At 66.4% G+C, this 56,346-nt stretch carries 51 protein-coding genes and 1 tRNA gene (2 of these 52 cut by a window edge); 35 read left to right on the top strand and 17 right to left on the bottom strand.

Annotated features, from left to right (window positions below):
* The 3 genes in view from ABNQ38_RS29595 to ABNQ38_RS29585 are tightly spaced (at most 11 nt apart) and all read left to right on the top strand, a layout consistent with a single transcriptional unit that may run on beyond the window.
* On the top strand, positions 1-357 hold the end of the coding sequence (locus tag ABNQ38_RS29595) for an efflux RND transporter periplasmic adaptor subunit (protein ID WP_377810886.1). It extends 798 nt beyond the left edge of the window; only the last 357 of its 1,155 coding nucleotides appear in the window; the start codon falls outside the window, past its left edge; its stop codon occupies positions 355-357.
* Between the two features lie 4 nt (positions 358-361).
* Positions 362-3,490: an efflux RND transporter permease subunit gene (locus tag ABNQ38_RS29590; protein ID WP_377810885.1), complete on the top strand. Its 3,129-nt coding sequence runs from the start codon at positions 362-364 to the stop codon at positions 3,488-3,490.
* Between the two features lie 11 nt (positions 3,491-3,501).
* On the top strand, positions 3,502-3,885 hold the full coding sequence (locus ABNQ38_RS29585) for a response regulator (RefSeq protein WP_377810884.1): 384 nt from the start codon (positions 3,502-3,504) through the stop codon (positions 3,883-3,885).
* Positions 3,886-4,073: 188 nt separating this feature from the next.
* Here the strand turns inward: ABNQ38_RS29585 and ABNQ38_RS29580 are convergent, their stop codons facing one another.
* The 3 genes from ABNQ38_RS29580 to folK all read right to left on the bottom strand — a co-directional run bounded on the left by ABNQ38_RS29580 (position 4,074) and on the right by folK (position 5,566).
* Complete coding sequence (locus ABNQ38_RS29580) at positions 4,074-4,232, bottom strand: hypothetical protein (RefSeq protein ID WP_377810883.1); 159 nt, start codon at positions 4,230-4,232, stop codon at positions 4,074-4,076.
* Between the two features lie 294 nt (positions 4,233-4,526).
* Complete coding sequence (locus ABNQ38_RS29575; RefSeq protein WP_377810882.1) at positions 4,527-4,934, bottom strand: dihydroneopterin aldolase; 408 nt, start codon at positions 4,932-4,934, stop codon at positions 4,527-4,529.
* Positions 4,935-5,032: 98 nt separating this feature from the next.
* On the bottom strand, positions 5,033-5,566 hold the full coding sequence (folK, locus tag ABNQ38_RS29570) for a 2-amino-4-hydroxy-6-hydroxymethyldihydropteridine diphosphokinase (RefSeq protein WP_377810881.1): 534 nt from the start codon (positions 5,564-5,566) through the stop codon (positions 5,033-5,035).
* Positions 5,567-5,784: 218 nt separating this feature from the next.
* Between folK and ABNQ38_RS29565 the strand changes: the two genes are divergently transcribed.
* The 3 genes from ABNQ38_RS29565 (at position 5,785) to ABNQ38_RS29555 (ending at position 7,608) form a co-directional block, all read left to right on the top strand.
* The gene (locus ABNQ38_RS29565) at positions 5,785-6,240 is read left to right on the top strand and encodes a hypothetical protein (RefSeq protein ID WP_377810880.1); all 456 of its coding nucleotides are present in this window, start codon (positions 5,785-5,787) and stop codon (positions 6,238-6,240) included.
* 141 nt (positions 6,241-6,381) lie between these two features.
* Complete coding sequence (locus ABNQ38_RS29560) at positions 6,382-7,098, top strand: carbon monoxide dehydrogenase subunit G (protein ID WP_377810879.1); 717 nt, start codon at positions 6,382-6,384, stop codon at positions 7,096-7,098.
* Between the two features lie 129 nt (positions 7,099-7,227).
* The gene (locus ABNQ38_RS29555) at positions 7,228-7,608 is read left to right on the top strand and encodes a cytochrome c family protein (protein WP_109048171.1); all 381 of its coding nucleotides are present in this window, start codon (positions 7,228-7,230) and stop codon (positions 7,606-7,608) included.
* A 122-nt stretch (positions 7,609-7,730) separates the two neighbouring features.
* On the opposite strand, the gene pepN is transcribed toward ABNQ38_RS29555, so the two are convergent.
* The gene (pepN, locus tag ABNQ38_RS29550) at positions 7,731-10,388 is read right to left on the bottom strand and encodes an aminopeptidase N (RefSeq protein WP_377810878.1); all 2,658 of its coding nucleotides are present in this window, start codon (positions 10,386-10,388) and stop codon (positions 7,731-7,733) included.
* Between the two features lie 556 nt (positions 10,389-10,944).
* Between pepN and ABNQ38_RS29545 the strand changes: the two genes are divergently transcribed.
* The 6 genes from ABNQ38_RS29545 to ABNQ38_RS29520 all read left to right on the top strand — a co-directional run bounded on the left by ABNQ38_RS29545 (position 10,945) and on the right by ABNQ38_RS29520 (position 15,458).
* Positions 10,945-11,490, top strand: coding sequence for a hypothetical protein (locus ABNQ38_RS29545; RefSeq protein ID WP_377810877.1), 546 nt, complete (start codon positions 10,945-10,947; stop codon positions 11,488-11,490).
* A gap of 237 nt (positions 11,491-11,727) precedes the next feature.
* Positions 11,728-12,972, top strand: coding sequence for a tyrosine-type recombinase/integrase (locus ABNQ38_RS29540; protein WP_377810876.1), 1,245 nt, complete (start codon positions 11,728-11,730; stop codon positions 12,970-12,972).
* Positions 12,973-13,143: 171 nt separating this feature from the next.
* Complete coding sequence (locus ABNQ38_RS29535) at positions 13,144-14,484, top strand: hypothetical protein (protein WP_377810875.1); 1,341 nt, start codon at positions 13,144-13,146, stop codon at positions 14,482-14,484.
* 98 nt (positions 14,485-14,582) lie between these two features.
* Positions 14,583-14,768 carry a hypothetical protein gene (locus ABNQ38_RS29530; protein ID WP_377810874.1) on the top strand — a complete coding sequence of 62 codons (186 nt, stop codon included), beginning with the start codon at positions 14,583-14,585 and terminating at the stop codon, positions 14,766-14,768.
* A 217-nt stretch (positions 14,769-14,985) separates the two neighbouring features.
* On the top strand, positions 14,986-15,180 hold the full coding sequence (locus ABNQ38_RS29525; RefSeq protein ID WP_377810873.1) for a hypothetical protein: 195 nt from the start codon (positions 14,986-14,988) through the stop codon (positions 15,178-15,180).
* Complete coding sequence (locus tag ABNQ38_RS29520) at positions 15,177-15,458, top strand: hypothetical protein (protein WP_377810872.1); 282 nt, start codon at positions 15,177-15,179, stop codon at positions 15,456-15,458. Before ABNQ38_RS29525 ends, ABNQ38_RS29520 begins: the two co-directional genes overlap by 4 nt.
* A 1,061-nt stretch (positions 15,459-16,519) precedes the next feature.
* Here ABNQ38_RS29520 and ABNQ38_RS29515 read toward each other — a convergent pair.
* The gene (locus ABNQ38_RS29515) at positions 16,520-17,884 is read right to left on the bottom strand and encodes an RNA-guided endonuclease InsQ/TnpB family protein (RefSeq protein ID WP_377810871.1); all 1,365 of its coding nucleotides are present in this window, start codon (positions 17,882-17,884) and stop codon (positions 16,520-16,522) included.
* A gap of 433 nt (positions 17,885-18,317) precedes the next feature.
* Between ABNQ38_RS29515 and ABNQ38_RS29510 the strand changes: the two genes are divergently transcribed.
* Both ABNQ38_RS29510 and ABNQ38_RS29505 read left to right on the top strand, forming a co-directional pair.
* The gene (locus ABNQ38_RS29510; protein WP_377810870.1) at positions 18,318-19,142 is read left to right on the top strand and encodes a DUF6270 domain-containing protein; all 825 of its coding nucleotides are present in this window, start codon (positions 18,318-18,320) and stop codon (positions 19,140-19,142) included.
* A 97-nt stretch (positions 19,143-19,239) separates the two neighbouring features.
* Entirely contained in the window at positions 19,240-20,751 is a 1,512-nt protein-coding gene (locus ABNQ38_RS29505) for a hypothetical protein (protein WP_377810869.1), read from the top strand.
* A 10-nt stretch (positions 20,752-20,761) separates the two neighbouring features.
* Here ABNQ38_RS29505 and ABNQ38_RS29500 read toward each other — a convergent pair whose 3' ends face one another.
* Positions 20,762-22,813, bottom strand: coding sequence for a sulfotransferase family protein (locus tag ABNQ38_RS29500; protein ID WP_377810868.1), 2,052 nt, complete (start codon positions 22,811-22,813; stop codon positions 20,762-20,764).
* On the bottom strand, positions 22,810-24,957 hold the full coding sequence (locus ABNQ38_RS29495) for a hypothetical protein (RefSeq protein ID WP_377810867.1): 2,148 nt from the start codon (positions 24,955-24,957) through the stop codon (positions 22,810-22,812). The genes ABNQ38_RS29500 and ABNQ38_RS29495 overlap by 4 nt, the downstream gene beginning before the upstream one ends.
* Before the next feature lie 275 nt (positions 24,958-25,232).
* Between ABNQ38_RS29495 and ABNQ38_RS29490 the strand changes: the two genes are divergently transcribed.
* Entirely contained in the window at positions 25,233-25,997 is a 765-nt protein-coding gene (locus tag ABNQ38_RS29490) for a sulfotransferase family protein (protein ID WP_377810866.1), read from the top strand.
* Positions 25,998-26,142: 145 nt separating this feature from the next.
* Here the strand turns inward: ABNQ38_RS29490 and ABNQ38_RS29485 are convergent, their stop codons facing one another.
* Entirely contained in the window at positions 26,143-26,343 is a 201-nt protein-coding gene (locus ABNQ38_RS29485) for a hypothetical protein (protein WP_377810865.1), read from the bottom strand.
* On the bottom strand, positions 26,340-26,615 hold the full coding sequence (locus ABNQ38_RS29480) for a helix-turn-helix domain-containing protein (RefSeq protein WP_377810864.1): 276 nt from the start codon (positions 26,613-26,615) through the stop codon (positions 26,340-26,342). Before ABNQ38_RS29480 ends, ABNQ38_RS29485 begins: the two co-directional genes overlap by 4 nt.
* Positions 26,616-26,702: 87 nt before the next feature.
* Between ABNQ38_RS29480 and ABNQ38_RS29475 the strand changes: the two genes are divergently transcribed.
* The 3 genes from ABNQ38_RS29475 (at position 26,703) to ABNQ38_RS29465 (ending at position 29,864) form a co-directional block, all read left to right on the top strand.
* A complete protein-coding gene (locus ABNQ38_RS29475) occupies positions 26,703-27,080 on the top strand; it encodes a hypothetical protein (protein ID WP_377810863.1) in 378 nt (125 codons plus the stop codon).
* A gap of 182 nt (positions 27,081-27,262) precedes the next feature.
* Positions 27,263-28,117: a transporter substrate-binding domain-containing protein gene (locus tag ABNQ38_RS29470; protein WP_377810862.1), complete on the top strand. Its 855-nt coding sequence runs from the start codon at positions 27,263-27,265 to the stop codon at positions 28,115-28,117.
* Between the two features lie 103 nt (positions 28,118-28,220).
* Complete coding sequence (locus tag ABNQ38_RS29465) at positions 28,221-29,864, top strand: hypothetical protein (RefSeq protein WP_377810861.1); 1,644 nt, start codon at positions 28,221-28,223, stop codon at positions 29,862-29,864.
* On the opposite strand, the gene ABNQ38_RS29460 is transcribed toward ABNQ38_RS29465, so the two are convergent.
* On the bottom strand, positions 29,819-31,075 hold the full coding sequence (locus ABNQ38_RS29460) for a hypothetical protein (protein WP_377810860.1): 1,257 nt from the start codon (positions 31,073-31,075) through the stop codon (positions 29,819-29,821). The two genes, ABNQ38_RS29465 and ABNQ38_RS29460, sit on opposite strands and share 46 nt — an antisense overlap.
* A 95-nt stretch (positions 31,076-31,170) precedes the next feature.
* On the opposite strand from ABNQ38_RS29460, the gene ABNQ38_RS29455 reads away from it, so the two are divergent.
* From ABNQ38_RS29455 to ABNQ38_RS29440, 4 genes are all read left to right on the top strand, one after another.
* Complete coding sequence (locus ABNQ38_RS29455; RefSeq protein WP_377810859.1) at positions 31,171-31,734, top strand: hypothetical protein; 564 nt, start codon at positions 31,171-31,173, stop codon at positions 31,732-31,734.
* 244 nt (positions 31,735-31,978) lie between these two features.
* The gene (locus tag ABNQ38_RS29450) at positions 31,979-32,380 is read left to right on the top strand and encodes a response regulator (protein ID WP_377810858.1); all 402 of its coding nucleotides are present in this window, start codon (positions 31,979-31,981) and stop codon (positions 32,378-32,380) included.
* 25 nt (positions 32,381-32,405) lie between these two features.
* Positions 32,406-33,788 carry a hypothetical protein gene (locus ABNQ38_RS29445; protein WP_377810857.1) on the top strand — a complete coding sequence of 461 codons (1,383 nt, stop codon included), beginning with the start codon at positions 32,406-32,408 and terminating at the stop codon, positions 33,786-33,788.
* Between the two features lie 76 nt (positions 33,789-33,864).
* Positions 33,865-36,228 (top strand): FIST N-terminal domain-containing protein, encoded by a 2,364-nt coding sequence (locus tag ABNQ38_RS29440; RefSeq protein ID WP_377810856.1) that lies wholly within the window; start codon positions 33,865-33,867, stop codon positions 36,226-36,228.
* On the opposite strand, the gene ABNQ38_RS29435 is transcribed toward ABNQ38_RS29440, so the two are convergent.
* The 5 genes from ABNQ38_RS29435 to erpA all read right to left on the bottom strand — a co-directional run bounded on the left by ABNQ38_RS29435 (position 36,220) and on the right by erpA (position 38,994).
* Positions 36,220-36,390: a hypothetical protein gene (locus ABNQ38_RS29435; RefSeq protein ID WP_377810855.1), complete on the bottom strand. Its 171-nt coding sequence runs from the start codon at positions 36,388-36,390 to the stop codon at positions 36,220-36,222. The genes ABNQ38_RS29440 and ABNQ38_RS29435 overlap by 9 nt on opposite strands.
* 561 nt (positions 36,391-36,951) lie before the next feature.
* A tRNA-Ser gene (locus ABNQ38_RS29430) sits at positions 36,952-37,041 on the bottom strand.
* A gap of 85 nt (positions 37,042-37,126) precedes the next feature.
* Positions 37,127-37,699: a hypothetical protein gene (locus tag ABNQ38_RS29425; RefSeq protein ID WP_377810854.1), complete on the bottom strand. Its 573-nt coding sequence runs from the start codon at positions 37,697-37,699 to the stop codon at positions 37,127-37,129.
* Between the two features lie 128 nt (positions 37,700-37,827).
* A complete protein-coding gene (gene xth, locus ABNQ38_RS29420; protein ID WP_377810853.1) occupies positions 37,828-38,601 on the bottom strand; it encodes an exodeoxyribonuclease III in 774 nt (257 codons plus the stop codon).
* A gap of 36 nt (positions 38,602-38,637) precedes the next feature.
* A complete protein-coding gene (gene erpA / locus ABNQ38_RS29415) occupies positions 38,638-38,994 on the bottom strand; it encodes an iron-sulfur cluster insertion protein ErpA (protein WP_377810852.1) in 357 nt (118 codons plus the stop codon).
* A 193-nt stretch (positions 38,995-39,187) separates the two neighbouring features.
* Between erpA and ABNQ38_RS29410 the strand changes: the two genes are divergently transcribed.
* From ABNQ38_RS29410 to ABNQ38_RS29350, 13 genes are all read left to right on the top strand, one after another.
* Complete coding sequence (locus tag ABNQ38_RS29410) at positions 39,188-40,387, top strand: deoxyguanosinetriphosphate triphosphohydrolase (RefSeq protein ID WP_377810851.1); 1,200 nt, start codon at positions 39,188-39,190, stop codon at positions 40,385-40,387.
* A gap of 43 nt (positions 40,388-40,430) precedes the next feature.
* The gene (gene argS / locus ABNQ38_RS29405; protein ID WP_377810850.1) at positions 40,431-42,191 is read left to right on the top strand and encodes an arginine--tRNA ligase; all 1,761 of its coding nucleotides are present in this window, start codon (positions 40,431-40,433) and stop codon (positions 42,189-42,191) included.
* On the top strand, positions 42,188-43,270 hold the full coding sequence (locus ABNQ38_RS29400) for an SPOR domain-containing protein (protein WP_377810849.1): 1,083 nt from the start codon (positions 42,188-42,190) through the stop codon (positions 43,268-43,270). The genes argS and ABNQ38_RS29400 overlap by 4 nt, the downstream gene beginning before the upstream one ends.
* Complete coding sequence (gene nagZ, locus ABNQ38_RS29395) at positions 43,242-44,357, top strand: beta-N-acetylhexosaminidase (protein WP_377810848.1); 1,116 nt, start codon at positions 43,242-43,244, stop codon at positions 44,355-44,357. The genes ABNQ38_RS29400 and nagZ overlap by 29 nt, the downstream gene beginning before the upstream one ends.
* 16 nt (positions 44,358-44,373) lie before the next feature.
* Positions 44,374-45,051: a site-2 protease family protein gene (locus tag ABNQ38_RS29390; RefSeq protein ID WP_377810847.1), complete on the top strand. Its 678-nt coding sequence runs from the start codon at positions 44,374-44,376 to the stop codon at positions 45,049-45,051.
* 11 nt (positions 45,052-45,062) lie between these two features.
* On the top strand, positions 45,063-45,893 hold the full coding sequence (locus ABNQ38_RS29385) for a segregation and condensation protein A (protein ID WP_377810846.1): 831 nt from the start codon (positions 45,063-45,065) through the stop codon (positions 45,891-45,893).
* Positions 45,886-46,503, top strand: coding sequence for an SMC-Scp complex subunit ScpB (gene scpB / locus ABNQ38_RS29380; RefSeq protein ID WP_377810845.1), 618 nt, complete (start codon positions 45,886-45,888; stop codon positions 46,501-46,503). Before ABNQ38_RS29385 ends, scpB begins: the two co-directional genes overlap by 8 nt.
* 161 nt (positions 46,504-46,664) lie before the next feature.
* Entirely contained in the window at positions 46,665-46,904 is a 240-nt protein-coding gene (locus ABNQ38_RS29375) for a twin-arginine translocase TatA/TatE family subunit (protein WP_377810844.1), read from the top strand.
* Positions 46,905-46,977: 73 nt separating this feature from the next.
* The gene (tatB, locus tag ABNQ38_RS29370; RefSeq protein ID WP_377810843.1) at positions 46,978-47,517 is read left to right on the top strand and encodes a Sec-independent protein translocase protein TatB; all 540 of its coding nucleotides are present in this window, start codon (positions 46,978-46,980) and stop codon (positions 47,515-47,517) included.
* 15 nt (positions 47,518-47,532) lie between these two features.
* A complete protein-coding gene (gene tatC / locus ABNQ38_RS29365) occupies positions 47,533-48,321 on the top strand; it encodes a twin-arginine translocase subunit TatC (protein WP_377810842.1) in 789 nt (262 codons plus the stop codon).
* 184 nt (positions 48,322-48,505) lie between these two features.
* Positions 48,506-51,175, top strand: a complete 2,670-nt coding sequence (gene alaS, locus ABNQ38_RS29360) for an alanine--tRNA ligase (RefSeq protein ID WP_377810841.1) — start codon at positions 48,506-48,508, stop codon at positions 51,173-51,175.
* Between the two features lie 74 nt (positions 51,176-51,249).
* Positions 51,250-51,582 carry a DHCW motif cupin fold protein gene (locus ABNQ38_RS29355; RefSeq protein WP_042692172.1) on the top strand — a complete coding sequence of 111 codons (333 nt, stop codon included), beginning with the start codon at positions 51,250-51,252 and terminating at the stop codon, positions 51,580-51,582.
* A gap of 27 nt (positions 51,583-51,609) precedes the next feature.
* Entirely contained in the window at positions 51,610-52,452 is an 843-nt protein-coding gene (locus ABNQ38_RS29350; RefSeq protein WP_174475088.1) for a MoxR family ATPase, read from the top strand.
* A gap of 18 nt (positions 52,453-52,470) precedes the next feature.
* Here ABNQ38_RS29350 and ABNQ38_RS29345 read toward each other — a convergent pair whose 3' ends face one another.
* Positions 52,471-56,256, bottom strand: a complete 3,786-nt coding sequence (locus tag ABNQ38_RS29345; RefSeq protein ID WP_377810840.1) for an AAA family ATPase — start codon at positions 56,254-56,256, stop codon at positions 52,471-52,473.
* Positions 56,256-56,346 carry the 3' end of an exonuclease SbcCD subunit D C-terminal domain-containing protein gene (locus ABNQ38_RS29340; protein WP_377810839.1) on the bottom strand. Its footprint extends 1,154 nt past the window's final position, so 91 of the gene's 1,245 nt are visible here — the last part of the coding sequence; its start codon lies beyond the right edge, outside the window; it ends in the stop codon at positions 56,256-56,258. The genes ABNQ38_RS29345 and ABNQ38_RS29340 overlap by 1 nt, the downstream gene beginning before the upstream one ends.

Here is a 56,346-nt window from a genome sequence, read left to right as displayed (position 1 = left end):
GATCCGCTGGTCGACGTGAACGGCCGCGCCCTGGCGATCCGCGCCCGCGTGCCGAATCCCGACGGCTCGCTGCGCCCCGGCCTGTTCGCCCGCGTGTCGCTGACGCTGACCACGGTGCCCGACGCCGTGCTGATCCCCGAACAGGCCATCGTCGCCTTCGGCAAGGACCAGTTCGTCTTCAAGGTGGTGGACGGCAAGGTCGTCCAGACCCGCGTCGTGCTGGGCGAACGCCGCAACGCCGAGGTGGAGATCGCCAAGGGGCTCGCCCCCGGCGACATGGTGGTCACCGCCGGCCAGCTTAAGATCCGCGACGGTGTGCCGGTGACGGTGCTGCCGGCCAAGCCGGCCGGGAGCTAAGCTCATGGTCCTCTCCGACATTTCTATCCGCCGTCCCGTCCTGGCGACGGTGATGAGCCTCGCTTTGATGCTGATCGGCATCGTGTCGTACCAGCGCCTGTCGGTGCGCGAATATCCCAAGATCGACGAGCCGGTCGTCACGGTGGAGACGACCTACAAGGGCGCCTCGGCCCAGATCATCGAAAGCCAGGTCACCCAGACGCTGGAGGACAGCCTTGCCGGCATCGAGGGCATCGACGTGATGTCCTCGATCAGCCGGGCGGAGAAGTCGCAGATCACCCTGCGCTTCCGGCTGGACCGCAACGTCGATGTCGCCGCCAGCGACGTGCGCGACCGGGTGGGCCGCGTCCGCGCCCAGCTGCCCAGCGAGATCGACGAGCCGGTGATCGCCAAGGTGGAGGCCGACGCCCAGCCGATCATCTATCTTGCCTTCTCCTCCGACCGGCATTCGCCGCTGGAGGTGACCGATTTCGCCGACCGCTACGTCAAGGACCGGTTGCAGAACCTGCCCGGCGTGGCGCAGGTGCGCATCTTCGGCGAGCGCCGCTTCGCCATGCGGCTGTGGCTCGACCCGCAGCGGATGGCCGCCTACCGGGTGACGCCGCAGGATGTCGAGAACGCGCTGCGCCGGCAGAATGTCGAGATTCCGGCCGGCCGCGTCGAAAGCGTGGCGCGCGAGTTCACCGTGGTGTCGGAAACCGACCTGCGCAGCCCGGCGGAGTTCGAGGCCATCATCCTGCGCGATGATTCAGGCTATCTGGTCCGTCTGCGCGATGTCGGCCGGGCGGAGCTGGGTGCCCTGGACGAGCGGGTCAGCGCGCGCTTCAACGGCCGCGGCGCCGTCGCCATCGGCGTGGTGAAGCAGTCCACCGCCAACCCGCTGGACGTGTCGAAGGCGGTCAACGACGCGCTGCCCAAGATCCGCGCGGCGGTGCCGGACGGCATGGGGGTGGATGTCGGTTACGACAGCTCCGTCTTCATCGCCAAGTCGATCGATGCGGTGTTCCACACCATCTTCGAAGCGATCATCCTCGTCGTTCTGGTCATCTTCTTCTTCCTGCGCTCGCTGCGGGCGACGCTGGTGCCGCTGGTGACCATCCCGGTGTCGCTGATCGGCGGCTTCGCCCTGATGTACGCGCTGGGCTTCTCCATCAACACGCTGACCCTGCTGTCGATGGTGCTGGCCATCGGCCTCGTCGTCGACGACGCCATCGTCATGCTGGAGAACATCTTCCGCTATGTGGAAGAGGGGATGAATCCCTTCCAGGCGGCGCTGAAGGGATCGCGCGAGATCGGCTTCGCCGTCATCGCCATGACCATCACGCTGGCGGCAGTGTACGCCCCCATCGGCTTCATGACCGGGCGCACCGGACGGCTGTTCACCGAGTTCGCCCTGACGCTGGCTGGCGCGGTGATCGTGTCCGGCTTCGTCGCGCTGACCCTGTCGCCGATGATGTGCTCCAAGCTGCTGAAGCACGAGACCAAGCACGGGCTGCTCTACCGCGCCATCGAGCGCTTCCTGGAGGGGATGACCAACAGTTACCGCCGGCTGCTGCGCCTGTCCTTGCGGGCGCGGCCGCTGGTGCTGCTGATCGGGCTGGGCGTCGCCGCCGCCAGCTATTTCCTGTTCACCGGCCTGAAGTCGGAGCTGTCGCCGGTCGAGGACCGCGGCACCATCGTCGGCATCGCCATCGCGCCGGAAGGCTCCACGCTCGACTACACCATGGGCTACGCCCAGCGGATGGAGGCGCTGTTCCGCCAGATCCCGGTGCTGGAGAAATTCTTCGTCGTCGTCGGCTTCCCGGTGGTCAACCAGGGCATCGCCTTCGTCCGCCTGATCGACTGGGACGAACGCGAGGTGAAGCAGCAGGCGATCACCGCCCAGCTGTTCCCCAAGATGTTCGGCATCCCCGGCATCCTCGGCTTCGTCACCAACCCGCCGTCGCTGGGCCAGAGCCCGATCGACAAGCCGGTGAATTTCGTCATCCAGACCTCGCTGCCCTTCGAGGAGTTGCAGGCGATGGTCAACGCCATGATGGCGGAGGCGCGCAATTTCCCCGGCCTGACCAATCTCGACACCGACCTGAAGCTGAACAAGCCGGAGCTGCGGGTGTCGCTGGACCGCGACAAGGCGGCCGATCTGGGGGTGGATGTCGACACCGTCGGCCGCACGCTGGAAACCCTGCTGGGCGGCCGGCAGGTGACGCGCTTCAAGAAGGACGGCAAGCAGTATGACGTGATCGTGCAGGTCGCCAACGTCGACCGCCGCAACCCGGACGACATCGCCGGCATCTATGTGCGCGGCGGCACCAGCGCGACCGGCGGAGCGGGTCAGATGATCTCGCTCGCCAATCTGGTGAAGGTCGAGGAGCGGGTGGCGCCGAAGGAACTCAACCACTTCAACAAGCTGCGCTCCGCCACCATCACCGCGACGCTGGCACCGGGGACCTCGCTGGGCGAGGCGCTGGCCGTCATGCAGGCGGCGGCGAACAAGGTGCTGCCAGCAACCGCCCAGACCGACTATGCCGGGCAGAGCCGCGAGTTCCGCGAATCCGCCACCGGGCTCTATTTCGTCTTCATCCTGGCGCTGGCCTTCATTTATCTGGTGCTGGCCGCGCAGTTCGAGAGCTTCGTCGATCCGTTCGTCATCATGCTGACGGTGCCGCTGTCGATGACCGGCGCGCTGGCGGCCTTGCAGATGAGCGGCGGGACGATGAACGTCTACAGCCAGATCGGCCTCGTCACGCTGGTCGGGCTGATCACCAAGCACGGCATCCTGATCGTGGAGTTCGCCAACCAGCTCCAGCGCGCCGGGACCGACATCCGCAAGGCGGTGGAGGAGGCGACCGTGCTGCGCCTGCGCCCGATCCTGATGACCACCGGCGCCATGGTGCTGGGGGCGGTGCCGCTGGCCTATGCCAAGGGGGCCGGTGCCGAAAGCCGGCAAGCCATCGGCGCCGTCATCGTCGGCGGCATGACGCTCGGCACGCTGCTGACCCTGTTCGTCGTGCCGACGGTTTACAGCTATCTTGCCCGCAAGAAGCCGATGCAGGATGACACCGGCGAGGCGGAGCAGGCGGCCAGTGGACATGGTGGCGGGCAGGGCCACGGTGCGCCCCATCCGGCCGAATGACAGGGAGCGGCATGGTGGCGAATGTTCTGATCATCGATGACGACAACGTTGCGCGTGCGGTTCTGCTTCGCACGCTGACGATGGCCGGCCATGAGGCGGTCGGTGCCAGCGACGGGGTGGAGGGAATGGAGCGGTTCCGCAGCCGTCCTCCCGACAGCCCGCTCGACCTCGTCATCACCGACATCTTCATGCCGAATCAGGAGGGGCTGGCGACGATCATGGAGCTGCGGCGCGGTGCGCCGTCGCTGAAGATCATCGCGATTTCCGGCGGCGGTGCCCGCGCGTCGCTGGACGTGCTGCCGGTGGCGGAGGCGCTGGGCGCGCACCGCACCCTGCGCAAGCCCTTCACCCCGGCCGAGGTGATGGAGGTCGTGCGCGCGGTTCTGGAGGGGTGAAGCGCCTGTCCCGGGAAATGCGAAACGCCGCTCTCCGGGGAGGGCGGCGTTCCGCTGTCGTGGGTTCCAGCCGATTTGCCTGACCGGGCCTTATCCGGCGCCTGTGTCGGGGCGTCCGTGACGCATCTATCTCGGAGCGTCTGCGACGCCCGGATCAAGAGTCCCGCAGGGGTCAGGATTCCCGCGGGTCAGGCGGCGAGCCGCTCTTCCTGTACTCGACGGCTCCGGCGGAGGCGCTCGAAAAGCTGATGGACACTGTCGGGGCTGATCCCATCGCGCACCATAACGGCGATCACGATCGGATCTTCGAGCAGTTCGGAAAGGGTCGGCGTCGTGTTTCGGTCCATGCGTCCCTCCCTTAGTGTCCGGCCTCCGGGTGCCGCAGCCGTCCCTGAAGGGGGATCGGCGGACGGACGAAGCCGGCAATGGCGATTGGCCTAATCCCTGCTGTGCGCTCGTCTCGGCTTTCGGTGTCCGGATTGCCTCTGGGGATATACCCCCTTCGGTCCGGATTGTGGGTCTAAAATACAATATGGCGACCATAACTCAGACGGAGTGGTATTGTCACCCGTCCTTTTGTCAACAGCCGCTATATCTTTGTGTATTCCAGTATTAGGGCGCGCGGCCGGTGGATCGGCCGCTCAACCCTGCCCCGGCCTTGCCCGCGTCAGGCTGGCGCCGGCGGTCGGACCGCCCGAGTCGGCCGCAGGAATAGCGACATCGACCTGCACCCACCGCACCTTGGCATGGGACAGGCACAAATCCGCGGCGCGGTCCGCCAAATAATCGGCACTGGGTACATTGGATTCGCCACAAAGACGACGCAAGTCTTCGACAATATCCTCGTAAGACATCACCGCGGCGATGTCGTCGGGAAAGCCGGGGCCGGGATGGGTGACGGTCAACGTCAGGTCGAAACTGACCTCCGGCCGGTCGGTGCGGCCGGCGAGCGCCACCACGGCGGCGAAGCCGCGCACCAGGATGGTGTAGGTGAGCGGCGCACCGCCCGGCTGGACCAGCATGGTCCGTTTCACGCTATCGTCCGACAACACACTCTCCCGGCCGGCGAGCGGGCGCCGGCGTTGCGTTCAGGCCGGCACTATAAGCGGTGCGGCGGCCGCTTGCCACCGCGCTCCGGCCGCCCGAATCACAGCGCTTCGGCGATGCGGACGACGGTTTCGCGACCGGGCACCTCGTCGCACAGTTCGCCGATCCGCCGGTTCAGCAGCGGGTGGACGATGTCGGCGGCGATGTCGGCCAGCGGGCACAGAACGAAGGCGCGCTCCGCCATGCGGGGATGGGGGATCTCCAGATCCGGCTCCGCCACCACCCGGTCGGCGTAGAGGAGGATGTCGACGTCGATGGGCCGCGGGCCGAAGCGCAGGCCGCCCAGGTCGCGGCCCAGCGAGGCCTCGATCTCCTTCAGGACACGCAGCAAGGCCGACGGCTTCAACTCGGTGGTGCCGCGCACCGCCATGTTCAGGAAGGCCGGCTGGTCGGTCACATACATCGGCGCCGTCTCGTAGAGGGCGGACTGCGCGTCGATCCGCACCGCCCCGCCCAGCCGCCGGATTGCCTCGGCGAGGTTGGCGACGCGGTCGCCCATATTGCCGCCGAGCGCGAGATACACCGTCACGGCGGAGGTCGATGAGGAGGGGGAGGGGGGCGTAAGCTCGGCCATGGCGTCGGCGGTCCCGATATGCTGGTATGGGCAGGGAGCGGGACTCCTAGCAAATCCGGACCCGCCCGTCACTTCCGGCCCGCCCCGCCGGGCCATCCGGCGCCGTCCGGGAACGGACGGGCAGCGGCGGGGTTTCAGCACTGTATCAACCGGTTGAGAAGAACCCGGCGATGACACGATATTCTGGTGGAGGACGAGAGATGGGCCGAGACAAGGGTATGGCAAGGACCGTGGGCGCTGCGATGATCGTTCTCGGCGGCACGGCCGTCCTCCTTGCCGGCTGCGCCACCGGTCCCGACCCGGAGATCGCGCGCCGCGCCCAGACCGCCATGGTCGGCATGCCCAAGGCCGACCTGCTGGCCTGCGCCGGCGTGCCGGACCGGCAGGCGACCGCGTCGGGGCGCGAATACTACACCTATGTCGCCCATCCGGCGGTGGCCTACAGCCCCGGCAGCAGCATCGGCATCGGAGCCGGCAGCTTCGGTGGCAGCGGCGGCGTCGGGCTTGGCCTCGGCTTCGGGGTGCCGGTCGGCGGCGGTACGGCTCCGGGATGCGAGGCGACGGTGGTGATCGGCCCGCGCGGCACGGTGGAGCAGGTCAGCTACCCGGCCGGCGCCTCGCTGTCGTCCTGCACGCCGATCGTCAGCAACTGCATGGCGCCGCGCGCGCCCTAAGACTTTGAGATGAGGCGGCCGGGGCTGTCGCGGCGCCCGGTTATGCCATATCCTTGACCGTAACCCCGGCCGCAGCCGGGGAACCGACGCCCGCAACGGGGCGCATCCGGGTTGCCACCAGGGTGGGAGGAACCACGAACCATGGACATGAGCGGAAGCCACCGGATCGAGGCCAGCCGCGATGCGGTATGGGCGGCGCTGAACGATCCAGACATCCTGCGCCAGTGCATTCCCGGCTGCGAAGAGGTGGTCCGGCAGTCCGACACCGAAATGACCGCCAAGGTCGTCGCCAAGGTCGGCCCGGTCAGCGCCAAATTCGCCGGCAAGGTCACCCTGTCGGACCTCGACCCGCCCAACGGCTACACCATCACCGGCGAAGGGTCGGGCGGTGCCGCCGGTTTCGGCAAGGGCGGCGCCACGGTGACGCTGGCCGACGATGGCGGCGCCACGCTGCTGAGCTATACCGCCAAGGCCCAGGTCGGCGGCAAGCTGGCGCAGATCGGCTCGCGGCTGGTCGACGCCACCGCCCGCAAGATGGCGGAGGAGTTCTTCGCCCGTTTTACCCAAATCGTCGGCCCTGCTCCTGCCGAGGCCCCGCCGGCAGTCGAGCCGGTCGCGCCTGAAGCGACCGCTGCGGCGCCCCGGCCGGCAGTCCGGCCGGCCGTCTATTCCGACCCCGCACCGGCCTCGGCCGCCGCGCCGAAGCCCGCCGCCCGCGTGACGGAGGTGCCGCCGGAAATTCCGCTGCCGTTGCCGGTCGGGCGCGGTGCGGGTGTTGGCGGTGGCAATTTCTACGTGCCGTGGGCTGCACTTCTTGTGGTTGTGGTCCTGCTCGCATCGCTTGCTTGGATGAGTTGACGTGGCAGATTGTTCATTGGTCGTACGGCTGCATCAAAGGGGTTTGACACCCTTTCGGAATGTGTATGCTGCCGCGCGATTCCGGTCGGCGCCGTCGGCCGGTGGATCCATCGGAAGGGAAGCCGAAGAATGAAGAAGCTGTTGATGGGCGTTGCCGCCATCGCCGCGGTCGTGATGGGTGCCGGTGCCGCCCAGGCGGCCGATGCCGCCGCCGGCAAGGATGTCTTCAAGGTCTGCATGGCCTGCCACACCGCCGAGCAGGGCAAGAACAAGGTCGGCCCGTCGCTGTTCGGCGTCGTCGGCCGTCCGGCCGCCTCGATCGAGGGCTTCAAGTATTCCGCCCCGATGAAGGAAAAGGGCGCCGGCGGTCTGGTCTGGACCGCGGAAAACCTGGACGCTTACATCAAGGCGCCGAAGGAAATCGTCCCGGGCGGCACGATGGCCTTCGCCGGCCTGAAGGACGACGCCAAGCGCGCCGACCTGATCGCCTTCCTGTCTGAGCAGAAGTAAGACCGCTCTCCCCCGGTCCGGCGGCCGGGGGACGCTTCGGACGGCGAAAGGGCCGGTGGCGATGCCACCGGCCCTTTGCTTTTGAGCCCCTGCGTTTGGGAATAGTCCTTTGGTCCCGAGTCTCAGCCGGCGGCGGCCAGGCTCTTGCTCGCGACCTCGTAAACGTCCGGCGACAGGCCCGACGTGGCGACGATCCGCTGCAGTTCGGCCTTCATCAGCCCCTGGCGGGCCGCGTCATAGCGCCGCAGACGGGAGAAGGGACCCATCAGGCGGGCCGCAACCTGCGGGTTCATCGGATCCAGGCGCAGCACCTGATCGGCGAGGAAGCGGTAGCCGGCACCGCTCGCGTCATGGAAGCGGACCGGGTTGCCGTTGGCGAAGCCGCCGATCAGCGCATAGACCTTGTTCGGGTTCCGGATCTCGAAGGCCGGATGGCCGAGCAGGGCGGTGACGCGGGCCAGCGTGTCGGCGCGGTTGGACATCGCCTGCACGCCGAACCACTTGTCGACCACCAGCGCCTCGCCCTTCCAGCGGGCGTAGAAGTCGGCCAGCGCCGTCTCCCCTTCCGGCGAGGCGGCGTTGGACAGGAACTGCAACGCCGCGATCTCGTCGGTCATGCCCTGGGCGGTGCGGTACTGCGTCAGGCAGAGATCGAGCGCCTCGTCGTCCTCCAGCGCCATCAGATAGGCGAGGCAGAGGTTCTTCAGCGCCCGCTTGCCGATGGCGTCGGCATCGACGGAGAAGGGCTCCTGGCTGCTGTTGCGGCGGTAGAGGTCGAGGAAGCGCGCCCGTAGGCGCCCGGCCATCGTCTTGCGCGCGAATTCGCGCACCGCATGGATGGCGTCGGGATCGACCACCGGCATCTGGGTGCCGAGATAGGCCTCCGTCGGCAGCACCAGCGCCTGGGCGGCGAAGGCGGGATCGCGCTCCGCATCGTCCAGAATCTTGGCAAAGGCGTCGGCATAGCCCTCCGGCAGCACCAGCTCGCGGCCTGCCTGCTTGTCGGCGACGAGGCCAAGCAGGATGCGGGTGCCGAGAATCTGCCCGGCCTCCCACCGGTTGAAGGCGTCGCTGTCGTGCGCCATCAGGAAGGTGAGGTCGGCGTCGGTCAGGTCGGTCTTCAGCTTCACCGGGGCGGAGAAGCCGCGCAGCAGAGACGGCACCGGCCGGGCCGCGATGTCGCGGAAGGTGAAGCTCTGGCTTTCCGCCCTGACATGCAGGATGCGGCTGGTGCCAACGGCCTCCTCCTCGCCGTCCAGGCGCAGCGGCAGGTCCTGGCCGTCGGGCCCGAGCAGGCCGACGACCAGCGGGATGTGCATCGGCTGCTTGGTCGGCTGGCCCGGTGTCGGCGGTACCGTCTGCCTGACCGTCAGGGTGAAGGTTTTGGCTGCCTCATCATGGCTGCCAGCAATGTCGAGTTCCGGCGTGCCGGCCTGCCGGTACCACAGCTGGAACTGGCTCAGGTCGACGCCGCTGGCATCGGCCATGGAGGCGACGAAATCGTCGCAGGTGACCGCCTGCCCGTCATGGCGCTGGAAGTAGAGATCGGTGCCCTTGCGGTAGTTTTCCGGCCCCAGCAGGGTGTGGATCATGCGGATGACTTCCGCACCCTTGTTGTAGACGGTGGGCGTGTAGAAATTGTTGATCTCGACATAGCTGTCCGGGCGCACCGGATGGGCCATTGCGCCGGCATCCTCCTGGAACTGCACGGTGCGCAGCCCCTGGACGTCGGCGATGCGCTTTACCGCGCGGGAATGCATGTCGGCCGAGAATTCCTGGTCGCGGAAGACGGTCAGCCCTTCCTTCAGCGACAGCTGGAACCAGTCGCGGCAGGTGACGCGGTTGCCGGTCCAGTTGTGGAAATATTCGTGCGCGACCACCGCCTCGATGTTGAGGAAATCGGTGTCGGTCGCGGTCTCAGGCTTCGCCAGGATGTATTTGGTGTTGAAGACGTTGAGCGACTTGTTTTCCATCGCCCCCATGTTGAAGTCGCCGACCGCGACGATGTTGAAGATGTCGAGGTCGTATTCCAGCCCATAGACTTCTTCATCCCAGCGCATCGACTTGACCAGCGAGCGCATGGCGTGGTCGATCTTGTCCTCGTTCCCCGGCTCGACATAGATGCGCAGCGTCACGTCGCGCCCCGACGCGGTGCGGAACTTGTCCTCGCCATGGACGAGGCTGCCGGCGACCAGCGCGAACAAATAGCAGGGCTTGGGGAAGGGATCCTCCCAGCGCGCCCAGTGGCGCCCACCGTCCAGATCGCCGGAAGCAGCCAGGTTGCCGTTGGACAGCAGCACCGGATAGCGCGCCTTGTCCGCGGTGATGGTGGTGCTGTAACGCGCCATTACGTCGGGCCGGTCGGCGAAGTAGGTGATCTTGCGGAAGCCTTCCGCCTCGCACTGGGTGCAGAAGTTGCCGGAGGACTTGTAGAGCCCTTCCAGCGCGGTGTTCTCCTGCGGCTTGATGCGGACGATGGTTTCCAGCGTATAGCTGGCCGGCACTTCCAGCACGATCAGGTGATCGGGGGTGACGGTGTATTCGTCCGGCCCCAGAGTGCGGCCGTCCAGCGCCACCGACACCAGATCCAGCCTCTGCCCGTCGAGCGACAGCGGCTCCGTCGCCGCCTCCGGCCGGTCGGGGTTGCGGCGGATCGCGAGCACCGCGCGGACGGTGGTGACATCCTCGCCCAAATCGACGAACAGGTCGACCGTGTCGATCAGATGCGCCGGCGGGCGATAGTCCTGAAGCCGGATGGCCTTCGGCGTGCCTTTGTCCATGTGCCTTGTCTCTGGTCTGTGTCTGTCTTGCGGATCAAGCCGTTCGGGACAGGTCCGAGGAACAGGGACTGTAGCAAGGCGGGGATGGGTTGTCTTCCGTAGGAAAGGTGGTGGGAATGGGGGTGGTGTCAGTCGGTTGGCGGCAAGCGCCGGAAGTTGCACAACCCAGATCGGGGAGCCGCCACATGAGCAATGCGGCGATCTCCGTCATCAAGTCTGGTTGTGGCTCACGGACGGACAGTTTTAAACGTCTCCGGGAATTTTGCTTTCCCATCATGCGAAACAATCGATCTTCTCGTAATGATCTTGGTTTCTTTATGCGGCAGGATACCAAGGCTACCCGCAAGGGAAGTGAGAAGTTAACTTATTACCCGAAGCTGCGACTTTTTAAAGCACCCCAGAGATAGCGGGTAGACGTACCTTTTGATAGACAACTTCATATTGTTTCTTCACTGTCCGCGGGTTGCATCGAACGATAGGCGTTCACGCTCCGATAAGGGACGGAGTTCTTGCACACTGATTGGGGGCATTTATGAGAAATGCAGCTTTTGCAGCCATGTTGGGGGCTCTGGCTGTTACCGGCTGTGCGTCTATTACCGCGGGCACCACTCAGTCCGTGGCTGTTAACACGCCATCCAAGGATGGCGCGGAATGCAAACTGTCCAATGAGAAGGGCAGTTGGACGATCCCGAAGACGCCGGGAGCGACGACCGTTACGAAAGCTTATGGCGATTTGACCGTAGCCTGTGAGCATGGTGACGGATCGAAGGGGTCCGCGTCGGTCACGTCCAGCACTGCGGGCGCTGCATTCGGCAACATCATTGCTGGGGGAATCATCGGCGCAGCGGTCGATATGGGATCCGGCGCCGCTTATATCTATCCGTCGAGCGTGTCGGTCGTTCTGGCTCCGCCTGCCGGAAATGTACCCACCGGTGGCGCTTCGCAAGGCGCCCCGCTGGTCATGAACCCGGTAACGGCGCCTCGGCTGAGCAAGGACGATGCTGAATCCAAGTTGAAGGATTTGGCCTCGCTCAAAAAGCAGAAGCTGATTACGGAAGCGGAATATCGCGACCGGTCGCGCGAGATTTTGGGACAGATGTAAAGCGGTTGCGCACATCTCCTTTGGGGGGTGTGCGCATTCGGCCATGATCGATTTGACTGAATGTTTTGGCGGATGGGATGTCTTCCGAACAACGGTTCTTAGGGGTTCGTTCAGGTTCAGTAATGCATTGAAATTGTTGACGTGTTTTGGTGAGCGAGTTCTTATAAGTTCCTTGACGACCGCGCCAACCCGCGCCAAAATGTGGGGATGGATGTGGGGATAAAAGACCAAACCAAGATGCCGAAACGTGCCGGGCGTCACCCCGAGAAGGCCCTTACTGCGGTCGCCGTTCGTGCGGCAAAGGCCGGCCGCCATGCCGATGGCAACGGACTGTATCTGGAGGTGGACGCCAGCGGAGCCAAGCACTGGCTCCTGCGCATCGTCATCCAGGGCAAGCGGCGGGACATCGGTCTTGGCTCCGTCTCTCTGGTCTCTCTTGCAGAGGCACGAGAAACTGCCGCCGCCATGAGGAAGGTCGCACGGGCTGGTGGCGATCCGCTCGCCGACCGCCGCGCATCCCGGCGCGTGGTGCCGACATTCAAGGAGGCCGCCGAGTCCTGCCACAAGGAGCACAAGAACGGCTGGAAGAACGATAAGCATGCGGCACAGTGGCTCACCACCTTGGAAACCTATGCCTTCCCATTGTTGGGGCAGGTGAAGGTGGACGAGATCGGCATGCCCGAGGTGCGGGACGTGCTCTTGCCGATCTGGCTGGAGAAGCCGGAGACGGCCCGCCGGGTGCGCCAACGGATCGGAACCGTGCTGGATTGGGCGACCACCAAGGCGTTCCGGGAAGGGGAAAACCCGGTGCGCTCCGTCGCCAAGGGTCTGCCGAAGCAGAAGGACTCGGCCGAGCACTTCGCCGCCCTGCCCTATGATGACGTGCCGGCCTTCCTGACCAAGCTGCGGGCGACCGACCAGACCGGCCCGGTGATCAAGCTGGCGATGGAGTTCCTGATCCTGACCGCGGTGCGGTCAGGGGAGATGCGCGGCGCCGTATGGCGGGAGATCGACACCGAGGCCAAGCTGTGGACGATCCCGGCCGAGCGGATGAAGGCGGGCAAGCCGCATGTGGTGCCGCTGGCGCCGCGCGCCGTCGAGCTGCTGGAGGAAGCCCGTAAGCTGGCCCGCAAGCCCGATGATGGCGACGCCCTGGTGTTCGAGGGCAGCAAGCCCGACAAGCCCATGTCCGACATGACGCTGACCATGTTGCTGCGGCGGATGAAGATCGAAGCGACCGCCCACGGTTTCCGCTCGGCCTTCCGCGACTGGACGGCCGAGACGACGAACACCCCCAGCGACGTGGCCGAGATGGCATTGGCCCACATCATCAAGAACAAGGTGGAGGCCGCCTATCGGCGCGGCGATCTTTTGGAGAAGCGCCGGACGCTCATGGACCAATGGGCGCAGTTCTGCGCCATCGGTCCGACAGCCAAGGCGACTGGTGCACGCGAGCGGCCAGCCGGCGACGATACCGGATGATTTGAAGCCGGCCGCCCTTCCTCATTGGGCGCCGTTTCACCCAGAGTCTTCGATGTTGCTGTTTCGTGCTATTCTGAGTCCGGCGCGGCTACCCCGACGGGGGGAACAGGTGACACCGCATCACCCCGCCGCGCCGACCCTCCTTGCGGCTAGCGCCTGCGGAGGCGTCTCTTGGATACCAGCCTTTTTCCATTCCCAGACGCTTTGTCATTTGCCGAGATCTCGCGCGCCTGGAGTCAATGTCCAGGCGCTCCTGACGCAGAGGAAATTCAAACGGTTCTGGTCCGCGCCATGTGGCGCGGAGCCTTTGAACGCGATGGAGAGCCGCTGACCTTCCTGTTTCGGAGGCCGGAAAATCGCAAGATGCCGGATGGCAGCACCATTAGGTACGACGGCGAGGCAAATGGAATTGTCACACGGTCTGTGCGCCGGCCGCTTGGCAGCGATCATTCGGATGAAGAGTCTCGAGGGGTGATGACTTCCGAGCGGGAGCAGATTTCATTCTCACGGGCTCTCATCTTGGAGGCGATGCACTATCTACGCCCGGAACACGGTGGCGACCCGTTTGCTCACTTAACCTTCGAAGGAATGGCGGCTGTTTCCCTTTCAAAATACGATCCGACTGCCCGTGCAGCCTATCTCGACCATCTACGTCTGTCGCCAACCGACCTCGCCGAATGGTTCAGCAGCGCTCCGTTGAACTGGCCGCGCCCGGCATGGTTGCCTTCTGGTGCTGTAGCGGCCGAGCCAAATAATGACGCCGCTGCACTGAGCGAAGGCGGCGTGCGAACTTCCCGGTTCTGGACCTTGGGGCAGTCCCTACACTGGATAGTTTTTCGGGCGTACCCCGCGGACGATGAGCAGATCACCCACGCACGCCTGTGCCTTCGGTACGGCGCCGGTTCTGCTCCGGCAACAATGGGGCCGAATGAAGCTCTAGATGAGTTGCAGGCGGCATTGGAAGAGGGCCGGCTATCTGCCAGCGGCCAGCGCAGCATGATCGCCAGGGACATGATCGGGGATCGCAGGCAGATTGAGTCGACCCGGAGCTATGTACCTGAAGTCTTCTGGCATGGCGCTCAGATCGACCGAGATAGAATGGGCAGCGCCGTCGATGCGGCAGGTGAACGCTGGACGGCGTTGCTGTGCCCTCGGACCGTCGTTACCAGTCTCTGGCCTCAGAAGCCAATTGTTGAGAATACGAATCAGACTAACAAAGAGGAATTTCCCGCCGCGAGTGATGAAACCATTGTGACTATGACAATTTATTCCCGCAATAATACTGAGGAAACATCGCCGCAGAGAAAAAAGAGGATCACCAAAGACTTGGCGGAATGGGCGCCGATCTATATGGCCGCCAATGGGAAGGTAGACGAAGCGACCTTCCATACCGCCGCTATTGAGAAGTTCGGAAAGGTGACCCGCGCCCAGATTCGAGCCGAACATAAGAAATACGCCAAGCTGACGAGGGGAGAGAAACCAAATCGCCAAATCAAATCGCCAAGAATATAAATTCGGCGATTTGGCGATTATAGACGGCGATTTCAGAAGATTAGACAGTCTCCGAACCGCAGCGAAGTCGAGTGACATCGCAAGGAACGGAGAACACCATGGGCCAAATCGAACCCGTTCTTGTCGATACTGAAACTGCCCGCAGGATGTTGGGCAATATTGGTAAGACGAAGCTCTTCGCCCTCTTCAATGAAGGAAAGCTGGAGCGCAAGAAGCTCGGAACGAAGACGCTGGTGCCGGTTGCCAGCATCCATGCCTTCGCGGCCAGCCTGGAAGCCGCGTAACAATGCCCCTGAAACAACACCGCCCCGAAACCGCGCTTGTGGCGAGCGCGACCGGGGCGGCGGGTAAATTCGGACTGCTGACTGCTCCGATTTTTACCCCCTTCACTGCCTTCGATGCAACCCCCGCTGCAGCCTGTGCCATCGCACGCCGGTTTGGCCTTTGCCCGACCACCGCCGCTGCAATCGCGGAACTGGCGTTCAGCCACCTGGGGGCCACATGGCCGCCCCTGTGATCCGCCTCCCCGTCCGCCGCCGGCTGCACATCGCCCGGCCGCTGACGCCCACCCAGACCATCGGCGGCATCGTCGAGGACCTGGAGCATCTGCCCCAGCATCCTGACCCGATCGACGTTCGCGCCATCGCCGACCGGCTGCATACGCTGGCCGACCGGCTGGAGGGAGCCACGGCATGAGCTTCCTCATCCCGATCCGCATCGCCCCCATCGAGGAAACCGTGATCGACGCCAGCGCCCCGTCGGAGCGCGTTCGCATCGTCATGCAGGCTTGCGCCGGGGAGCCTCCGGGCCATCAGAAGCGGCTCATCACGAGCCTCTACGAGGCCGGCGCCCTGTACGCCGACGAGGCCATCAGCCTGATCGCGCGCCTTGGTCTCGTCGCCCGTCATCTGCATAGTCATCACAACCATGCAGGCCAGCAGCACCGGGCACCTTTCCTGCTTGGACAGGGGTAGTGCAGTCATCGACTGCATGCCGCCGGCGGAAGGTATGGTGATTTCCACCATACCTTTGCTGAGGACGGGGCGCCGGCCGAAGGTATCAGGGTTTTCTTGATGCCTTGGCTGGGGACAAGAGCACTAGCTGAAGGCGCCTGTATTTCGCAGGCGCCTTGGAGGCCGCCCCTTGCTGAACGCCGCCGGAGCGCCGCGAAAGCCCGAAGACCAGTCTCGGATTTTCCGAGGATGGCGAATCGCCTGAGACTCAGGCGCGCCCAAGGTATGGCCGAAATGACCACACCTTCACAGCTCGGCAAGCCGCCCGGCGCCGCCATCCGACAGAGCCTGTCACAGAGGCTGTGGCAGGCTCGCCACAGCGCAGCGACAGGCGCCCCGGCCGAGGCTCGGCACGCCCCAGCGTCACAACCGGGGGCCGCCCTCAGCGGCCTGCGTCACCAGAATGGTGACGCAGATCGAGGGGCAAGGTACCCCTCGTGTGGTGGGTGTCAGCGCGGGCGCGCAGCTACCCAAAGCGATGGCGATGTGCCCGATGCCTTTCGATAGGGCCGTGGACGGCAGGTTGAAGGCGTTGCCATTTGCCACAGGCTCAGGCGGCAGGCTTGTCACCCCGCCAGCGCCGCAGGGGCGTTTTGATCATCGAGCAAATCGGTAGCGTGGACACCGTCGGCAAAGTTCGCACACGTGCGAACTTTGTTTAGGTCACTCGAATGAATCCACAGTGCCTACACCGACTGGTCTGTCCGCCGAGCAGCTGGACTAGTTTCGGTGGTCGAGCGATCCATAGTGGCCGCACCCGCCGGCTGCCGTCCTGCTTGGCGTCGTGGGTTTCGGTCACCGAGCGAATCCACAGTGGCCGCACCTCGGCGCCGACCACCAAGAGTCCCGCTTCAGTTTCGGCCACCGAGCGAAATCGCAGTGACCGCACCGCCGGTCGCCGTTGCGCTCGCATTCGGCCAATTTCGGCTACCGAGCGAACCCACGGTGTCCGCACCTCGACCCGGACGGGGCCTAACCCGCCAGCGGTTTCGGCTACCGAGCGAACCCACGGCGTCCGCACCTTATCCAGGGACAAGGAGTTGATCTGGAACGATCAACCCCTTCGGCCGCATCTGATGTTCGCTCGGCTGCCCGGCCCGCAAGGGGCTAACGCTGGGCTTCGGCGTTGCCGACCGCCTTCGCGGTTCGCTTGGCGCCTTACGACGACCCGAAACGGTCGCCGACGACAGGGACGCCAGCGCTCGGCGCAGAATGTTGCGCGCCGCGTTTACGTCCGCGTTGTCCTCATGTCCGCACCGGATGCAGAGGAACTCAGCCTGGGAGCGGCGGTTCTCGGCATCCACATGCCCGCAGGCAGGGCAGGTGCGGCTGGTGTCTCGGGGATCGACGGCCACCACCATGCCGCCGCGCGCCGTGACCTTGTAGGTGAGCAGCAACCGGAACAGGCCGGGCGATACATCGAGCAGGGATCGGTTCAGCCCGGCCTTGGCCTTCACGTTGCAGCCGGGCTGCTCGACCGTGCCTGCCGCAGATGCCGTCATGTTCCGGACCCGCAGGTCTTCGATGGCTACCAAGCCGTACCGGCTGGCGAGGTCCGTCGTCACCTGATGCAACTGAGCCTTCCGGCGGGCCGCGATACGTCGGGCAATGGCGGCCAGCTTCTCGCGGCGCTTCGCCCGCCGTCGTGATCCGCGCCGACAGCGGGACAATTCCCATTGCAGCCGTCGGCGGCGTTTCTCCAAGTGCAGAGGTGTTCGGTCGACCGGCAGCGCCTCCCCCTCGCTGGTCATCAGCGGCACCACCACGCCGATGTCAATCCCAATCGCTCCGCCGGGGCCTGACTGCAGCGTCAGCGCAATCTCGGCGGCAACGCAGATGAACCAGCGATCCCCTTCCCTGACCACCGTCGCTGACTTGGCTTCACCGCGGACGTGCGTGTGCTTCACCCACTCGATGCGCCCGATCTTCGGCAGCTTCACCGAGTCGCGGCCGAACACGACCAGCATATAGAAGGGGCGGGTATCGGAATTCCGATGCTGGAACACCCGGAACTGGAAGCTCTCGTTCTGGTGCTTTCGCCGCAGGGACGGATAGCGGGCGCGGCCCTCGAAGAAGTTCTTGTACGCCTTGTCGAGGTCGCGCAGCCCCGCCATCAGGATGTCAGCCGGGCAATCGGCCAGCCAGTCGAACTCAGCCCGGGCATGCTTCAGTTCCAGCCCCTGCCGATTGGCATTGAAGCGGCAGTCCCGCCGGTGCCAATCGGTTCCCGCTGGCCGGCCGTACCAAATCCGCTGCTGGAGAGCCGCGTTGTAGACCGCCCGCACAGCCCCGCACCAGGAGCGCATACGAGCATCCTGCTCCGCCGTCGGGTAGAGGCGGAACTTGAACGTGCGCATGACGGTCCTGTTCGGCGAAGCCTCGGCCATGGCTCGTGCACTCCAACGAGCGTGGCGTCCGCCTGCGCATCCCTGCGCGGCGCGGGCAACCTCAAGCGGACAGGGTCGCGCTGGAGGCGGGAGGAGTCGACGGGTGGGGACGGGGTAGCGCTGCTTTCACGCCCGCGGCGGTGTGGTTCTCGATCGATAGAGCTTGCCACTCGATGGCCTGCTGTACCTCAGCGGAGAGGGGAGATGGTAGGAAGGAACACCGTTGCCGCACCTCCGCCGGTGGGTGGGCGAGTAGGGTCAGGGAGGGAAAGCCTCGTCCATCGAAACGTCGACCCTGTGGTATCTGTCGGCTCGACGCCGTCGACAACAATCCACCACAGTCGCGGACCGGCCGGTTATCATGCTCAAACTGGGAGCATCGTCATGATGCAAGCCGACGGGCCATGTAAAGAACGTTAAGAGCGGTTCAGTCATGACAGACATGGGATCACAGTTTCCGCCCTCCCGCATCGCGGTAATCGGCAGTTGCATAACCCTCCAAGTGTTGCGCACGCTCGGCATCGGCCGTGGCCAGATCGTTGTCCATGGGCTGCGAACCTCTTTCGCCGGGTTGATCCCGCCCACCCCCGATTGTCCGGTAATCGATGCGTTGATCCTTACCGGTCGGAGCCTGGAGCCGGCCGTGGAGCGATGGCTGTCGGCCGAATTGTCAAAGTCGATTCCCCAGGCGATTGCCAGGCATCGGCCCGACCTTCTGATTGTCGACCTGATCGAGGAGCGTTTCGACCTGCTCATGCTCGACAGCGGGCTGGTCGTTAACGAAAGCTGGGATCTGGTGTCGAACGGACTGCCGGACCTGCCGGAGTTGGCCTCTGCAAGACGGATCGACCGGTTGTCTGACGAGGCGTGGACGCAGTGGGAGCAGGGAATGCTGCGCTTTCGGCGGTGGATGGACCGGCAGGGACAGAACAGCTGCCGGATCGTGCTTCTGCGCACGTCCTGGGCGGAGGTGCAACGCACGCCCGGCGGGCGGCTGACACCGCTTCCGGATGCGACTGTCATCATGCCGGGCAGGATCGCATCGCGACAGGCCCACAACGAGCGCCTGGAGCGGTGCCACGCGCACTTCCAGGCGCTATTCCCGGAAGCTGTGGTAGTTGAGGCTCCACCCGAGACCCATGTGGCCGATCCGGACCATATTTGGGGGCTCGAGCCGTTCCACTACATTCCTGCTTTCTACGAGGCGGTGGCCCGGCGGTTGGATGAACTCGGAATCAGACCCCGCCCCATGACCTGAGCGGGATCGGCTTAGTCCGTCGGGCCGGTCGCTTGCGACGCCCCGGCCGCTCTGCTACAACGCGCCACCTTCGGACAAGCACCGCAGGGTGGGCGGCATGCAGCGCTACCTGAAATACCCCGACGTCGCCGACGCTTTACATTCGGCGATCTCGGAAAAGCGCCCCTTCTCCCTGATCCGGCTCGGTGACGGTGAGGCCCGGATCATGGGGTATCCGGTCCACACCAACTGGCTGTCCGTTTCCGAGATGATGAAGGTGTGGTTCGGCCATCCATTCTTTCCGGATGCTGCCGTTCAGCAAATCCAGGCCGATCTCAGGATGGCTTGCCTCACCGCTGATATCCTGGGGCTTCCCAACCCGGACACCGTGTCGGATGCCGACCGGTCCGATCCGTTCAAGGCCGCCGCATTCTATGTACGGGAATTCGGATATCTTGCCGATGGCACGATGCTCACCTCCCCCGGCATCCACACCAACTTGGAGCGGGAAGGCCTCTACGACAGGCTGCTCGGTGGATTGGACGAGGTGGTGCTGATCACCTCACGTGATGTCGCCGGCACAGTCGCCGACCGTTTTGGCATCGCTAAGGTCACTCCCTTCCTGATACCGCCGGAGATGCATTACTCCGACCTTCCGCAGGCGGAAAAGTTGGAACAGATTCTGCTCAACCCGCATTTCCCCACCCGATATCTGGAGGTCGGCGCCTTCATCAGCGACCATGTCCGGCGTCGGCCGGGCGTGCCCGTCCTGATCGGCGCGGGAATTCTCGGTAAGGTTTATTGCTGCTGGGCCAAATCCGTCGGCGCGGTCGCTATCGATATCGGGTCGGTATTCGATCTCTGGGCCGGATTGCGGACGCGAGCCAACCCGCTTTTCCGCTCCGGAAGATTGGTGCAGGACGCCACCGGCCGCCCGCCTTGGCTGGTCGATACGGAAAGCGACGGCAGCTCGAGCCCGCCGCCAGACGTCCCGATGCGGGAGGTCTGCGGAACCGTCGACAAGGGGCGCTCCGTCCTAGTCTTCGACGGCATTGTCGATCAGTCCCGCTTGGCCAAGCCCCTGCAACTGCGGTGCAGCGTCGGTGGCGTGCTGATCGGTGCCCATCTGACCGGTGATCCCATCGATGTCGCCCGTGTTGATCCTCCCGACGCCGGGGCTGCCTTGCCCGCGCAGTGTCGATTTCGCGCGGCTTTTGCGATCGACGACGGGACGATGGACGTTCATGGCGTGATGCTGGAGACGCTGGATCGGGAAGGCGATTGGATGACGGTGGACGTTGTCGGACCGAACCCGGCCTTCTCCTCCCTCATCTGCGTCCGACACCGGCTGGTGCGCTTTACCGTTCCATCGTGCAGCATGCCGGGGCAAGGTCCATTGCACGTCGTACTCCGCCTGCCCAGCCGCATCCCGGCCGGCTATCGCGATGATGAAGCCTTGAGTCCACTGCCGCTGGAAGATGCTGACGCCTCAGCCGACTGCGCAATGCAGATCCGTCTCGGCATCGATCGATACCTCTTGCGCGACGGACGGGCAGGGCTGCTGCTGCCGGCATCGACCGCGGAAGGCGCGTTGCTGGAATTCCAAGACACCACGCCGGCTGACCGGTAATCGCTTAGCCTCAACGCGAGCGGCTGAGGGGATGGGGGGCGCGCTCCTGCAGCAGGCGCAGAACCCGGTCGCGCTGCTCGGTCATCGCCCGCAGTTGCTCGTCGGTCTGTCGCCACATGTCCAGCCGCTCCTGCGATTTGGCGGTCAGCCTTTCCGCCCTTGCCCGCAACGCCTCGCGCTCTTGGTCGAGCAGCAGCGTGCGATAGGTCCGGATTTGGCGGAAGAGACGCTCACGGCATCCATCGATCTCCGCCATGAGGGACTTTCGGCCATCGTCCTCGCACAGAGCCGTCAGGAGACCATGCAGGTGCCCGACGTCGAACAGACCGTCGTCGCCGACTCCGCTACGCGACCCGGCCGAGCGAACCCGGTCGGCATGAATGGCGTCCTGCTCCAGATCGACCGTGAGGTCATCCAACTCGCCGTCAGGCAGTTGGGCCTGGATGGTGGCGAGCACGGCCTCGTCGCCCCCGGCGACCATCGTGTCGAACTCCAGCCACACTCGCGGACGCCCGCGTGTCTGCTGCTCCGCCTCCAGGTTGTGCAGCGCCCAGAGCAGTTGGCTGTGCTCGGCGGACAGTCCGTCGCGACGCGCCAGCGACCGAGCCACCGACCAGGGGTCGCGAACAACGTGCAGATAACTGATGCGCGCCGGCAGGGCTTCCAGACGCGGAATCCAGAAGGACAGCGTGCGGCAAAGGCGAGGATCCTTCAGGAACCAGAGGCGCCGGTCGCGGCCCAGATCCGAGAGGAAGGCCTGCGCCCGCTTCGAGAGCGATCCGTCGGCAGCCTGGCTGTTTTCGGGCGCGGCCATGTCGATCGTGTCCCAGCTGCCGCCGGCTGCGGCAAGCAGTTGCTCGTTGATGGTGACGAACTCCTCGTGCTCCCAGTAGCCGTCGGGATTGCCATCGTCGGCGCCGATGAAGCGGTCGCCTTGGCAGACCCCGCGCTTGCCGAACCAGCCGGCCAGCGCCGAGGTGCCGCTGCGGTGCATGCCCAGAACCACGAAGCCGACGGCACCGGTCTTCAGGATTTCCGGCCGCTCCCGGGCCAGCCAATCGAAGAAGCAGCTCCCCTTCGTTCGCAAGGGCGTCGGAAATGCCGTTGCCAGCGACGGATCGTTGCGGAAGAGGAGACGAACCTCCCGCGAGACCGGCACGCCGTTGTCGAAACGGCCATAGGCCCACCAGTCGCGCGGGATGTTAGGGCCAGCAGGAGCGGCGATGGCCCGCTTGTACCAGTGCCAGAGTTCGTGGACGTGAATGTTGCCGTCCGCATAGCGTTCGGTCATCACGTCGCCGACGGAATTGATCTTGGTGAAGTGATAGAACTTCAGCGGGCTGCCGTTGACGAGAATGCCGCCGTCGTGCCCGATCTCAATTTGCCGCCGGCTGAGATTCCAACTTGCGACGTTGCATCCCGGGTCACGCAGGATGCGCACACCGTCGAAGAAGGCCGGCACCAGATCGCACCATTTCTGGTCCGTGAAAATCCCGTTGTCCGGGTCGTCGTAGCAGGCGAGGTGCAGCATATCCGCCCACCAGTCGGCGAAGCGGCGCCCCTCCGCAACGTTGCGTACCGCGATGAAACCGAGATTGTAGGTCCCGTATTTCAGCGATCCCAGTTCGTTGTCGGCGATGACGGGCAGCGTGTCGTTCGGGTCGATCTGGTGCGGTGTCAGCAGGATCGCCCCGTCGTCGGGCCGGCCGAGCGTCTCATCGAGTGACGAGAACACCGCGATGTCCGGGTCGAGATAGACCACCGTCTCGCAGCCGAGCCGAAGCATCTCCGCCAGCATGCGCCCCTTCACCGCGGTACAGGCCTCCACGACGTCGTGGCCGAAGATCCAGCTGTCGAAGTGCGGGATACCGAGATCGCGCGCAAAGACCACCTTGTCGAAGCCGGCATGCGCCTCCGTCGCCGACACGCCGTCCGGCAACTCATCGACGATCAGCGCCCACATGGTCCAATCCGGATGCACGCGGCGCAGCGTCTGCGCCAGCACGCGCGCCCGCGACAGGTAGCTGTAGGTGAAGCTGGTGAAACAATGCACGCCGGTCATGTCCTGGCCTCCGTCCGTTCGACGAGCGCCGCCGTCGCTCCGCAATGGTCGAGCGTGCCCGCCGGGATCCCCACCTGCAGGCGGTCGCGCACATACTCCACCGCCGCGAAGCTGGTGAAGAACTCCAGAAGGTCGCTTTCATTGCGGAAAACATGGCCACGCCCCAGCCGGGACACCGTCGCGGCAACGTTGCCGCCGGTTTCCAGCGCCACCACATCGGCTCCCGCAGCCAACGCCTCGTGGGTCACGAAGGAAAATGTTTCCGGCCAGACGGACGGGACCAGGACCAGATCGATGGCATGGGCCGCCAGGGACTCCGCCATGCCGTGGCGGTCGGTGGCGGTGACGGTCACTGCGACCTCCGCCACGCCCGGAAGACCGCGGTGCAGTCCGGGTGCGGCGAAATGGTAGAACCGGTAGCTGAAGCTGCCGCGCAATGCGTCGACCAGATCCTCAAGCAGGCCCCAGCCCTTGTGGAAGGTCGGGCTTCCGACGAAAGCTACACGCACGGGATTTCCGGGCAGGCCGACGGTGGAGCCATCGCCGGCCGAAAGCCGCAATCCGCTCTCGACGAACCGGCAATGCTCCAGCACCTCGGTCGACAGCGCCGGCAGCCACGTCCCATGGCGCCACAGGTCCAGAGCGCTGCGCGACGGTGCCACCACATGGAAGCGGATTTCGGTGAACAGCCGCTCCATGCTGCGGAGATGGCGGCTCCGCTCCCCGCCGTGGATGCAGATGGCGCAGGCAGTGCTGTCGGGCGGCGGCGCCCCACAGAAGGAAACATCGTTCCGCAGCAGGGTGTGATTGGCACAGAGGGAGGAAAAATCATGCACCCAGAACCAGTTGCGGGATGATTTCACCGCGCGCTGCAGCGCGACCAGCCCGTCTACCCGGTGGCCTAGCGCGCAGTGGACCGTAAACAGGCGGTCGAGAGCGCGGCCATCGAAGCACTTTGCGAGAGACCAGGCGAGGTCGTCGTGGTTCGATGTCCCGACATGGACGCCGTCGACCACCACTTCCAACAGATCCGCGCCCGGACCCTGCGGGTCGATCAACAGCACCGGAAGGCCGGGCGAAATGTGGATGTAGATGTAATCCTGTACGTTGAAGCGCTTCTGCTCGTCCGAGATGACGATCTGGGTGCCGCCGAAGGACCGGATGTAGCAGTCGTGGCTGACGGAGAGGACGACGCCCCGGCGTCCACGCCGCTGAGCGCCGGGACGGATGCACGATCGCTCGGTCAGCGCTTCGGCAAGCCGCTCGCGGTGCAGGCGTGTCACGGCGTTCGGAACGGTGGCTTCGCGCCGCGTCGGCACCGGCGGAAGGCTCCGCAGGATGGCACGCCGGTGCCCGTCATGCGGCTTGGCACGGCGGCCCTCGGCCATTCCGGCGACGACGTAGTGCCAGAAGGGGTTGATCCCGGCTCCCGTAACGTCCGGGTTCGCCGCTGCATAGTAGAGGGTGTCGAAAGCGGAACTGGGATTCCGTCCCTCGCGCCAACCGATCCGGCAGAAATGATGCAAAAGGGCGGAATCCGATGTCCCGGAGCCGAGTGTCGCAAGATCGGGATAGGTGGCCCGGTAGTAGGCGGGGTCGAAGTACGGAGCGACCGCCGCGGTGACCTCGTCGACTGGCAACTCACCCTGGGCGTTATCGCGATCGTCCGGCTGCGCCATCGGCACCGTCTGACCGGACCATGGAGCCGCCATTGCCATGGCATGTCCGAAAGCCAGCGCGCGCGCGAACGGCAATCCCATCGAACGGAAATGCCCAACGGCCCGGCTCAGCGCTTCTTCCGAAAAGGCGGTGGGCGACAACGCAGCCGTCGAGGATCCGTCGATTTGAATCTCGACCTTTTCGGTCCAGCCATCGCTATGCACGACCTGCATTTCTGCCCACCCTGCCGCAATTTCCTCCCGCAAAAGTGGTAGAATCGTGCAAACGAAGGGTGTAAACGGGTGATTCTTGATCGAAAGAGATGCTGCGTGTATGTGGTTGAACTGTCTCAGGCTCGTTTTGAGAGACAGCTCTTCTACGAAAAGTGCACCTGCGCCATTTGAGACAAAAACTGTGAGCAGCCAGCCGGCATCATCGGTAAAGCACGTCGTAACGATGGATTTTTTGTCTCTGCTTCTTGGCATTTAGAGGAAAGATTCGTAAAAAGGATTTTGGAGACGACTGCATAAACCAGCGAGTGACTGCATTATCATGCGTTCGAACAACACGGCAAGCGTTCTCTACCCATTAAACGCGCCCGGGCAATTCCAGTGATGATCGGACGTACCTGCGGGCCAGTTTCCTGCGGTCAGCAGCGCCCACTGCCGCAGGAAACGTGAGGTCGCCACCCTGTTTGACAGGACAGACGCCCTTTCTATACCGTTGGCCGAATGGCGAAACATGAGTGGGATTGTGGAGCATGCGGCCGGATTTCATTGGAATTGGGGCGCAAAAGTCCGGGACGACCTGGATTTACGAAACTTTGTCTTCTCATCCGGACATCCGTTTCCCTGCCGGAAAGGAAATCCACTTTTGGGACGCTCGCCGGGACATGGGCGTCAACTGGTGGCTAAGCCTGTTCCGCCCCGCCGCTGAAGTTCCCAATGCACATGCGATCAGCATCCGCACCGGTGAGATAACGCCCGCATACGCGATCATTTCCGTCGATGCGATTCGCGAGCTTTACAGCCTGTGTCCAGACCTTCGTCTCTTCTATGTGCTGCGCAATCCCATTGAGCGGGCGTGGTCCGCCGCGCGCATGGCTGTGCTTCGCGCGGAAATGACGGTGGACGAAGCCTCTGAACAATGGTTCCTCGACCATTTCCGCTCAGCCGGCTCGAGGCGCCGTGGGGCTTATGCGGAGGCGATTCTGCGTTGGCGGTCCATATTTCCGGCAGAGCAGCTGATGATCGGGCTCTTCGAGGAAATGGTGGCCGAACCAAGAGCGTTCCTATCGCAACTGTGCAAACATATTGGCGTCGACGGGCGCTTTTACGATGCGATACCGGATGAGACCTTGCGTCGGCCTGTGTTTCAGGGGCCTTCCGCTCCACTGCCTTCCCGGCTTCGCCACGCGCTTGTGGATCAGTACGGTGATTCGGTAACGGCGTTGGGTCGGCTGCTGGAAACCGACTTGTCACACTGGCTGACCGAGTCCCCGATTGATGAACCAAACCTAACATAGGGAAGATTTGGCCAGCCTCATCGCTGCGCCTGTACGCCCATGAGCCAGTAGCCCTGCCCGAATACGATCAGGATAGCGGCACTGATATCTGAATGCGTGCGGAATGGCGACTTTCAATCGACAGCTGATTGGTCATGGGGCACCATCATCCCTTGCCCGGCTTCCGCTTCGTCCGACCGCCGGCCGCCTCCCCCTCCTTGCGCTGAATGAACAACCGCCCGGCCTGCATCGCTGCGGCCCGGCTGATATAGCTGCCGCACTCGAACCGCTGACCATCGAACACCACGGCGAGGGTGAACTTCTGCGAGCCGACTTCGTCGACGATGATCGAGGAGGAGGCCTTCATTCGCCGGCACCGCTGGACGCCGGCTTTGCCGGGTTCTCGCGCCACCGGACGCCAGCGCCTCCGCCGTTCGCAGCTATGAACTGAATGCCTGCACCTTCCAACGCGGCACGGATATCCGCCAGCGTTCGGGCGTAGGGTGTCCTGGCTCCCCGCTCGAAATCAGCCAAGGTCTGCTTTGCCACCTTTGCACGCTCGGCCAAATCAGCCTGAGACCAGTTCAGGAGCGCGCGGGCGGCACGGCATTGATCCGGGAAGATCGCATTTTCTGGCATAAGGTCAATATTTCTCATTGACGTTAAGGCGCGGTAAGGCCAATATTTTTGCATAAGGTTGGTCTATACGCAACGAGGCTATCTGTCATGATCTGCCGAGCCAAGCTGTTCCGCCTCGCATGGTCCACCGCCCGCAGCATGTCGCTGTTCAACAAGACCAGCCCGCGCCGGGAGTTCGCCTATGCACTGAAGCTCGCCTGGAAGGAGATGAAGAAGCGCGCCGGTCTGGAGTCGATGTACGCCCGCCAGACGGCCGAGAAGGTCGCCGCCGACCGGGCGGCGCTGCTGGAGGCTCGCGCCCGTGCCCAGCCGGATTGGGACGCCCAAGACGCCGCCGCCATCGCCAAGGCCAACAACGGGCTGAGCCGCCAACTCAACGCCGCCGCGGCTCGTGCCGAGCGTCGCTTTGGCTGCAAGATGTACGGTGGCGGCTACGGTTCGGTGAAGTACACCGCCTGCCATTGACCGGCCACCGGCCGAGCGCAGCGCCTTGAGTCGCAGAATTGCACACAGCCACTCCGTTCCCGCGCCGCCGCGTCCCGCTTAGCCTCGCCTAATCCAGGGCCACCAGTCCTCGCTATCCACCCCCACCACCTCGCAACGCGCCGTCCGGCGCGAACGCCCCCGCCTTGCCTGGAGGATCCCGCATGAGCCGCCTTGCCCTGTTCGCCACCGCCACGGCGTTCGCCGCCACCATCGCCACCATCGCCGCCGGGGCTGCCTCCCTCGCCAACCAGCCGCCAGAGCCGGTACCGGTGCTGCACATCGCCACCGAGGGCGCCTTCGCCCCGTGGAACGCCACCGCCGCCGACGGCAAGCTGGTTGGGTTCGAGATCGACTTGGCCAACGACCTGTGCCGCCGGATGCGGGTCCGCTGCGCCATCGTCGCCCAGGACTGGAGCGGCATCCTGCCCGGCCTGCAGCAGGGCCGGTATGACGCCGTGATGGCGGGTGTCAGCATCAGCGCCGAGCGGGCCGAGGTGCTGGACTTTAGTCGCGCCTATGCCGCCGACCCGGCGGTGTTCGCGGTGCGGCCGGGTTCGACGCTGGCCGCCTCCATGCCCGACCTGGACCGCGCCGACCTTTCCACAGAGGCCGGCCAGCGCATTGCCAGCAGCGCGGCCCGCGCCCTGGACGGGAAGGTGATCGCCGTGCAGGCCTCGACCATCCACGCCCACATCCTCGAGACGCTGCTCCCCCGCGTCTGGCTGCGCTTCTACGAGACGGTGGACGCCGCGGCCCTGGACCTTGCCGCCGGCCGCGTCGACGCGATGCTGACCGCCCGGACGTCGGTGGAGGCCCTGCGTGCCGCTGGCGGGCACCTGATCCCGGCCGGCCCTGCCTTCAGCGGCGGCCCGTTGGGCGGAGGCGTGGCTGTTGCCGTAAGGAAGGGCGACCAGATGTCCGCCCGCTTCACCCAGGCCATCGCCAGCGCCACCGAGGACGGCACCACCGCGCGCCTGTCCGGCCGCTGGTTCGGTGCCGACCTGTCGACCCGCTGACCGCCAGAACGACGAACGCCCGGCCGCGGGAACGGTCGGGCGCCCACCGAAGGCACTGCAGACGCGGCGCCATCCGTTGACCCCCATGGAACCGAAATAAACCATGACGATCAAACCCGAACATACCCCGACCGAAGCCGAATGCAACACCGCCCCTTTCCGCGCCTCGCTGCTGGCGACGACCACCATTCCCGCACTCGGGATGACCTTCCGGGAGGCCGCGGACCAGACACGCGCCCTGCTGGAGGCGCACCCCGCCATTCCGGAAGAGGATGAAGCGACGCAGGATGCCAGCGGGAAAGCATGGGAGCGCCTGCATGGTGCCATCTTGGCCGCCCCCGCCGAGACCTTCGCCGACTTCCTCGCCAAGGCCGAGCGGATGGCATGCCCGCACATCGGCGCCCGTACCTTCCTCCTGAAGGAGGCGGAAAGGAGCGCCCTGGAGCAGGACATCGAGCGCCTGCGCCAGCAGATCGCCACCAACGCCGGCACTGACGCCGAGATCCTTGCCGCCTTCGCGCGGTGGAAGCAAGCCGTGACGGAGCTTGTTGGGCGGACGGGGGGCCTCGACGACGACGCCTTTGCCAGCAAGAGCGAAGAGGTGGACGCCGCCGCCCTGGAGGTGATCGAGCCCGCGCCCGCGACCATGGAGGGGCTGGCTGCCCAGGTCTACACCATGTTCCACCTGGAGCATTGCGGGACGATGGAGAACCCGACGGACATTGCACTTAACCCGCCCTTCGATCCGGACGACCCGCACACCCTGGCAATCCACACCATCGTCAATCGCGTAAAACAGCTGGGATGCTCCGGCATCCCGACCCCAGAGGCGGGCGAATCCTTGGGCTCCCTTTACGCGCGCTGGGAGGAAGCCCGCGCCCGGTATCTTGCCGACGGCGACAAGACGGACGAGGAGCTGGAGGCCCTGGAGAACGGGCTCGACCAGATCGAAGATCGGCTGGAGTCGGAGCCGGTGCGGTGCGCCGCCGACGCCGTCGCGAAGCTGGGCTATTTCCTGGCTGCGTCGAATGCGATGCTTGAGAGCGGACAGACGCCCAACCTCAACCCGCAGCTTTCGGCCCCGCTGGACCGCGTTCTTGCTGCCGTTGAGGACGGCGCCCCGGCAATGCCCGAGACCATGCGGGCGCCGATCCAGGCTCTGGCGGCCGGACTGCGACAGTTGATGCAGCGCCGGGTGATGCTGGCGATGGAGGCCGGGCACGCGGCCGACGCCTACCAGCTCCCCAAGGAAGTGTCTCGGGCCATGCAAGCCGTGTGTGTGCGCAACGCGGCGGAGAGCGCAGCAGCCGAAGCTCGGGGCTCCAATCATGTGGAAGAGGTGGGGAATGAGATTGCCGGCATCTTCCGCGGGCTGGATTCGGCAAACCGCAAAGTCTTCCTGTCGCTGACGCGCTTCATGTCCGTTTCGGCCCATCTGCATGACGCCATGCTCGGCTTCGCTCGCGAGCACGGAATGGCCCGGCATTACCGCGCCTGGCTGGAGGGGCATCTCGCCGACATCCCGGCCGAACAGGATGGCGCCAACGACCAGCGCCAGGACGCCGACGCCTTCGCCGACACAGTCGCCGCCTTCGAGGCCGAGGCGCCCGCCACGCTGGCCCTGCCGCTGGAGCCGACCGGCCGCATGGTCGATGCCGGCGCCAGAGCCGCCGGCATTACCCCGGCGCAGTTCCAGGCGGCCTACGCCGCCGCGGTGGAGGCCCTGAAGCTGGAGCGGGCGGCGTGACCATCCTGATCTTCCCCACCCAGGACCGGGGCGCTCAGCGCCCCGCCGTCCGGCCGGAGACCACCATCGTCCGGCTGACGCTGGCCGAGGCGACGGACTGGCAGCGCACCATCGTGGCGGAGTGCAGGCGCCAGCGCATGCTGACCCCGTCCTTGCCCGCCTTCCTGAAGCGCGCCGGCCTGATGGATCGCTGCACCTTCCTGTCCAGCACCGGCTCGGCTGAGCCGCTGTGCTTCCGGCATCTGGGAGTGCCGACCCTGTCGGTTCTGGGGCGCGCCTGGGGCCGGGCCGTCATCAACCAGCCCGACGAAGCGGATCCCCATGTCGAGTTCGCGCACAGCATCGGGGCGCAGTATGCCGAGAGCATCGGCGCCGGCGAGGCGGTCTTCAATCGGGTGACCGTCTCGGGTGTCGGCCGGCCCTTCGTCTACACCCACGCGCTCTATGGGTGGGAGAGCCAGGGGCGCCGCGCGGTCCTGTCTGCCGTCGACGTCCAGACGCTGCATTGAACGCGCCCGCGCCGCCTCTTGCAGGTCGAGCAGCACCGCCGGCCGGCTCCAGCGCATGAAATGGAGCGGCAGCCGCCCAACGCCCGCCTGCTGGTAGAGCACCGCGGGCAGGGGCTCCAACAGCGCCCGGCCGGCGCAGCGGCGCGCCCACACCGGCACCGTCTCCGGATCGACCAGCCCGACCACCCAGCGCGGCGACCAACGGTCCAGCGCCACCAGACGCGCCACGGCGCCCAGCAGGTGGAACAGCCCGCGCCCGCGCCAGTCCGGCCGGTTCCAGCCGGCGACGATCCAGGCCACCGCCCCGCGCGTCTCATGCGCCGCCGGCGAGGCGCAGAACCCGAACTCCCCCACCGGAGCAGCACCAGGATCATGGAACGCCGTCAGGTCCCCGACCCGCGCGCCGAAGCTGGCCGCCGAGCAGTCGAGCAGCACCACGCCATGGGTGGCGACGAACTCGCCGTCGGCATCGACCGCGGCCACCCAGAAGGACGGCGCTGCCGCCGGCCGGGGCAGGAGTGGGAACCAGTTGCCGCGGTGTCGGGCGTTCAGCTCCGCCAGCACCTCCCATTCCTCGATCAGCACCAGCGTGACGCCGGACGCCAGCCCGACCGCGCACAGGGCGTCACGCGCCGCGCGCAGCGCCGGCCCGTGCGGGCTCCCTTGCAGGGGCATCGTTTCCACCAACCACCGTTCGGCCATGCCTGTCCCTCGCTCTCGAAGCATTCGGATGCGAAGGACTTCCACCACACCGGGCGCTGCTCCGTCCCACGGTCCCACGATGGGATGCGGTTCCCATGACCGTCAGCCCCACATGGCGCCGGTGGAGCGCGGTGCGGATCGAGTTGGCCGAGCTGCTGGCCGAGCAGGAACGGCAGCGCCGCCGTTCGCCCATCCCGGCGGTGCTGGTTGGACGACGTCACTACACCGAGGCTACCCAGCTGGAGACGATCCCGGCGCCAGGCTGGACCGCCATCAGCGACGAAGCCGCCAAGCGGTTCCGGATGATGATCGCCGCCAAGGTCGGGCAGTTAAACGGCCCCCGGTCAGCACCAGGAGCGCCCAACGCCGCGGCATGGCGAATCCGCCGGCTGGAGCAGGAAGCGCGGCGCCTTGCCGCTGAGATCCAGGCCCGGCCCGTCGCTGGCACCGCCGACGTTCTGGCGAGGCTCGATGTCATCGCCGCCATGTGGGGGCCGGACGGCACAATCAGCGAGCAAAGTGCGCCGCTTGGCGAGGTGCTGGCGCTGCTGGACGAGATCGCCCGGGCCGCACCAGGGTTCCAGCCAACATGGAGGCGTTGCCGACGGGCAATGCTGATGGGGGAATGCGAGCCGGCGCAGCGGAGAACCTGCCGATAGCTGACCTTGGGACCCGGTTGGCCGGAAAGAGCCTCACGGCCAGTGGGATGCCATGGGCATCGACGACGTGGCCTGCTGGTTATGAGTCCAGACCCCATGATCATATCCAATATACTTGGCGTAAGCATTACCAGATGGTGCCACGACCTTCGGCAGTGCCCCAGTTCGCACGTTAACGCTCTGGCAATGGCCTCCCGCGCATTCTTTTGTGGTGTACGACTGCAAGCCCACGCGGATGGGAGGCATGATGCCGACAGTGCTCGTGATCGATGACGAGGACATGGTCCGCCTTGTTCTGCGCCAGTTTCTGGAGCGCCAATCGATGACCGTCATTGAGGCGGAGGATGGCGAAGACGGCTTACGTCAGTTGCGGGCCAGTGCCGTCGATCTGGTCATCTGCGACTTGATCATGCCGCGGGCGGACGGAATCGGCACGATTATGCACATCCGTCGCTCGATGCCGGCCATGAAGATCATCGCGATCTCCGGTGGCGGACGCAGCCATGCCATGGAACTGCTGAAGGTCGCCGAACAGATGGGCGCTGACCATGTCCTCGGTAAACCCTTCACTCGGGATCAACTGCTGGCCGTGGTCTCCAGTTGCCTGCCCAACTATCCCATCGCCCATCCCGTCCGTCCCAGGTGACGTTGACTCTGATAAGGATCCGGTCATGCGCGGACTGTCATTGGGAGAAAAGCTTCGGAACTGGTTCGTCGAGGAGGAACCCGTCGCAACCGCCCCTTCGCCGCGGAGCGGATCGGCAAACGATGCGGACATCGAGCGGATGAGGGCCTTGGAAAGTCGGCTGAAAGCGCTGCTGGCCCAGCCGCAACTGCTCTCCGCCGGCCGTATCCATATGCTGAACCTCGACACCTTGCGTGCAAGCCTCGGTCCCGCTTGGGATGAGTTGCGCGACCGCGTTCACAGCTCTGCGGATCGCATCATCACCCGCCACATTGCCGACAAGGACGTCCAGTTTCGCAACGGCGACGGCGAATACATCATCGTCTTTGCAACGCTGAGCCGGCCAGCCGCATCGCTCGTCTGCGCCAAGATCGCCGAGGAACTGTACCGGCTTTTCCTCGGCGACCCCAAACTCGCCGACATCACCGTTTCCACGGCCGTTGGCGTGATCGATGGAAAGTTGATGTTTGAACATGCCTCCGTCGCGGACCTTCTTTCGGCAGTCGGGAAGACGATAGAGACGGACGGCTCCGCGAAACGGGCGGCACCCTCGACAGCAACCCCTGCGGCATCTGCCGCGGCCGGTGCGGAGGAGCCGCGCAAGCTGAAGCTATCGCAGTTGGAAATGGCGCAGATCGGCATCATGTACCGCCCGCTGTGGGATGTCGGCCGGCAGGTGATTTCCACCTACATGTGCACGCCGGTCCGCCGCTTTCCCGATGGAACCTCTATCGAAGGGATGCTGGCGCTATCGGCGATCAGCGAACCGCAGCAATTGGCCAAGGTCGACCTCGAAACCTTGGCCGATACGGTCGAAATTCTGGACGAACTGTTCCGCAACAAGTTCCGGCTGATGGTGTCGGTGCCCGTCTGTTTCGAGACGCTGGCGGCACGCCGGACCCGCCAGGATTATCTCGCGATCTGCCAATCGGTGCCGGACTATCTGCGCCCCTTCCTGGTCTTCGAATTCCTGCGCTTTCCCGCCGGTGTGCCCAATGGCCGGATGAGTGAGCTGGTCAACGAGGTGCGGCCATTCTGCCGCTGGACATTCCTGCGCGTGGAATGCCGCCAGCAGAGCTTCGCGAGCCTGTCAGGAACCGGCTTGACCGGCCTCACCACCATGATCGCCTCCGACCGCGGTACCGAGGCCAGGATCATGGAGGATATGAACAGCTTCGTCGCAGCTGCGGAGCGGGCGAATCTGAAGACCTGCATCGTCGGCATCACATCGACCAGCCTCGCGGTCGCGGCACGGGCGGCCGGGGCTACGCTGATCGCCGGCGACCGGATCGGCCGCGCCGGGGAAATCCCCCAGCATATGCTGCGCTTCGGCTGGCAGGACCTGTTCCTGCGGGAGGCCGTGCGCTGACCGGCGGCGGGCCGTTCCGCCGGCCGGCCGGACCCTGATCATTCCGTGGTGAGCTCTCGTCGCAGGAGGTTGCACCATGCCAAGTGCCATCGGACGTTCGAATGCGTTCGTACGCATCCTTTCCATTGACGCCGCCGGTCTCGACGACGTTCCGAGGTTGCTTGCCTTCGACGACGGTCCGCCGGCTTTCGTCCTCGGCTTCATATCGCCGGAGCTTCCCTTTGCGGAGATCGCGGAGGGCCTGCGCTCAGCCGTCGATCCGCAAAGCAGGCTGGTGCTGGTGTCGACGGCGGGAGAGCTGTGTTCGGGGGTGCCCGGAGGGCTCTACCATCCCGGAGAGCGGCAGGACGGCATCGTTCTTCAGGCCTTCAGCCGCTCCCTGTTCGCCGATGTGAGCATCCACAGCGTTCCCCTGCACAGCGAAGACATCCGGAAGGGGCACATCCGCCACTCCCATGAGCAGCGCATCGACGCGATCCGCCAGTCGCTTGAGGCGGTGGATCCGGCATTCCTGCTCGATTGCCACGACACAGTGGCGCTGCTGTTCATCGACGGGTTGTCCGCCAGCGAGAGCTTCCTGATGGAGGCGATCTATGCGTCCGGCCGTTTCCCGGTGCTGTTCGTCGGCGGCTCCGCCGGAGGAGCCCTGGATTTTCGGCAGACATGGGTTCATGACGGCGACCGGGTGTTGGACAACCATGCGGTCATCGCCTTCGTGCGAATGGCTCCAGGCAAACGCTACGGGGTCTTCAAGTCACAGAATTTCCGCAAGGCGGGACCATCCTTTACAATCCTGGACTGCGACCCGATCCGGAGGACGGTGACGAGCGTCATCGATCCCGACAGCCTGGAGGTCACCGGCTTTATCGAGGCGCTGTGCCGGAGCCTCCGGTGCCATGCCGACGAGCTTGATCGCCTGCTGGTCTCCCATACCTTTGCCGTCGAACTGGACAGCGGGCTCTTCGTGCGCTCGGTGGCGGGGATCGACCATGCGGAGGGACGGGTTTCCTTCTTCTGCGACGTCAACGCCGGTGACGAGCTGTTCCTGCTCGAGGCCACCGATTTCATCGAGCAGACGAGGAGCGACTTCGCCGCCTTTCTCCGCGACAAGCCCGAACCGATCGGCGGGCTTCTCAACGATTGCGTCCTGCGGCGGATCAACAATGGTCCGAACCTGGCGAGACTGACCGTCTTCGACGACCTTCCCGTGGCCGGCTTTTCGACCTTCGGTGAAATCCTGGGCATCAACGTCAACCAGACACTCTCCGCGCTCTTTTTCTTCGCCGACGATGGGGATGGAGACCTGCCGGTTCGCAACGGCTTCCGTGACGACTACGTTGCCCGCTTTCCAATCCACTACGGGCATTTTCAGAATTATTTCCATCGCGCCCGGGACACCCGGCTGCGCATGCTGAACCGCTTGCGACAGACACTGCTCCACGATCTGGTCGGCCGCAGCGATGCCCCCGTCACGCTCTATGGACGCTTCAAGCAGATTGGCGCCTATACCGAGCAGATCGTCACGCAAGCCTCCAATCCGCTCAATTCCGCGGTCGACGACCTGCTTGAGGCCGTGAGGCAGGTGACCGGGGAACGGGAAGCAGTGACCGAGGTGCTGAGTCTGCGGGAGGCAGAACTGCGGCTTGCCGAAGAACGCCGCAACTCGGCCGAAACCCGCATGGAACTGGAGGCCCAACTGCGGGAGGCCCAGAAGCTGGAGGCGCTGGGCTGCCTAGCGGGCGGTCTGGCGCATGAGATCAACAATATGCTGCAACCGATCATCGGTTTGACGGAACTGGTCATGGAGGATGTGCCGCCGGATGGCCAAGCACAGAAAAACTTGGCCAGGGTGATCGAGGCCGCGCAGCGCGCCAAGCGCATCACCCAACAGGTGCTGGCCTTCAGCCACTCCGATCCGGCGGGAGCCGGTCCGCTGCAGTTGGGATCGGCACTGCGCAGCATAGTCGAGATGGTCGATGTGCTCATTCCCCGGAACGTCGAACTCGTCTGGCGGATCGCCGCATTGCCCCTCCTTGTTCGCGCTGATGAGACGCAGATGGCGCAGGTGCTGATAAACCTGATCCGGAACGCAACCGATGCGATTGGGACATCGGAAGGAGAGATAGAGGTCACGCTGGACGCGGTGCAGCTTGATGAGGCGACGGAGGGGGCTTGGCCACATCCGGCCGGTCGTTATGCCGCGCTGAGCGTCCGCGACAGCGGGTGCGGAATGGACGCGGCAACGTTGGCACGTATTTTCGATCCATTCTTCACCACCAAGGCGGTGGGCCATGGCACAGGGCTGGGGCTGCCGGTGGTGCATGGCATCATCACCAGTTGGGGGGGCAATATCTTCGCCGACAGTGGGTTGGGGCGGGGAACCACGATGCACATCCTGATCCCGACTACTTTGGCGGAGCCTGCCGAAGCGTCATCCTGAACCGGACAGCAGTTCGGATGCTGCTGCCGGTAAACCTAGCATGCCCAGGGTCAGGGCGTGCAGAGCGTCGTCGGTGATGTCGGCGAAACCGGGATCCTTGATGTAACGGGCGCGGTAGATTGCCCGCACCGCGGCTTCGTTCAGGGCGGCGATGTCGACCACAATGACCGGGCATGCGAGCCAAGTGGTCAGGACCTCCAGCCAATGCCGCCGTTCGTCGGATCGCCTCGGTGGGTACCGCGCGGGGTCTGCTAACAGTTTGCGTTATTGCGCCTACATCCCCGATCACGTCAAAAGCCATTGCCAGCACACCGCGGAAGCAGGCCGAAGCCGCCGCTGTGGGGCGCTGCGGTGCGCGCTGCCGATGCGCGGCCGGAGTGCGGTTGATGTGCGGCGGTGCCGCTGCGGTTTGGCGGCGGACGTGCAGTCGAATCGAAGCCCACCATGGCATTCCTGCGTGTCGCCGGCGCGTCTCTAGGGGTAGCCTGACGTCCTGGCTTCTACGGCAGGAACACCGCGATAATCGCTTTGAAGTGGCTGTTGAGTGGCTGTGATATCGTTGGTTTGCAGGCGTGCGCTTGGCTCCGCCAGAAAGCCCGAATCAGCCGTGACGGTTCGCTGGAGATCGTGCCCAACCGAAACTGAATGTGGGGAAAAATGTGGGGAAGGAAAAAGGGGGCGGGGCTGATTTCATAGCAAAATCAACGCCATAGCCTAAAGCCCTGGCGGATGGGGTGGGATTCGAACCCACGGTAGGCTTGCACCTACGCCAGTTTTCAAGACTGGAGCCTTAAACCACTCGGCCACCCATCCTCCGGCCCACGGGAGTAGCGAATGCGTCGCGGTGGGTCAAGTGTCGCGCACAAACTGCTGCGATTTGCCCGCTACCGGCAGCCCCTCAGTTGCGGATCGGGCGGCCCAGCGTGCGCAGGCGGCGGGTCGGCTTCGGTGGACTGGGGCTGTCGGAGAAGTCGGGCAGGGCGGGGGCGCGGGCTATCGTCTTGCGGATCAGCTCGGCCGTGGCGTCCAGATCGTCGAGAATCTCCGGTGCTACGCGGTCGGCATAGCGGGGGCCCAGCAGGCGGGTGCGGGTCTGGTCGATGCTGCGCAGTTCGGGCTCGAACAGCTCGCGGGCGCCGATGGGCAGGACTTGGTCCTCGCGCATGCTTGAGAAGTAATTGCGCATCGTGCGGGCCAGCATGCGGGTCAGCAGAAGGTCCATCCGCTCGAACTCGGCGCGCAGGTCGGTCAGGCGCGACTCGTCCACGCCCTGCAGGTGCTCCTCGGTCAAGGTGAACAGGGCGCGGATTTCCTCCACCTTGCGGCGGAAGTCGAGGAAGGAGGCGAATCGGTCGTCGCCCATGTCACGCTGGGCCCGCTCGGCAAGCTGGGAGGCTTCTGTCGCCTGACGCTCCAACGCCGCCAGCAGAGACTTCACCCGCTCCCGACCGATATCGCGCCCCCACGCCATGCCCGCTCCGCACTCCCCAATGATCGCGCCGGCCCGGCTTTCGACCGGGCGGCGCGGTCATCGTAGAAGCGAAACTTTTAACAAAATGCTTTTATCACAGGCTTTATACACCTATGGCACTGGGCCGGTCAGGCGTCGCGCAGTTCCAGGATGACGGGAGTGTGGTCGGACGCCTTTTCCAGTCCGCGCGGGCCGCGGTCGATGGTGCAGCTGGCCAGGCGGTCGGCGGCCTGCGGCGACAGCAGGAAATGGTCAATGCGCAGGCCGTTGTCGCGCGGCCAGCTGCCGGCCTGATAATCCCAGAAGGTATAAGCGCGGTCGTCGTCATGCAGGGCGCGGTAGGCCTCGGTCAGGCCGAGATTCAGCAGGGTGCGGAACTTTGCCTTCGACTCCGGCCGGAACAGCGCGTCGCCGGCAAAGGCCTGCGGCGAGTAGACGTCGCGCGCCTCGGGGATAATGTTGTAGTCGCCGCCCAGCACCACCGGGATTTCCTGCGCCAGCAGCTTGCTGGCGTGGTCGTTCAGCCGGTCCATCCAGCGCAGCTTGTAGGCGAACTTCTCGCCCGGCACCGGGTTGCCGTTGGGCAGGTAGAGCGAGGCGATGCGCACGCCGGACACCGTGGCCTCGACATAGCGGGCCTGCTCGTCCTCCGGCTCGCCCGGCAGGCGAGTCAGCACGTCCTCCGCCGGGGCCTTCGACAGCAGGGCGACGCCGTTGTAGGCCTTCTGCCCGACGGCGTTGACGTGGTAGCCGAGCTCCTCGAAGGCCGCGGTGGGGAAGGCGGCGGTCTCGCATTTGATTTCCTGGAAGAGCACGACGTCCGGGGACGCCGTGCGCAGCCAGTCGGTGATCAGCGGAAGGCGGGCCTTCGCCGAGTTGACGTTCCAAGTGGCGATCTTCACGAAAAAGGCCTGCCTTCTTTTCTTGGTCTTCTGGTCTCAGACCGCGAAGGAGTTGCCGCAGCCGCAGGACGCGGTGGCGTTCGGATTCTTGATCTGGAAGGCGGCGCCCATCAGGTCCTCGACATAATCCAGCGTCGCGCCGGCCAGCAGGTCGAGCGAGGCGTCGTCAGTGACCACCTTTGTGCCGTCCTTCTCGAAGACATGATCCTCGCCGGTCGCGGTCTCGTCGAAGGTGAAGCCGTACTGGAAGCCGGAGCAGCCGCCGCCGGACACGGTCAGGCGCAGCATCAGGTTGGGATTGCCCTCCTGCTCAATCAGGAAGGCGACACGCCTGGCGGCGCTTTCGCTGACGCCGAGGATGCGGGTTTCGGTGGGGAGTGCGGTGTCGGGCATGGGATGGCCCCTCTGGTGCGGTGCGGGAGTTGGGCACAAATGTAAGGGGGATCGGGGGCTTCGTCAAAGTATGGGCACGGTTGCGCCAAACCGTTGCGCATCTGGCACGCTCCACCGCCGGCGGGCCCCGGGGCCCGGGCATAGCACGCCTTCGCCGTTGCACCTGCGTTTCCCCGCCGGTAGTGTCCGCCCCATGACGGCAGACTGTTCACACGATCGGCTGGCTCCCTATGGCTGCAACCCGGCGGACACGCGCGGGCGGCTGGTGGCGGAGCCGGAAAGCCCGACGCGCTCGTGCTTCCAGCGCGACCGCGACCGTATCGTGCATTCCGGGGCCTTCCGCCGGCTGAAGCACAAGACACAGGTCTTCGTCTATCACGAGGGCGATTATTACCGCACCCGGCTGACCCACAGCCTGGAGGTGGCGCAGATCGCCCGTTCGATCAGCCGCACGCTGGGCCTGAACGAGGATCTGGCGGAGGCGGTGGCGCTGGCCCACGACCTCGGCCACACCCCCTTCGGCCATGCCGGTGAAGAGGCGCTGAACGCCTGCATGGAGCCGTTCGGCGGCTTCGCCCACAACGACCAGACGCTGCGCATCCTGACGCGGCTGGAACGGCGCTATGCCGAGTTCGACGGGCTGAACCTGACCTGGGAAGCGCTGGAGGGGGTGGTCAAGCACAATGGCCCGCTGCTGCCGATGCGTCCCGGCCACCGGCTGCCGACCACCATCGCCGCCTTCCAGGGCGACTGGGATCTGGAGCTGCATACCAATCCGGGGGCCGAGGCCCAGGTGGCGGCGCTGGCCGACGACATCGCCTACAACAACCACGACATCGACGACGGGCTGCGCGCCGGCCTGTTCACGGTGGACGAGGTGGCGGAGCTGCCGCTGGTCGGCCCGCTGGTGCGCGAGGTCTGCGACCGTTATCCGGGGCTGGAGCGCTCGCGCCTGATCCATGAGACGGTGCGACGGATGATCAACGCCATGGTCGTCGATCTGGTGACGGAGACGCGGCGGCGGCTGGCGGAGCACAGGCCGGGCAACGCGGCCGAGCTGCGCGCCCTGCCGCTGGCGATGGTCAGCTTCTCCGACGGGATGCTGGAGGCGCAGCGGCCCTTGCGCGCCTTCCTGCGCCAGCGCATGTACCGGCACTATCGCGTGAACCGCGAGATGAGCAAGTGCAAGCGGGTGGTACGCGCCCTGTTCCAGCTGTTCATGGACGAGCCCAACACCCTGCCGACAGAATGGCAGCGCGATATCGCCAAATATGGGGGCGACGCCGATCTTGCGGTGCGCGCCCGTCATGTGGCCGACTACATCGCCGGCATGACCGACCGCTACGCGCTGGCCGAACATGACCGGCTCTTTGATCTGCATGTGAAGACCTGAGCCGTCAGGCTCCTGTGACCTCCTGAAAAGACGACCTGAGACGATGAATATTTTCAAGGCCTTCGAGACCGATATTCGCAAGCTGCTGGAAGAGCTGGCCGCCGAGGGTGCCATCCCCGCCGGGTTGGACGGCAGCCGTCTGACGGTCGAGCCGCCGCGCGAGGCCTCGCATGGCGACCTGTCCACCAATGCCGCGATGATCCTGGCGAAGCCGGCGAAGATGGCGCCGCGCGCCCTGGCGGAGTTGCTGGTCGCCAAGCTGAAGGGCCGCGCCGACGTGGCGTCGGTCGAGATCGCCGGTCCGGGCTTCGTCAACCTGCGCCTGACGCCGGATGTCTGGCGCGACCGCATCCGCGACGTGCTGACCGCTGGCGCCGCCTATGGCGACAGCGATCTGGGCGGCAACACCCCGGTCAATGTGGAGTATGTGTCGGCCAACCCGACCGGCCCGCTGCATGCCGCCCATGGCCGCGGCGCGGTGTTCGGCGACGCGCTGGCCGCGCTGCTGCAGAAGGCCGGCTATGCCGTCACCCGCGAATACTACATCAACGATGCCGGCGCGCAGGTCGACGTGCTGGGCCGCTCCACCTTCATCCGCTACCGCGAGGCGCTGGGCGAGCAGGTCGGCGAGATCCCGGCCGGCCTCTATCCCGGCGAGTATCTGAAGGAGGTCGGCCAGGCGCTGGCCGAGCGCGACGGCAACCGCTGGGTCGGCACCGACGAGTCCGAATGGCTGCCTGCCTGCCGCGACTTCGCCATCGGCATGATCATGGGCTGGATCCGTGAGGATCTGGGCGCTCTCGGCGTCACGATGGACGTTTACAGCAGCGAGCGCGCGCTGGTGACGGCGGGGGCCGTCCAGACGGCGCTGGCGGCGCTGGAGGAACGCGGTCTGATCTACACCGGCGTGCTGGAGCCGCCCAAGGGCAAGAAGCCCGACGATTGGGAGCCGCGCCCGCAGACTCTGTTCAAGTCCAGCGACTTCGGCGACGACGTCGACCGGCCGTTGAAGAAATCCGACGGCTCCTTCACCTATTTCGCCAACGACATCGCCTACCACTACGACAAGTACCGGCGCGGTGCCGCATCGCTGATCGACGTGCTGGGCGCCGACCATGGCGGCTACGTCAAGCGCATGCAGGCGGCGACGCGGGCGATCTCCGGCGGCGAGGCCGAGCTGGACGTAAAGCTGTGCCAGCTGGTCCATCTGATGCAGAACGGCCAGCCGGTGAAGATGTCCAAGCGCGCCGGCACCTTCGTGACGCTGCGCGATGTCATCGATCAGGTCGGCAAGGACGTCGTCCGCTTCATCATGCTGACCCGTCGGAATGACCAGACGCTGGACTTCGACTTCGCCAAGGTGACGGAGCAGTCGAAGGACAACCCGGTCTTCTACGTGCAGTACGCCCACGCCCGCTGCCGGTCCGTCCTGCGCCATGCCGCGACCGCCCTGCCGCAGCTGGACCAGACGCCGGCCTCGCTCGCCGCCGCGGCGAACCTCGGCCGGCTGGACAGCGAAGAGGAGATGGCGCTCGCCAAGCGCATGGCCACCTGGCCGCGCGTGGTCGAGGCGGCGGCGGAGGCGCATGAGCCGCACCGCATCGCCTTCTTCCTCTACGACCTTGCCAGCGATTTCCACGCTCTGTGGAACCGGGGCCGCGACGACGCCTCGCTGCGCTTCCTGATCGAGGGCGATGCGGAACTGACGACGGCCCGTCTGGCGCTGATCGCAGCGGTGGCGACGGTCATCGCCTCTGGCCTGACGGTGATGGGCGTGGAACCGGTGGAGGAATTGCGTTCATGAAGTACGACGGCGACGTCAACTACGCGGCCAATCCCTATGGGATGCCGCCCCGACAGTCCGCCAACAGGCGCGGGCTGCTGGCGCTCGGCTTCGCCGTGGTCGGCGTCGTGACGTTCGCCGGTGCGGCGGTGATCGGGCTGCGCGGCCCGTCGCGGCTGTCCGGCGACGGGCCGCCGCTGCTGACCGCGGAAGCCGGCCCGTCCAAGGCCCGTCCCGACCAGCCGGGCGGGATGGAGGTGCCGCACCAGGACATCCTGGCCTATGAGCGGCTGCGCGACCATGACGGCGGCCGCGGCAATCAGGTGGAACGGCTGCTGCCGCCGCCGGAGGTGCCGCTGCCGCGCCCGGTGGTGACGCCGCAGATGCCGGCCGTGGTGCCGCTGCCCTCGGTGGCGTCGGTGGCCCAGCTGCCGCCGGGTGCCACCGCCACCGTCCCGCGCGACAACGTCGCCGCGGCGGTCGCGGCGGCTGCTCCGCTTGCGGCGCCGGAACCGGTGCCCGGTCTGCCCGCAGCCACGGCGACGGCGGTCGTTCCGGCCCCGGCGGCGCAGGCTCCGGCCATCCAAACTCCGCCCAGCGTCGCCGCCAAGCCGCAGCAGCCCCCGGCCGCTCCGGCCAAGCCGGCTCCGCAGCAGCAGGTCGCTTCGGTCGCCAAGCCTCCCGCACCGCCGGCCACGCCGCCGGCGCAGCAGAATGCCGCCCCGTCGATGGGGCAGCTGATCGCCAAGCTGGAAGCGGCCTCGATGCCGGCCTCTCCGGCCAAGGCCGCTCCCCAGCCGGCCAAGCCCGCTGCGGCGTCCGCTTCCACCTCCGCTCCGGCGGCCGGCGGCAGCGGCGGCTGGCGTGTCCAGCTGGCGTCGGTGCGCAGCGAGGGCGAGGCCACGGCCGAATGGCGCCGCCTTGCCGGCCGCCACCCCGACGCGCTCGGCGGGCTGTCGATGCAGGTCGCCAAGGTCGATCTGGGCGAGAAGGGCATCTTCTATCGGGTGCAGGGCGCCGGCGCCGACGAGACGCGGGCCAAGTCGGCTTGCGCCCAGCTGCGCGCGCAAAATGTGGGGTGTGTGGTTGTCCGTCCCTGATTCTACTAGCCCCGATTCCGTTGGACATGAGTCTGTGAGTTCCCCCCAGGTCTCCCACCCGCGCGCGGTCGTCTTCGGCTGCGCCGGGCTGGCGGTGACGGCCGACGAGGCGGCCTTCTTCCGCGATGCCGATCCGCTCGGTTTCATCCTGTTCCGCCGCAACTGCGACAGCCGCGACCAGATGCGCCGGCTGGTCGACGATCTGCGCGCCAGCGTCGGTCGGGCGGATGCCCCAGTCCTGATCGACCAGGAAGGCGGCCGGGTCGCACGCATGCGCCCGCCGCACTGGCCGGCCCATCCGCCGATGGGCGCGATCGGCGCGCTTGGCGAACGCGATGCCGCCGCCGGGCGCGAAGCCGCCCGAGAGGCCGCTTGGATCAACGGCCGTCTGCTCGCCCACATGCTGACGGAGGTCGGCATCACGGTGGATTGCGCCCCGGTCTGCGACGTTCCGGTGGAGGGCGCGCACGACATCATCGGCGACCGGGCTTTTTCGCGCGACCCCGCCTTAGTGATCGATCTCGCCCGCGCCACTGCCGACGGGCTGCTGGCCGGCGGGGTGCTGCCGGTGATCAAGCACATCCCCGGCCATGGCCGCGCCTTCACCGACAGCCATGCCGAGCTGCCGGTGGTCGAGGTCGACCGCGCCGCGCTGGAGGCGACCGACTTCGCCCCCTTCCGCGCGCTGGCCGACCTGCCGCTGGCGATGGTGGCCCATGTGGTGCTGAAGGCCATCGACCCGACCGCCCCCGCCAGCACCTCGGCGATTGTGGTGCGCGAGGTGGTGCGGGGGGCGTCCATCGGCTTTGGTGGCCTGCTGTTCAGCGACGATTTGTCGATGAATGCGCTGCGGGGCGACCCGAGGACGCGGGCCGAAGCGGTGCTGGCGGCCGGCATGGATGTCGTGCTCCACTGCAACGGCGATCTGGCCGAGATGCGGTCGATCCTCGGCGCCGTTCCGCTGCTGAGCGGCGTGGCGGCGGAGCGCTGGGCGCGGGCGGAAGCGATGCGCCATGCGCCGGAGGCAGCGGACATCGCGGCATTGACGAACCGGCTGGCCGAGCTTCTCGGCACGGCCCAGACCTGACGGACGGGAGCGGACGATGGAGGAATGGATCTTCCAGGTGACGGCCGTGGCCCTGCCGGCCATCCTTGCCATCACCATGCATGAGGCGGCGCACGGCTTCGTCGCCTGGAGGCTGGGCGACGACACCGCCTATCGGCTGGGCCGCGTCACCTTCAACCCGATCCGCCACATCGACCCGTTCGGCACGGTGCTGCTGCCGGCGCTGATGTATTTCACCACCGGCTTCGTCTTCGGCTGGGCCAAGCCGGTGCCGGTCAATTTCGCCCGGCTGGACCATCCGCGCCGCGACATGGTCTGGGTGGCGCTGGCCGGCCCGGGGACCAACTTCCTGCTGGCGGTGGCGTCGGCGGTGATCTGGCGGCTGGTCAATCCGGAAAACAGCTATATCGAGCTGTGGATCCGCTCCGCCGCCGAGGTCTCGGTCCTGGTCAACGTCATCCTGATGGTGTTCAACCTGATCCCGCTGCCGCCGCTGGACGGCGGGCGGGTCGCGGTCGGCATCCTGCCCGATGTCCTGGCGGTGCCGCTGGCGAAGCTGGAGCGTGTCGGGCTGCTGATCCTGATGGCGGCCTTCTTCCTGCTGCCGATGCTGGGGCGCCAGATCGGCATGGACCTCAGCGTCATGCATTGGGTGCTGGGTCCGCCCGTCGATGCGGTGATCGACTTCATCCGCGTCCTGACCGGCAACGACTGATAGGGTATCGAATGGCCGATCTGCTGGCCGAGTGTGGCGTCGACACCCCCGCGATTGCGGAGGAGTCGGCGTCCGAACAGCTGTTGCTGGTTCTGGACGGCTTCGAGGGGCCGCTCGACATGCTGCTGGCGCTGGGGCGCGACCAGAAGGTCGACCTGACGCGCATCTCCATCCTGGAACTGGCCGACCAGTATCTCCGCTTCGTGGCGGAGGCGCGGAAAGTGCGGCTGGAGCTGGCCGCCGACTATCTGGTGATGGCGGCGTGGCTGGCCTATCTGAAGTCGCGGCTGCTGCTGCCCGAGCCGGAAGGGGAGGAGCCGTCCGGCGAGGACATGGCCGCGGCGCTCGCCTTCCAGCTCCAACGGCTGGAAGCGATGAAGGGTGTCGCCGAGAAGCTGTTCGCCCGCCCGCGACTGGGCATCGACCTCCACCCGCGCGGCGCGCCGGAGGATCTGGACCTGCGCCGCAAGTCGGTCTACGAGGTCACGCTGTTCGACCTGCTGCGCGCCTACGGCCAGCAGCGCGCCCGCAAGGAATCCGGCGTCCTGCACATCGCCCCGGTTCGCCTCTATTCGATGGAGGAGGCGGTGCGGCGTCTGTCCTTGCTGCTGGGCCGCATGCCGGACTGGGCGACGCTGGCGAGCTTCCTGCCGGGCGGGGAAGGCGGCGGGCTGCTGACCCGCTCGGCGCTCGCCGCGCATTTCGCCGCGACGCTGGAACTGGCCAAGGCCGGCCGGGTCGAACTGCGCCAGGAGGGCGCCTTCGCCCCGCTCTATGTCCGCGGGCGGGCTCCCGGTTCCCAGGACGGCGACATTTCGGAAGAAGCGCAATCGCATGATTAAGGAAGTCACCGACGCCCACGAGGCGGAGGCCCGCATCGGCAAGCTGCGCCTGCTGGAAGCCCTGCTGTTCGCATCGTCCGAGCCGCTGGACGAGGAGACGCTGGCCGGCCGCATCGGGCCGGAGGCCGGCCTGCTGCTGGAGGAACTGCGCGCCCATTACGCCCCCCGCGGCGTCAATCTGGTGCGCACCGGCGGCGGCTGGGCCTTCCGCACCGCGGTCGATCTGGCGCCGGAACTGCGGCGCGAGGAGGAGGTGTCGCGCAAGCTGTCCCGCGCGGCCATCGAGACACTGGCGATCATCGCCTACCACCAGCCGGTGACCCGCGGCGAGATCGAATCCATCCGCGGTGTCGCGACCAGCAAGGGCACGCTGGACCTGCTGATGGAGCATGGCTGGATCCGGCCTGGCAAGCGGCGGGAGACGCCGGGCCGGCCGCTGACCTGGATCACCACCGACGATTTCCTCGACCATTTCGGGCTGGAGACCTTGCGCGACCTGCCCAGCGTCGACGACCTGCGCGCCGCCGGCCTGCTGGACAGCCGTCCGGTGCTGCTGGGTCTGGGGGCGACGGCCGACGACAGCGCGCTCGGGACGGGCGACGAGACCTAAGCCTCAGGCGGGGGCTCGGTTTTTCTCCGGCGCCCGCGCGAATTCCCGTGAAACCTCAATGACAACCGGTTAAGGATGGTGGGGCGAACGTTGCGGCACCCTGGCCTTTCTGCCATAGTGCCGGCCCGCCGCAAAGGCCGTTCAAACGTGATAGGCGCGCCATGGGTTCTTTCAGCATCTGGCACTGGATCATCGTTCTTCTGATCGTTCTTCTGCTGTTCGGCGCCGGTAAGCTGCCGAAGGTGATGGGCGATCTCGCCAAGGGCGTGAAGTCCTTCAAGGCGGGGCTGCAGGACGACAGCGACGATGCCGCTCCCGGCGCCAACGCCAAAACCATTCCGAACCAGCCGGCCAACACGGCCGAAGCCGCGGCCAAGAAGGACGAGGCGGTCCGCAGCTGACCGGCAGGCGTGCGGTCGACCCTCCGGGCGCCGCACGCCACCCTGCCCACCGCATTCGTGAAGCCGGAAGAACATGTTCGACATCGCTTGGTCCGAACTGATGGTGATCGCCGTCATCGCCCTTGTGGTCATTGGACCCAAGGATCTGCCCAAGGCGATCTTCACGCTCGGCAAATGGGTGCGTAAGGCACGGGTCGTCGCGCGCGAGTTCCAGACGCACATCGACGACATGATGCGGGAAACCGAGTTGGACGAGCTTCGCAAGGAAGCGCTGAAGACCCGCGACCTGAACATCAAGAAGATGATGGAGGACACCATCGACCCGAAGGGGGAGGTGGGCAACGCCTTCGACGCCAAGGAATTCGACGTGGGCCTGAACGGCCATGCCGGCAGCACGCCTGAACCGGACCTGCCCCAGGCGCCGACCCCGCAGCCGCCGACACCGGCTGCTCCGGCCGTGACGGATAGCGTGGGGCCGGCCGGTGCGCCGTCGCCGATCACGACCTCGCCGATCACCACCGAACCCGCTCCGCCGGCCCCGGTGCCGCAGCCCGCTCCGGCCCCGCGGCCGGACGTTGTGGCCGCCGCCCAGCCGACCGACAAGCAGACCTGAAGACAAAGACGGCCCATGACCGGCGATACGCAGCAGGACGAACTCGAAGACAGCAAGATGCCGCTGATCGATCATCTGATCGAGCTGCGGAACCGGCTGATGTGGGCGATCGGCGCAATCCTGATCGCCTTCCTGCTGTGCTATGCGGTGTCGGACAAGATCTACAATTTCCTGGTCCAGCCGCTCGCCGACATCCTGGCGGGGCAGGGGCGCCGGATGATCTACACCGGCCTGACCGAAGCCTTCTTCACCTATGTGAAGGTGGCGTTCTGGGCCGGCTGCTTCATCTCCTTCCCGGTGATCGCCAGCCAGATCTGGATGTTCGTGGCGCCCGGCCTCTACAAGCACGAGCGCAAGGCGTTCCTGCCCTTCCTGATCGCCACCCCGGTGATGTTCCTGACCGGTGCCGGCATTGTCTATTACTTCATCTTCCCGATGGCCTGGCGCTTCTTCCTGGGCTTCGAGTTCCACCCGGACGGCAGCAACGCCCTGCCCATCGAGTTCGAGGCGCGCGTCGGCGAATATCTGCATCTGGTGATGTCGCTGATCTTCGCCTTCGGCATCGCCTTCCAGCTGCCGGTGCTGCTCACCCTGCTGGTCCGCGTCGGCATCATCAGCACCGACGCACTGGCGTCCAAGCGGCGCTACGCCATCGTCGGCGCCTTCATCGCCGCCGCGGTGCTGACCCCGCCCGACGTCATCAGCCAGGTCAGTCTGGCGCTGCCGCTGATCGCGCTCTACGAGATCGCGATCATCATCGGGCGCCGGATTGAAAAGGCGCGGGCCGCAACGGAAGCCGAGTGATCGGCGGCAACGCGCCCGCAGCATTTTGTCATCGGCAAATCGCCAGGGGCAATTCGCCGGTGGCAATTTGCCTGCCGTGACCTAGGGTAATAATCCGTCCGTCGTGGACATGCCGCCATTCTCGCGCTAAAAGCACGGTTCGGCCAACAAAAGGCCTCAGCCGCGCACCCGGAGCCTTGACCGTATGCAGACCGCCAACGACATCCGTCGCACGTTCCTGGATTTCTTCGCCAAGCAGGGCCATCAGAAGGTCGATTCGTCGCCGCTCGTGCCGCGCAACGACCCGACGCTGATGTTCACCAACGCCGGCATGGTCCAGTTCAAGAACGTCTTCACCGGTGCCGAGACGCGGCCCTACCGGCGCGCGACCACCTCGCAGAAATGCGTGCGCGCCGGCGGCAAGCACAACGACCTCGACAATGTCGGCTACACCGCGCGGCACCACACCTTCTTCGAGATGCTGGGGAACTTCTCCTTCGGCGATTATTTCAAGGACGACGCCATCGCGTTCGCCTGGAATCTGATCACCAAGGAATACGGCCTGCCGGCCGACAAGCTGCTGGTGACGGTCCACACCTCGGACGAGGACGCGGCGGGCATCTGGCGCAAGGTCGCCGGCCTGTCGGACGACCGCATCATCCGCATCCCGACCGACGACAATTTCTGGCGCATGGGCGACACCGGCCCCTGCGGTCCCTGCTCCGAGATCTTCTTCGACCACGGCCCGTCGATTGCCGGCGGCCCGCCGGGCAGCCCGGACCAGGACGGCGACCGCTTCATCGAGATCTGGAACCTGGTGTTCATGCAGTATGAACAGCTGGGTCCGGACAATCTGGTGCCGCTGCCCAGGCCGTCCATCGACACCGGCATGGGGCTGGAGCGTCTGGCCGCCGTCCTGCAGGGCAAGCACGACAACTACGACATCGACCTGATGCGGGCGCTGATCACGGCGTCGGCCGAGGCGACCAAGACCTCGCCGGACGGCGCGCATGCCGTGTCGCACCGCGTTATCGCCGACCATCTGCGCTCGACCTCCTTCCTGATCGCCGACGGCGTGCTGCCGTCGAACGAAGGCCGCGGCTATGTGCTGCGCCGCATCATGCGCCGCGCCATGCGCCACGCCCACATGATCGGCGCGCGCGAGCCGCTGATGCACCGTCTGGTCCCGGCGCTGATCCAGCAGATGGGCGACGCCTATCCGGAGCTGAACCGCGCCCGCGCCCTGATCGTCGAGACGCTGAAGCTGGAGGAGACCCGCTTCAAGCAGACGCTGGAGCGCGGCCTGCGCCTGCTGGAGGACGAGGTCGGCCATCTGGGCGAAGGCCAGCCGCTGGCCGGCGACGTCGCCTTCAAGCTGTACGACACCTACGGCTTCCCGCTCGACCTGACGCAGGACGTTCTGCGCGGCCAGGGCCGTGGCGTCGACGAGGCCGGCTTCAAGGCAGCGATGGACGAGCAGCGCCGCAAGGCCCGCGAATCCTGGGCCGGCTCGGGCGAGGTCGGCACCGAGAAGCTGTGGTACGAGATCAAGGACGAGCTGGGCGCCACCGAGTTCTTCGGCTACGACACCGAAGTTGCCGAAGGCAAGGTGACCGCCATCGTCAAGGGCGATGCCCGCGTCGAAGCGGCCAATGCCGGCGATCAGGTGCTGGTCGTCGTCAACCAGACGCCCTTCTACGGCGAATCGGGCGGTCAGGTCGGCGATGCCGGCGTGATCTTCTCCGCCGGCGGGGCCGAGGTCGCGGTGTCCGACACGCTGAAGAAGCTGGGCGCCGTGTGGGCCCATGTCGGCACGGTCACCAAGGGCACGCTCAAGGTCGGCGATGTTGTCGAGCTGCGCGTGGATACCGAGCGCCGCTCCGCCATCCGCGCCAACCACTCCGCCACCCACCTGCTGCATGAGGCGCTGCGCCATCGCCTGGGCGACCATGTCACCCAGAAGGGCTCGCTGGTCGCGCCCGAGCGTCTGCGTTTCGACATCAGCCAGCCGACCGGCCTGACCGGTGCCGACATCGCCGCCATCGAGGACGAGGTGAACCGCCGCGTGCTCGCCAACAGCGAGGTCATCACCCGCCTGATGTCCCCGGACGAGGCCCGCGCCCAGGGCGCCATGGCGCTGTTCGGCGAGAAGTACGGCGACGAGGTCCGCGTCGTCTCGATGGGCGGCCCGCATGGCGAGCAGGATCGCGATTACTCCATCGAGCTGTGCGGCGGCACCCATGTCCGCCGCACCGGCGACATCGGCGTGTTCAAGATCGTCTCCGAAGGCGCTGTCGCCGCTGGCGTCCGCCGCATCGAGGCGCTGACCGGTACCGGCGCCAAGGCGTGGCTGTCCGAGCGCGACCATCTGCTGACCGAGGCGGCGAGCGTCCTCAAGGTCAAGCCGGATGAGGTTCCAACCCGTGTCGCCGCTCTGGTCGAGGAGCGCCGCAAGATGGAGCGCGAGCTGGCCGACCTGCGTCGCCAAGTGGCGATGGGGGGCGGCGCCAAGGCCGACGGCGGCAACGAGGCCAAGGACGTCGCCGGCGTCAAGGTCGCCGCCCGCGTGGTCGAAGGCCTGCCGGCCAAGGACCTGAAGCCGATGGCCGACGAGCTGAAGAAGCAGGTCGGCTCCGGCGTCGTCGTGCTGATCGCCTCGAACGAGGGCAAGGCCTCCATCGTCATCGGCGTGACCGACGACCTGACCGCGACCCTCAGCGCCGTCGATCTGGTCCGTGTCGGCGCCGAGGCGCTGGGCGGCAAGGGCGGCGGCGGCCGGCCGGACATGGCGCAGGCCGGCGGCCCCGACGCCTCGCTGGCGCCGGCGGCCATCGAGTCCATCGAAAAGGCGATTGCGGCCAGGAAGGCCTCCTGATCCCGATGGACACAGGCCCCCGGATCGCTCCAGGGGCCGTTTTTCTGTTTGTGCCGTCTTGATAAGGTCCGGCGATGGAACTCCCGACTCTTCCCTTCACCGTGACCGACTGGTCCGCCGTTCCCGTCACCGAACATCCGGGCGAGACCGGGCTTGCCCGCTGGCGCAGCTTTCACGCCGGGGAATTACGGGTGCGGCTGGTCGAATACACGCCTGGCTATCTGGCCGACCATTGGTGCGACCGCGGCCATGTGCTGTTCGTGGTCAGCGGCGAGCTGATCACCGAGCTGAAGGATGGCCGCCGCTTCGTCCTGACCGCCGGCATGAGCTATCAGGTCTCCGATTTCGGCGACCATCCGCACCGATCCTCGACCGAAATCGGCGCCACCCTGTTTATCGTCGACTGAAACGCCTTCGCTTGAGGGAGCCTGTCCATGCGCTTCACCGGTACCGACCGCTATGTCGCCACCGACGATCTGATGGTGGCGGTCAATGCCGCCATAACGCTGGAGCGGCCGCTTCTGGTGAAGGGCGAGCCGGGCACCGGCAAGACGGTGCTGGCGGTGGAGATCGCCCGCGCGCTGAACAAGCCGCTGCTGTCCTGGCACGTCAAATCGACCACCAAGGCGCAGCAGGGCCTCTACGAATACGATGCGGTCAGCCGGCTGCGCGACAGCCAACTGGGCGAGGCGAAGGTCCATGACATCGCCAACTACATCGTCCGCGGCAAGCTGTGGGAAGCCTTCGAAGCGCCGGACTCCCCGGTCCTGCTGATCGACGAGATCGACAAGGCCGACATCGAGTTTCCCAACGACCTGCTGCTGGAACTCGACCGCATGGAGTTCCACGTCTACGAAACGCGCCAGACGATCAAGGCGGCCAAGCGCCCCATCGTCATCGTCACGTCCAACAACGAGAAGGAACTGCCGGACGCCTTCCTGCGCCGCTGCTTCTTCCACTACATCCGCTTCCCCGAGCGCGAGACGATGGAGCGCATCGTCGAGGTTCATTATCCCGGCCTGAAGTCGGCCCTGCTGCGCGAGGCTTTGAACCTGTTCTACGATCTGCGCGAGGTTCCGGGCCTGAAGAAGAAGCCCTCCACCTCGGAGCTGCTGGACTGGATCAAGCTGCTGATGGTCGAGGATGTCGATCCGGAGACCCTGCGCGCCAAGGATGCCCGCACGCTGATCCCGCCGCTGTGCGGTGCGCTGCTGAAGAACGAGCAGGACGTGCACACGCTGGAAAGGCTGGCGTTCCTGGCCAAGCGGGGGCGGTGAGGGGCTGCCGCCTGCCCCTCAAACCCCCTCCATCTCCTCCAGCGCCGGTCCCAGCGTCGTTCCGGCGACCGACTGCACCGTCACCCGGCTGCGCCCGCCGCCCAGCGGCAACACGCGGATCTGCGTGCCGATGCGCTCGACCATCGCCGGCACGTGGCTGATGACGCCGACCTGACGCCCGCCGGCCTGCAATGCTTCCAGGCAGGACAGCGCCACGTCCAGGCTGTCGGGATCGAGCGTGCCGAACCCCTCGTCGATGAACAGCGTGCCGATCCCGCCGGAGGTCCCCGCCGCCATCGCCGACAGCCCGAGCGCCAAGGCCAGCGACACCAGGAACAGTTCGCCGCCCGACAGGCTGTGCACGCCGCGCCGCTCGTCGCCCATTTCGCGGTCGACCACCTGGATCTCCAGATCGGCCCCGGCCACCCGTTCCAGCCGATAACGGCGGGCGAGATCCTCCAGATGCCGGTTGGCATGGGTCAGCAGCAGGTCCAGGCTCAGGCTCTGGGCGAAGTTGCGCATCTTCTGCCCGGTCGACGAACCGATCAGCTGTGCCATCTTGCCCCACAGCGCACAGCGCGCCTGCTGCGCCTCGATGTCCGCCGTCAGCCCGGCCAGCCGCTGCCGGTTGGCATCGTCCGCCTCAAGCCGTCCGCGCGCCGAGCCCAAGCGGTCGCGGTCGCGCTCCAGCACCGCACGGATGCGCTCCGCCGCAGCCCCAGCCTCCTCGACGCTCTGTGCCGGACGACCCGCGGCATGATGGTCGCCGCGCTGACGCCGCCGTTCGGCGACCACCAGGGCGGCATCGCCGCGTGCCCGCTCCAGCACCGCCAGCGCCAGCTCTTCCGCTTCCAGTTCGCTTTCGGGCGCAGCCAGCAGCCGGCGGACCTCCTCCAACCCGACCCCGCGCCCGGCGGCCGCGCGGTCCAACCGCACGCCGGCGGTCCGGGCCTTGTCGGTGCAGCGTCTCGCCGCCTCGCCGCGGGTTTCCCGCTCCTGTTCCGCGGCCGACAGTCGGGCGATGGCGTCCTGCCGTGCAAAGGTGGCCTTCTCGACCAGGGCTTCGGCTTCATGCTTCTGCGCGGCCAGTGCTGTCCGCACTTCCGACACCGGCCGTCCGCCCAGCACGGCACCGCGCGCCGTCCGGGCTTCCGCCAGCCGCCCGGCGAGATCGGCTGCCCGATTGCGCGCCTCGTCCTCCGCCCGCTGCGCAGCCTCACGTTCGGCGCTCTGCACCGCCCGCTCGCCGCTCGCCCGCTCGACCTCGCGGGCGGCACGGGCCTGACCGTCGCTCTTCTCGCGATAGTCGCTTACCCGCCTTGCCAAAGCGGCCCGGTAGCCCTCCGGGTCCCGCTCCAGCAGGGCCTGCCACCCGGCTTCTCCCGCCAAGCCGTCAGCCAGTTCGGCCAGCGCGGAGTCCCGGTCGGCCTGCGCCCGCTCCAGCGCCGCCGCCGCCAGGGCCAGGGCCTGCCGCCCGTCAGCCAGCCGCTGTCGGGTCGCCTCGCACTCGCTTGCCAGACCGGCGGCCGCGGTTTCCAGCCGCCGATGCTCCAACTGCGCCGCATCCAGCCGCCGACGATGGTCGAGCGCCTGCTCCTCATCCTGTGCGATGGCGGCCATCCGGCGGTCCACCGCATCGACTTGCCCGCGGATGGCCATGAGGATGTCTGTGTGTGTGCCGGTGAGCGTTCCGCCCTCGGTATCCCAATTGACGGCCGCCGCCTGCGCGGCCCAGCGCGCTTCAAGCCCGTCGGCCTCCCGCGCCATCGTCATCAGCCGTGCGGTCAGCGCTTCGGCCCCCTTGCGCGCCGCCAGTTCCGCCGCTTCCAGTGCCGCATGCCGGGCCACCGTCGCGGCCAGGGCCTCGCGCAATCCGGCAAGATGCGTTTCCTGATCCCGCGTCACCCGGCCCAGCGGCGTCGCTCCCGCGCCCGCCCAGGGATGATCCGCCGATCCGCAGACCGGGCAAGGCTCGCCTTCGACCAGCCGGCCACGCAGGCTTTCGACATCCTCGCGCTGGGCCAGCAGCAGCCGTTGCAGGGTACGCTCCGCCTCCACCACCGCGGCCTGCCGTCCGGCCCGGCTTTCAGCAAGCTCCCGCGCCGCCGTTCCGTCGCGTTCCGCCTCGTCCAGCAACCGCAGCCGCTCTCCGTCCGCGGCGGTGCGCTCGGCCTCCAGCCGTTGCAGCGCTTCTCCGGTGGCCAGCAGCGCCAGCAGCCCGTCGCGCCGTCGTCCGGCCTCCGACCGCGCTCGCCGCGCCTCCTCCAGCGACGGCACCGCTATGCCGCGCAAGCCGTCCAGCGCCTGCTCGGCCGAACGGCAGCGCTCCCGCGCATCGGCCAGCCGGCCTTCCACGGTGCGTGCCGCGGCTTCGGTCGCCGCAAGCTCCCGCTCCAGCCGCTGGCGCTCCTGCGCGGCGGCCTTTCCGCTCCGTCCATCGGCGACGATGCGCGCCAGCAGCCGGTCCCAGCGCTCCCACTGTCCGGCCACCGCCGCGAAGCCAGCCTGCTCCCGCAGCCAGACCTCCAGCCTTGCAGCATCGGTGCGGGCCGAGGACAGCGTGGCGTCGATATCCTGCAGTGTCTTCCGCAGCGCGATGCTGCGCTGGACCGCGGCCTTCACCGCCGCGTCGGCGGTCCTCTGCTCGCCGGTCAGGGTTGCGATCCGTCCATCCAGGTCGGCCGCGCGGTCAAGTTCGGGTTCGGCCCTGGCCTGCTCGGCGCAGGCCGCCTCGAAGCGCCGCCGGGCCTCGCCATGGCGGCCGGTTGCCTCATCCACCGCCAGCCGTGCCGCGGTCAGGGCCGTCTCTGCCCGTTCGACCGCCGCCGCGGCTTCTGCCGCCTCGTCGCGCGCACGGTCGGCATCCGCAAGCACCGGCCGCAGCGGCTGCAACCCGCGCAGCGCGACCGCCGCGTTGCGCCGCTCCTCCGCGTCGCTCCATGCGTGCTCCGCCGTTTCGGCCGCCTCGACCGCCTTGCTTTCCGCCGCCGCGAGCTGGCTGTCGCGCTCATGCCAAGCCAGCGCCGCCTGGGCGAGCGCCAACGCCTGTTCGCCGCTCCGCACCGCCTCAGCCGCCTCGCCGGCTTCGGCTTGCAGGGCAGTCCGGTCGTCGTCGCTCAGCACCCCGATGCCGCCGCCCTGCGCCACCAACCTGTCGAGCGCCTGCTTCTCCGCAGTCGACCGCTCATGTGCCGCAATCGACAGGCGCGAGTAAATCTCAGTCCCTGTCAGCAGTTCCAGCAGGGCGGAGCGGTCGCGCGGCGGAGCCTTCAGGAAGGTGGCGAAGTCGCCCTGGGCCAGGAGGACCGCGCGCCGGAACTGTTCGAATGTAAGGCCGAGCCGCCGCTCGATCTCTTCCTGTATGCTTTTCTTACCGTCGCCGAAGCGGTGCTCGCCGTCCAGGCTGCTCAGAGACCTGCTCTGCTTTTGCAACGCGCCTTGAGCCTTCTGCCGCGCCCGCCTCACCTCCCAACGGGCGCGATAGGCCTCGCCGTCGATGCCGATGAAATCCACCTCGGCCCAGCCGAAACCCGCGCCGCGCCGCAGGATCGTTCGCACGTCGGTGGTGCGGATGCTGTTGGGATCGCCCTCCGGCCCCAGCATCTCGCCGCGCCCTTCCGGCAGCCGCGGCATGCTGTCGAACAGGGCGAGGCACAGGGCATCCAGGATGGTGCTCTTGCCGGCGCCGGTCGGTCCGGTGATGGCGAACAGCCCGGCCCGTTGCAGCGGCTCCCGGTCGAAATCGATCGCGAAGGGGCCGTCCAGGCTGGTCAGGTTGGCGCCGCGAACCGCGAGAATCCGCATCACATCGTCTCCTGCACGCCGGTCAGCAGCTCATGGAAGGCCGCCATCAGGTCCGGTTCGGGATCGCCGTCGTGGCTGCGGCGGTAGAGA

This window comes from Azospirillum sp. A29 (genome assembly GCF_042604625.1).
Lineage (GTDB): Bacteria > Pseudomonadota > Alphaproteobacteria > Azospirillales > Azospirillaceae > Azospirillum > Azospirillum palustre.
Note: the sequence above shows the minus strand (reverse complement) of the source record. Positions and strands in the feature narration are given on the sequence as shown.

Excerpts from the sequence above, each read along its gene's own strand:
- ABNQ38_RS29590 (WP_377810885.1), top strand. The coding sequence starts at position 362 with ATGGTCCTCTCCGACATTTCTATCCGCCGTCCCGTCCTGGCGACGGTG.
- ABNQ38_RS29585 (WP_377810884.1), top strand. The coding sequence starts at position 3,502 with ATGGTGGCGAATGTTCTGATCATCGATGACGACAACGTTGCGCGTGCG.
- ABNQ38_RS29580 (WP_377810883.1), bottom strand. The coding sequence starts at position 4,232 with ATGGACCGAAACACGACGCCGACCCTTTCCGAACTGCTCGAAGATCCG.
- folK (WP_377810881.1), bottom strand. The coding sequence starts at position 5,566 with ATGGCCGAGCTTACGCCCCCCTCCCCCTCCTCATCGACCTCCGCCGTG.
- ABNQ38_RS29565 (WP_377810880.1), top strand. The coding sequence starts at position 5,785 with ATGGCAAGGACCGTGGGCGCTGCGATGATCGTTCTCGGCGGCACGGCC.
- ABNQ38_RS29560 (WP_377810879.1), top strand. The coding sequence starts at position 6,382 with ATGGACATGAGCGGAAGCCACCGGATCGAGGCCAGCCGCGATGCGGTA.
- ABNQ38_RS29555 (WP_109048171.1), top strand. The coding sequence starts at position 7,228 with ATGAAGAAGCTGTTGATGGGCGTTGCCGCCATCGCCGCGGTCGTGATG.
- pepN (WP_377810878.1), bottom strand. The coding sequence starts at position 10,388 with ATGGACAAAGGCACGCCGAAGGCCATCCGGCTTCAGGACTATCGCCCG.
- ABNQ38_RS29545 (WP_377810877.1), top strand. The coding sequence starts at position 10,945 with ATGTTGGGGGCTCTGGCTGTTACCGGCTGTGCGTCTATTACCGCGGGC.
- ABNQ38_RS29540 (WP_377810876.1), top strand. The coding sequence starts at position 11,728 with ATGCCGAAACGTGCCGGGCGTCACCCCGAGAAGGCCCTTACTGCGGTC.
- ABNQ38_RS29530 (WP_377810874.1), top strand. The coding sequence starts at position 14,583 with ATGGGCCAAATCGAACCCGTTCTTGTCGATACTGAAACTGCCCGCAGG.
- ABNQ38_RS29525 (WP_377810873.1), top strand. The coding sequence starts at position 14,986 with ATGGCCGCCCCTGTGATCCGCCTCCCCGTCCGCCGCCGGCTGCACATC.
- ABNQ38_RS29520 (WP_377810872.1), top strand. The coding sequence starts at position 15,177 with ATGAGCTTCCTCATCCCGATCCGCATCGCCCCCATCGAGGAAACCGTG.
- ABNQ38_RS29515 (WP_377810871.1), bottom strand. The coding sequence starts at position 17,884 with ATGGCCGAGGCTTCGCCGAACAGGACCGTCATGCGCACGTTCAAGTTC.
- ABNQ38_RS29510 (WP_377810870.1), top strand. The coding sequence starts at position 18,318 with ATGACAGACATGGGATCACAGTTTCCGCCCTCCCGCATCGCGGTAATC.
- ABNQ38_RS29505 (WP_377810869.1), top strand. The coding sequence starts at position 19,240 with ATGCAGCGCTACCTGAAATACCCCGACGTCGCCGACGCTTTACATTCG.
- ABNQ38_RS29500 (WP_377810868.1), bottom strand. The coding sequence starts at position 22,813 with ATGACCGGCGTGCATTGTTTCACCAGCTTCACCTACAGCTACCTGTCG.
- ABNQ38_RS29495 (WP_377810867.1), bottom strand. The coding sequence starts at position 24,957 with ATGCCAAGAAGCAGAGACAAAAAATCCATCGTTACGACGTGCTTTACC.
- ABNQ38_RS29490 (WP_377810866.1), top strand. The coding sequence starts at position 25,233 with ATGCGGCCGGATTTCATTGGAATTGGGGCGCAAAAGTCCGGGACGACC.
- ABNQ38_RS29485 (WP_377810865.1), bottom strand. The coding sequence starts at position 26,343 with ATGAAGGCCTCCTCCTCGATCATCGTCGACGAAGTCGGCTCGCAGAAG.
- ABNQ38_RS29480 (WP_377810864.1), bottom strand. The coding sequence starts at position 26,615 with ATGCCAGAAAATGCGATCTTCCCGGATCAATGCCGTGCCGCCCGCGCG.
- ABNQ38_RS29475 (WP_377810863.1), top strand. The coding sequence starts at position 26,703 with ATGATCTGCCGAGCCAAGCTGTTCCGCCTCGCATGGTCCACCGCCCGC.
- ABNQ38_RS29470 (WP_377810862.1), top strand. The coding sequence starts at position 27,263 with ATGAGCCGCCTTGCCCTGTTCGCCACCGCCACGGCGTTCGCCGCCACC.
- ABNQ38_RS29465 (WP_377810861.1), top strand. The coding sequence starts at position 28,221 with ATGACGATCAAACCCGAACATACCCCGACCGAAGCCGAATGCAACACC.
- ABNQ38_RS29460 (WP_377810860.1), bottom strand. The coding sequence starts at position 31,075 with ATGGCCGAACGGTGGTTGGTGGAAACGATGCCCCTGCAAGGGAGCCCG.
- ABNQ38_RS29455 (WP_377810859.1), top strand. The coding sequence starts at position 31,171 with ATGACCGTCAGCCCCACATGGCGCCGGTGGAGCGCGGTGCGGATCGAG.
- ABNQ38_RS29450 (WP_377810858.1), top strand. The coding sequence starts at position 31,979 with ATGATGCCGACAGTGCTCGTGATCGATGACGAGGACATGGTCCGCCTT.
- ABNQ38_RS29445 (WP_377810857.1), top strand. The coding sequence starts at position 32,406 with ATGCGCGGACTGTCATTGGGAGAAAAGCTTCGGAACTGGTTCGTCGAG.
- ABNQ38_RS29440 (WP_377810856.1), top strand. The coding sequence starts at position 33,865 with ATGCCAAGTGCCATCGGACGTTCGAATGCGTTCGTACGCATCCTTTCC.
- ABNQ38_RS29425 (WP_377810854.1), bottom strand. The coding sequence starts at position 37,699 with ATGGCGTGGGGGCGCGATATCGGTCGGGAGCGGGTGAAGTCTCTGCTG.
- erpA (WP_377810852.1), bottom strand. The coding sequence starts at position 38,994 with ATGCCCGACACCGCACTCCCCACCGAAACCCGCATCCTCGGCGTCAGC.
- ABNQ38_RS29410 (WP_377810851.1), top strand. The coding sequence starts at position 39,188 with ATGACGGCAGACTGTTCACACGATCGGCTGGCTCCCTATGGCTGCAAC.
- argS (WP_377810850.1), top strand. The coding sequence starts at position 40,431 with ATGAATATTTTCAAGGCCTTCGAGACCGATATTCGCAAGCTGCTGGAA.
- ABNQ38_RS29400 (WP_377810849.1), top strand. The coding sequence starts at position 42,188 with ATGAAGTACGACGGCGACGTCAACTACGCGGCCAATCCCTATGGGATG.
- nagZ (WP_377810848.1), top strand. The coding sequence starts at position 43,242 with ATGTGGGGTGTGTGGTTGTCCGTCCCTGATTCTACTAGCCCCGATTCC.
- ABNQ38_RS29390 (WP_377810847.1), top strand. The coding sequence starts at position 44,374 with ATGGAGGAATGGATCTTCCAGGTGACGGCCGTGGCCCTGCCGGCCATC.
- ABNQ38_RS29385 (WP_377810846.1), top strand. The coding sequence starts at position 45,063 with ATGGCCGATCTGCTGGCCGAGTGTGGCGTCGACACCCCCGCGATTGCG.
- scpB (WP_377810845.1), top strand. The coding sequence starts at position 45,886 with ATGATTAAGGAAGTCACCGACGCCCACGAGGCGGAGGCCCGCATCGGC.
- ABNQ38_RS29375 (WP_377810844.1), top strand. The coding sequence starts at position 46,665 with ATGGGTTCTTTCAGCATCTGGCACTGGATCATCGTTCTTCTGATCGTT.
- tatB (WP_377810843.1), top strand. The coding sequence starts at position 46,978 with ATGTTCGACATCGCTTGGTCCGAACTGATGGTGATCGCCGTCATCGCC.
- tatC (WP_377810842.1), top strand. The coding sequence starts at position 47,533 with ATGACCGGCGATACGCAGCAGGACGAACTCGAAGACAGCAAGATGCCG.
- alaS (WP_377810841.1), top strand. The coding sequence starts at position 48,506 with ATGCAGACCGCCAACGACATCCGTCGCACGTTCCTGGATTTCTTCGCC.
- ABNQ38_RS29355 (WP_042692172.1), top strand. The coding sequence starts at position 51,250 with ATGGAACTCCCGACTCTTCCCTTCACCGTGACCGACTGGTCCGCCGTT.
- ABNQ38_RS29350 (WP_174475088.1), top strand. The coding sequence starts at position 51,610 with ATGCGCTTCACCGGTACCGACCGCTATGTCGCCACCGACGATCTGATG.
- ABNQ38_RS29345 (WP_377810840.1), bottom strand. The coding sequence starts at position 56,256 with ATGCGGATTCTCGCGGTTCGCGGCGCCAACCTGACCAGCCTGGACGGC.